At 60.3% G+C, this 57671-nt stretch carries 43 protein-coding genes (2 of these 43 running past the window's edge); 29 read left to right on the top strand and 14 right to left on the bottom strand.

Going from position 1 to position 57671, the window contains the following annotated elements; translation table 11 throughout:
* On the bottom strand, positions 1-689 hold the 5' portion of the coding sequence (locus tag phaeop14_RS02330) for a glucokinase (RefSeq protein WP_096788645.1). It extends 262 nt beyond the left edge of the window; 689 of the gene's 951 nt are visible here — the first part of the coding sequence; it begins with the start codon at positions 687-689; the stop codon falls past the left edge of the window.
* A gap of 172 nt (positions 690-861) precedes the next feature.
* Here phaeop14_RS02330 and phaeop14_RS02325 point away from each other — a divergent pair, with 172 nt between their 5' ends.
* Both phaeop14_RS02325 and phaeop14_RS02320 read left to right on the top strand, forming a co-directional pair.
* Positions 862-1971 carry a glycosyltransferase family 2 protein gene (locus phaeop14_RS02325; RefSeq protein WP_096788644.1) on the top strand — a complete coding sequence of 370 codons (1110 nt, stop codon included), beginning with the start codon at positions 862-864 and terminating at the stop codon, positions 1969-1971.
* A complete protein-coding gene (locus phaeop14_RS02320; protein ID WP_096788643.1) occupies positions 1971-2954 on the top strand; it encodes a glycosyltransferase family 2 protein in 984 nt (327 codons plus the stop codon). The genes phaeop14_RS02325 and phaeop14_RS02320 overlap by 1 nt, the downstream gene beginning before the upstream one ends.
* A gap of 19 nt (positions 2955-2973) precedes the next feature.
* Here phaeop14_RS02320 and phaeop14_RS02315 read toward each other — a convergent pair whose 3' ends face one another.
* Complete coding sequence (locus tag phaeop14_RS02315) at positions 2974-3726, bottom strand: WecB/TagA/CpsF family glycosyltransferase (protein WP_096788642.1); 753 nt, start codon at positions 3724-3726, stop codon at positions 2974-2976.
* 161 nt (positions 3727-3887) lie between these two features.
* Between phaeop14_RS02315 and phaeop14_RS02310 the strand changes: the two genes are divergently transcribed.
* The 8 genes from phaeop14_RS02310 to phaeop14_RS02275 all read left to right on the top strand — a co-directional run bounded on the left by phaeop14_RS02310 (position 3888) and on the right by phaeop14_RS02275 (position 22827).
* A complete protein-coding gene (locus phaeop14_RS02310) occupies positions 3888-5351 on the top strand; it encodes a membrane protein (protein WP_040172633.1) in 1464 nt (487 codons plus the stop codon).
* 265 nt (positions 5352-5616) lie between these two features.
* Positions 5617-12102, top strand: coding sequence for a type I polyketide synthase (locus phaeop14_RS02305; protein WP_096788641.1), 6486 nt, complete (start codon positions 5617-5619; stop codon positions 12100-12102).
* Entirely contained in the window at positions 12099-13169 is a 1071-nt protein-coding gene (locus phaeop14_RS02300; RefSeq protein WP_096788640.1) for a glycosyltransferase family 2 protein, read from the top strand. The genes phaeop14_RS02305 and phaeop14_RS02300 overlap by 4 nt, the downstream gene beginning before the upstream one ends.
* The gene (locus phaeop14_RS02295; RefSeq protein WP_096788639.1) at positions 13166-17812 is read left to right on the top strand and encodes a MupA/Atu3671 family FMN-dependent luciferase-like monooxygenase; all 4647 of its coding nucleotides are present in this window, start codon (positions 13166-13168) and stop codon (positions 17810-17812) included. Before phaeop14_RS02300 ends, phaeop14_RS02295 begins: the two co-directional genes overlap by 4 nt.
* The gene (locus tag phaeop14_RS02290; protein WP_096788638.1) at positions 17809-18522 is read left to right on the top strand and encodes a 4'-phosphopantetheinyl transferase family protein; all 714 of its coding nucleotides are present in this window, start codon (positions 17809-17811) and stop codon (positions 18520-18522) included. The genes phaeop14_RS02295 and phaeop14_RS02290 overlap by 4 nt, the downstream gene beginning before the upstream one ends.
* The gene (locus phaeop14_RS02285) at positions 18519-19421 is read left to right on the top strand and encodes a hypothetical protein (protein WP_096788637.1); all 903 of its coding nucleotides are present in this window, start codon (positions 18519-18521) and stop codon (positions 19419-19421) included. Before phaeop14_RS02290 ends, phaeop14_RS02285 begins: the two co-directional genes overlap by 4 nt.
* Complete coding sequence (locus tag phaeop14_RS02280; protein WP_096788636.1) at positions 19418-21988, top strand: hypothetical protein; 2571 nt, start codon at positions 19418-19420, stop codon at positions 21986-21988. The genes phaeop14_RS02285 and phaeop14_RS02280 overlap by 4 nt, the downstream gene beginning before the upstream one ends.
* Positions 21985-22827: a glycosyltransferase family 2 protein gene (locus tag phaeop14_RS02275; RefSeq protein WP_096788635.1), complete on the top strand. Its 843-nt coding sequence runs from the start codon at positions 21985-21987 to the stop codon at positions 22825-22827. Before phaeop14_RS02280 ends, phaeop14_RS02275 begins: the two co-directional genes overlap by 4 nt.
* A gap of 18 nt (positions 22828-22845) precedes the next feature.
* Here the strand turns inward: phaeop14_RS02275 and phaeop14_RS02270 are convergent, their stop codons facing one another.
* The gene (locus phaeop14_RS02270; protein ID WP_096788634.1) at positions 22846-24063 is read right to left on the bottom strand and encodes a glycosyltransferase; all 1218 of its coding nucleotides are present in this window, start codon (positions 24061-24063) and stop codon (positions 22846-22848) included.
* 144 nt (positions 24064-24207) lie between these two features.
* On the opposite strand from phaeop14_RS02270, the gene phaeop14_RS02265 reads away from it, so the two are divergent.
* Positions 24208-25572 carry an oligosaccharide flippase family protein gene (locus phaeop14_RS02265; RefSeq protein WP_096788633.1) on the top strand — a complete coding sequence of 455 codons (1365 nt, stop codon included), beginning with the start codon at positions 24208-24210 and terminating at the stop codon, positions 25570-25572.
* Between the two features lie 33 nt (positions 25573-25605).
* Here phaeop14_RS02265 and phaeop14_RS02260 read toward each other — a convergent pair whose 3' ends face one another.
* From phaeop14_RS02260 to phaeop14_RS02250, 3 genes are all read right to left on the bottom strand, one after another.
* Positions 25606-26892, bottom strand: coding sequence for a GumC domain-containing protein (locus phaeop14_RS02260; RefSeq protein ID WP_040172616.1), 1287 nt, complete (start codon positions 26890-26892; stop codon positions 25606-25608).
* A 72-nt stretch (positions 26893-26964) separates the two neighbouring features.
* Positions 26965-28038, bottom strand: a complete 1074-nt coding sequence (locus phaeop14_RS02255) for a CpsD/CapB family tyrosine-protein kinase (protein ID WP_040172614.1) — start codon at positions 28036-28038, stop codon at positions 26965-26967.
* Positions 28039-28112: 74 nt separating this feature from the next.
* Positions 28113-28838 (bottom strand): sugar transferase, encoded by a 726-nt coding sequence (locus tag phaeop14_RS02250; RefSeq protein WP_096790202.1) that lies wholly within the window; start codon positions 28836-28838, stop codon positions 28113-28115.
* An 808-nt stretch (positions 28839-29646) separates the two neighbouring features.
* Here phaeop14_RS02250 and phaeop14_RS02245 point away from each other — a divergent pair.
* Positions 29647-30555 carry a 2-dehydro-3-deoxygalactonokinase gene (locus phaeop14_RS02245; RefSeq protein WP_096788632.1) on the top strand — a complete coding sequence of 303 codons (909 nt, stop codon included), beginning with the start codon at positions 29647-29649 and terminating at the stop codon, positions 30553-30555.
* A 28-nt stretch (positions 30556-30583) separates the two neighbouring features.
* Here phaeop14_RS02245 and phaeop14_RS02240 read toward each other — a convergent pair whose 3' ends face one another.
* Positions 30584-31714 carry a THUMP domain-containing class I SAM-dependent RNA methyltransferase gene (locus phaeop14_RS02240; RefSeq protein ID WP_096788631.1) on the bottom strand — a complete coding sequence of 377 codons (1131 nt, stop codon included), beginning with the start codon at positions 31712-31714 and terminating at the stop codon, positions 30584-30586.
* Positions 31715-32041: 327 nt separating this feature from the next.
* Here phaeop14_RS02240 and phaeop14_RS02235 point away from each other — a divergent pair, with 327 nt between their 5' ends.
* The 8 genes from phaeop14_RS02235 to phaeop14_RS02200 all read left to right on the top strand — a co-directional run bounded on the left by phaeop14_RS02235 (position 32042) and on the right by phaeop14_RS02200 (position 39773).
* The gene (locus phaeop14_RS02235; protein WP_024098336.1) at positions 32042-33775 is read left to right on the top strand and encodes an ABC transporter substrate-binding protein; all 1734 of its coding nucleotides are present in this window, start codon (positions 32042-32044) and stop codon (positions 33773-33775) included.
* A gap of 153 nt (positions 33776-33928) precedes the next feature.
* On the top strand, positions 33929-35005 hold the full coding sequence (locus phaeop14_RS02230) for an ABC transporter ATP-binding protein (protein ID WP_040172608.1): 1077 nt from the start codon (positions 33929-33931) through the stop codon (positions 35003-35005).
* 7 nt (positions 35006-35012) lie between these two features.
* Positions 35013-36128, top strand: a complete 1116-nt coding sequence (locus tag phaeop14_RS02225) for an ABC transporter ATP-binding protein (RefSeq protein ID WP_096788630.1) — start codon at positions 35013-35015, stop codon at positions 36126-36128.
* Positions 36128-36991 (top strand): carbohydrate ABC transporter permease, encoded by an 864-nt coding sequence (locus tag phaeop14_RS02220; RefSeq protein ID WP_008561161.1) that lies wholly within the window; start codon positions 36128-36130, stop codon positions 36989-36991. Before phaeop14_RS02225 ends, phaeop14_RS02220 begins: the two co-directional genes overlap by 1 nt.
* Before the next feature lie 14 nt (positions 36992-37005).
* Positions 37006-37803: a carbohydrate ABC transporter permease gene (locus tag phaeop14_RS02215; protein ID WP_008561997.1), complete on the top strand. Its 798-nt coding sequence runs from the start codon at positions 37006-37008 to the stop codon at positions 37801-37803.
* Positions 37803-38081: a DUF2160 domain-containing protein gene (locus phaeop14_RS02210; RefSeq protein ID WP_040172601.1), complete on the top strand. Its 279-nt coding sequence runs from the start codon at positions 37803-37805 to the stop codon at positions 38079-38081. The genes phaeop14_RS02215 and phaeop14_RS02210 overlap by 1 nt, the downstream gene beginning before the upstream one ends.
* 155 nt (positions 38082-38236) lie before the next feature.
* Complete coding sequence (locus phaeop14_RS02205) at positions 38237-38632, top strand: BlaI/MecI/CopY family transcriptional regulator (protein ID WP_014873615.1); 396 nt, start codon at positions 38237-38239, stop codon at positions 38630-38632.
* Positions 38622-39773 carry a M56 family metallopeptidase gene (locus phaeop14_RS02200; protein ID WP_040172599.1) on the top strand — a complete coding sequence of 384 codons (1152 nt, stop codon included), beginning with the start codon at positions 38622-38624 and terminating at the stop codon, positions 39771-39773. The genes phaeop14_RS02205 and phaeop14_RS02200 overlap by 11 nt, the downstream gene beginning before the upstream one ends.
* A 131-nt stretch (positions 39774-39904) precedes the next feature.
* Here the strand turns inward: phaeop14_RS02200 and phaeop14_RS02195 are convergent, their stop codons facing one another.
* The 5 genes from phaeop14_RS02195 to phaeop14_RS02175 form a co-directional block, all read right to left on the bottom strand.
* Positions 39905-42187, bottom strand: coding sequence for a methyl-accepting chemotaxis protein (locus phaeop14_RS02195; RefSeq protein WP_096788629.1), 2283 nt, complete (start codon positions 42185-42187; stop codon positions 39905-39907).
* A 167-nt stretch (positions 42188-42354) separates the two neighbouring features.
* Positions 42355-43605, bottom strand: a complete 1251-nt coding sequence (locus phaeop14_RS02190) for an NAD(P)/FAD-dependent oxidoreductase (protein WP_096788628.1) — start codon at positions 43603-43605, stop codon at positions 42355-42357.
* Between the two features lie 53 nt (positions 43606-43658).
* On the bottom strand, positions 43659-45089 hold the full coding sequence (locus tag phaeop14_RS02185; RefSeq protein ID WP_096788627.1) for an aldehyde dehydrogenase family protein: 1431 nt from the start codon (positions 45087-45089) through the stop codon (positions 43659-43661).
* Positions 45089-46033: a proline racemase family protein gene (locus phaeop14_RS02180; protein WP_096788626.1), complete on the bottom strand. Its 945-nt coding sequence runs from the start codon at positions 46031-46033 to the stop codon at positions 45089-45091. The genes phaeop14_RS02185 and phaeop14_RS02180 overlap by 1 nt, the downstream gene beginning before the upstream one ends.
* Positions 46024-46983 carry a dihydrodipicolinate synthase family protein gene (locus phaeop14_RS02175; RefSeq protein WP_040180428.1) on the bottom strand — a complete coding sequence of 320 codons (960 nt, stop codon included), beginning with the start codon at positions 46981-46983 and terminating at the stop codon, positions 46024-46026. The genes phaeop14_RS02180 and phaeop14_RS02175 overlap by 10 nt, the downstream gene beginning before the upstream one ends.
* A 161-nt stretch (positions 46984-47144) precedes the next feature.
* On the opposite strand from phaeop14_RS02175, the gene phaeop14_RS02170 reads away from it, so the two are divergent.
* Positions 47145-47807, top strand: coding sequence for a GntR family transcriptional regulator (locus phaeop14_RS02170; RefSeq protein ID WP_040180429.1), 663 nt, complete (start codon positions 47145-47147; stop codon positions 47805-47807).
* Between the two features lie 29 nt (positions 47808-47836).
* On the opposite strand, the gene phaeop14_RS02165 is transcribed toward phaeop14_RS02170, so the two are convergent.
* Positions 47837-48727 (bottom strand): glycosyltransferase, encoded by an 891-nt coding sequence (locus phaeop14_RS02165; protein ID WP_244905798.1) that lies wholly within the window; start codon positions 48725-48727, stop codon positions 47837-47839.
* A gap of 479 nt (positions 48728-49206) precedes the next feature.
* Between phaeop14_RS02165 and phaeop14_RS02160 the strand changes: the two genes are divergently transcribed.
* Both phaeop14_RS02160 and phaeop14_RS02155 read left to right on the top strand, forming a co-directional pair.
* A complete protein-coding gene (locus tag phaeop14_RS02160; RefSeq protein WP_040170965.1) occupies positions 49207-49641 on the top strand; it encodes a sugar 3,4-ketoisomerase in 435 nt (144 codons plus the stop codon).
* Entirely contained in the window at positions 49641-50738 is a 1098-nt protein-coding gene (locus phaeop14_RS02155; protein ID WP_096788624.1) for a DegT/DnrJ/EryC1/StrS family aminotransferase, read from the top strand. Before phaeop14_RS02160 ends, phaeop14_RS02155 begins: the two co-directional genes overlap by 1 nt.
* A 20-nt stretch (positions 50739-50758) precedes the next feature.
* On the opposite strand, the gene phaeop14_RS02150 is transcribed toward phaeop14_RS02155, so the two are convergent.
* Positions 50759-51457, bottom strand: coding sequence for an SDR family NAD(P)-dependent oxidoreductase (locus phaeop14_RS02150; protein ID WP_096788623.1), 699 nt, complete (start codon positions 51455-51457; stop codon positions 50759-50761).
* 303 nt (positions 51458-51760) lie between these two features.
* Between phaeop14_RS02150 and phaeop14_RS02140 the strand changes: the two genes are divergently transcribed.
* The 6 genes from phaeop14_RS02140 to phaeop14_RS02115 form a co-directional block, all read left to right on the top strand.
* Positions 51761-52603: a site-specific integrase gene (locus phaeop14_RS02140; RefSeq protein ID WP_096788621.1), complete on the top strand. Its 843-nt coding sequence runs from the start codon at positions 51761-51763 to the stop codon at positions 52601-52603.
* Positions 52584-52793 (top strand): tyrosine-type recombinase/integrase, encoded by a 210-nt coding sequence (locus phaeop14_RS20045; RefSeq protein WP_096788620.1) that lies wholly within the window; start codon positions 52584-52586, stop codon positions 52791-52793. Before phaeop14_RS02140 ends, phaeop14_RS20045 begins: the two co-directional genes overlap by 20 nt.
* Before the next feature lie 160 nt (positions 52794-52953).
* A complete protein-coding gene (locus tag phaeop14_RS02130) occupies positions 52954-53826 on the top strand; it encodes a hypothetical protein (protein ID WP_096788619.1) in 873 nt (290 codons plus the stop codon).
* Positions 53827-53996: 170 nt separating this feature from the next.
* Positions 53997-54380, top strand: coding sequence for a DUF2513 domain-containing protein (locus tag phaeop14_RS02125; RefSeq protein WP_096788618.1), 384 nt, complete (start codon positions 53997-53999; stop codon positions 54378-54380).
* Positions 54381-54649: 269 nt separating this feature from the next.
* Positions 54650-55714 carry a hypothetical protein gene (locus phaeop14_RS02120; RefSeq protein WP_202820831.1) on the top strand — a complete coding sequence of 355 codons (1065 nt, stop codon included), beginning with the start codon at positions 54650-54652 and terminating at the stop codon, positions 55712-55714.
* A 211-nt stretch (positions 55715-55925) separates the two neighbouring features.
* Positions 55926-57671, top strand: the 5' portion of a protein-coding gene (locus tag phaeop14_RS02115) for a UvrD-helicase domain-containing protein (protein ID WP_244905797.1). 1263 nt of this gene lie beyond the right edge of the window; only the first 1746 of its 3009 coding nucleotides appear in the window; it begins with the start codon at positions 55926-55928; its stop codon lies beyond the right edge, outside the window.

Here is a 57671-nt window from a genome sequence, read left to right as displayed (position 1 = left end):
CTGGTGACTGTTTTGGCCGCCGGGCCGTCACCATCGGCGAGATAATCCGCAACGATCTGCGCGCCACCTTCAGCGGCAACACCGTGCAAGGCCTGATGATACCGCACCAGACCCCGCCCCGAGAACAGGTCTTCGTTGGTGGCAAATTCACCTGCCCGAGCGCCGAGCAGATCCGTCAGCCCACGGGCAACGGGGGCCGACAGGCTGGTGTGGCCCATCTCCGCCTCTGCAGTGTGGCCATCCACGGAAAGCGACACGTTGAAGCCGGTGCCGATGCCCGCCACCAGCGCCTGTGTGCCCCGCTGATGCCCCGCCCGCAGCGACGACAGCTGGCCCGGGATCAGTGCAGGCAGCGAATGGCCAAGCGCGGCCAGATCGTTGATCACATCCACCCGCGCGCCCGCACCCAGCTGCAACTGCTGCGCAAGATCCGCGGCGGTACCCTGCCAGTTGCGGTTGGTCAGCTGATATTCATTGCCGTAAACCGGCCCTGCCACGGCAATACAAGCGCCAGCCAGCGGTGGCAGATCCGGCTGGGCACAATAGGCCGCCAGAACATCATCCAGACTGGAAAAGCTGTCATTGGCAAAGCTTTGCAGGGCAGTGACCCCGATTTCAGGCCCGGCAAGGGCCAGCCGGGTATTGCTGCCGCCCACGTCGCCAACCAGCACTGTCATATCCGAGCCCATGTGCTCTGCCTTTCTGAATGTCCGAATTTTGCGAGACACTGCCGTATTCAGAGCCGAAATGCAATTCTGCGACAGTCATAATTTTAGCGCTAACATTGCAAGCGCCTCCCCGCAATGTGCTTGCCACAGATGGTTGTTTTGCACAGTTTGGAGTTGTCAGACAGGAGCTCCGATGACCGGCACGACAGATCCCTCCCGCACAGCGGCCCCGGTCCCGTCCGGCCCCATGACTGGCCGGATGCTGTCGCGCCTTCTGGGTTGGTTCGACAGCAAGATCGGCCTGCCGTTTGACCGGTTGCGCTTTCGCATCTCACTCCGGCATCTGTCGGGACCCCGGAAAATTGACCTGCCGCGTGAGGCTGTGACCGTGGTCGCGCTGGTCCGAGATGGCGCCTATTACCTTGATGTGTTCCTGGCCCACTACCGCGCGCTTGGGGTGTCGCATTTTGTCTTCTGCGACACCGGATCAACCGATGACACGCTGGCGCAACTGGCGCAGGAGTCAGATGTGACCGTGTTGCAATGCCGCCTCCCCTGGGGGCGGTTCGAGAATATCTTTCGCGGCTATGCAGCGCGCAGATTCTCTGCGGATCGCTGGTGCCTTTTTGCCGATATGGACGAAATCCTTGACTTCGAGGGACAGGCCCAGCTCGGTCTGAGCGGGCTTCTGCGCTATCTCAACCGGCATGGGTACAGCGCGATGATGGCCCAGATGCTGGAGATGTTCCCGCAGGCACCGCTGCGGTCGGTGGCGCAGCAATCCTACCCTGAGGTACAGCGATGTTTTTGCCATTACGATATCAGCGCCGTCCGCGCGCTGCCCTATCACGATCCGGCCAGTGGGCTGGGTTTTTTCCTGTCCCGGAACCAGATCCCCGATGCGCCCCCGCCCAAGATGCAGTTTGGCGGCATACGCGGTGCTGTCTTCGGGGAGCGCTGCTGCCTGAGCAAACACCCGCTGGTGTTTATCGGCACGGACGTCGACCCGGCGGTGCATCCGCATGTGTCGGCCGGCGTCCGCGTGGCCGACACAATGGCAGTGCTGAAACATTATAAATTTGCCAATGATCCGATGGCGCGGGATCAGGCCTCGCTCGCGGCGGACGCCATCCCCCATGGCGAGGATGCGCTGCGGGTTGCGGGCTTTGCCAAGAGGCCTGATCTGACATTGTGGTCGCAAACTGCGCAGAAATACGATGGCCCCGAAACCGGACCTGCAGCGCTGCGCAAGGCCGGGTTTTTGCAGGTTTCGGCGCGCTATCTGGCGGAGATCGCAGACTGATGCCCGATTTGTCCTCTCCCGCGCCCCCGGCTCCCACGTCCCCCATCGTTGACGCGGTGGTGATTGGCCGCAACGAGGGCGCACGGCTGGTTGCGTGCCTGAACAGCCTGCAAGGGCAGGTCCGCCAGGTGATTTATGTCGACAGCGGATCAACTGATGGATCGGTTGCCGCCGCCGAGGCGATGGGGATCAAGGTGATCAGCCTCGACATGAGCCAACGGTTTACAGCTGCCCGCGCCCGCAACGCAGGTCTGGCCCATCTGGATGGCGACTGTGACTACGTGCAACTGGTGGACGGCGACTGCGAGGTGGTACCCGGGTGGATCGTCGCCGCAACCGCACGGCTGGAGGCTGACCCGCAGCTGGCGGTCGTATGTGGGCGACGGCGGGAACGCCAGCCCGAGGCCTCAATCTACAATCAACTGTGCGACGATGAGTGGAACACGCCTATCGGCCCGGCCAAGGCCTGTGGCGGGGATGCGCTGATGCGGCTGCGCGCCCTGCAGGAGGTCGGCGGCTATCGCAACGATCTGATTGCGGGTGAGGAACCGGAGCTGTGTCTGCGTCTGGCGCGGGTCGGCTGGAGCATCTGGCGGCTGGATGCGGAGATGACGTTGCATGACGCGCAGATGCACCGATTTTCGCAATGGTGGCAACGCAGCCGTCGTGCTGGTTTTGCCTTTGCCGAAGGTGCCGCGCTGCATGGCGCGGGTCCCGAACGCCATTGGGTTGCTGAAACACGGCGTGCGTTGCTGTGGGGGGCCGGGATCCCGCTGCTGATCCTGATACTCCTGCCGTTTTCAGGCTGGGCGCTGCTGCTTCTGCTGATCTATCCCGCGCAGGGTCTGCGCCTCTCGCGCAGGATGGGCCGCACCCGTGCCCTCTATTCCGTGCTTGGCAAATTTGCCGAAGCACAGGGCGCGCTGGAATATCATTGGCTGCGGCTGCGCGGACGCAATCGCGGGCTGCTGGAATATAAGTAACCTCTGAACGCCGACCTGATCAGGGGTGGCGCAGCCGCAACGCATGCAGCAGCTGGCCCGGAAGGATCGCCATGCAGCGCAAATACCGCGGCCCCAGACGGCGCGGGCTGCTTAGGGCGCGCCACAACCACTCCAGTGCCAGTGCGCGCACCCAGGCGGGCGCGCGTTTTTGGTGCCCACCGAGGAAATCCAATCCCGCCCCAATCGAGGCAAAGCCGACCTCCGGCGCCAGGGCGCGGCCACGGGCAGCCATGATTTCCTGCTTCGGCGCGCCAAGGGCCAAAAAACACAAACCAATCTGTTTGCGCGCCAGTTCAGACAGAATTTTCTCCGCCTCCGCGCTGCTGGGATCAAACACACCCGAGGGCGCGTGACACCACGCCACCTCAAGCCCGGGCACCTCAGCCTGCAAGGCGCGCGAAGCATCCTGAAGTGCCACGTCGGTGCTGCCCAGCAAGGCGATTGGCACCCCGGCGCGGGCCGCCCAGCGACACAGGGGCACCACCATGTCAGAGCCGGGCATCAATGCCACAGGCCGCTGTGCCAGCTGCGACAACCAGACAATGGGGCGGCCATCCGCAACCACGAAATCCTGCGCGGCATAGGCTTTCAGAAACGCAGGCGAGCTGCGCATTTTCACCAGATGATCGAGGTTGACCGTCGCCAATGCAAAGCCGCGGCGGGTTTGGAAATGCCCCATCACCGCCTGTTCGAGCCGCGCCGGATCGGCAATATTCACATCGATCCGCGTGTCCTTTATGTCAAAATACACCTGCTTCCCCCCAATGCATAAGAACCAGCCTCCTCCTCGATCACATGGCCCCGCCTTTGTTTCAAGAGTTTACCTCAGAATACGAATGCGGGCGACAGCACAGACATCTGGGGCTAAAGTTATGATCAAGGGGGCAAATAGGAGCGTAGGGTCCGCACGCAATGCCAAATGCACTGGCCTATCTGATGCTGATCGCCTGGCCGGTGATCGCTCATAAGATGTTTCAGCGCCTGTCGTTGCAGCAGGCGATTTTGTGGTGCGTGATTGGCGGCTATCTGTTCCTGCCGCCCCTTGCCGTGTTCGACCTGCCATTGGTGCCAGATATGGACAAGGATTCCATTCCGGCTGTCGTTGCCTTTGTGATCTGCGCCTATATCTTGCGCAAACGGGTTGAGATCTGGCCACGCCATCCGGTGATGCGTGCGCTTGTGGCGATTTTTCTGGGATCGGTGATTGCCACCGTGCTGACCAATGGCGACCCGATTGTGTTCCGGGTGATTGAAAACGCCGAGCCCATCGTCTTTCCGACCTACGCCCTGCCCGGCCTGCGCTGGCGCGATCTCGGCTCGGTGATGATCAACCAGATGATTGTGCTGCTGCCGTTCTTTCTGGCGCGGCGCTATCTGTCGCATCCAGACCAGCAACGCCAATTGGTGATCGTGCTGATGGTGGCAGGGCTGGTCTACTCCATCCCCTCGTTGTTTGAGATCCGCTTCAGCCCGCAGCTGAACACCTGGATCTATGGTTTTTTCCAGCATGACTTCAGCCAGACGATGCGCCAGGGCGGGTTCCGCCCCATCGTGTTCCTGCCGCACAGTCTGTGGCTGGCGTTGTTCATGCTGATGTCGGTTCTGGCCGCCACAGCACTGGCCCGCAGCGCAAAGGATCCGGACAAGCGCCGATACACCCTTGCAGCGGTCTATCTCTTTGGGGTGCTGGTGCTTTGCAAGAGCATTGCATCGCTGGTCTATGGTCTTGTCTTCACCCCCTTTGTCGCCATGGCGTCTTACCGGATGCAAATGCGGCTTGCCCTGGCACTGGGCGTGGTGGCGATTGTCTACCCGATGCTGCGCAATCTCGGGCTGGTGCCAGTGGAGGCGATTCTGGCTCAGGCGCAGGCCTTCAGCCCCGAACGCGCGCAATCCTTGGGTTTTCGGTTCACCAATGAAGCGCTGATGCTGGATCGCGCAGCTGACAAACCCTGGTTCGGCTGGGGTGGCTGGGGGCGCAATCTGGTGCGAAATCTGGAGACAGGCGAGATCGAGTCGATCCCTGATGGCCGCTGGATTCTGGTTTTTGGCACCTTCGGCTGGGTCGGCTATATCGCTGAGATGGGATTATTGGCAGGGCCGTTGGTTCTGCTGTGGCAACAGATGCGTCGCCATGCGGCGTCTACGCTGTCGCCTTTTGCAGCCCCTCTGGCCCTGATGCTGGCCGCAACATTGGTGGACATGTTGCTGAACGCAACACTGACACCGGTGACATGGCTATGTGCCGGGTCTGTTCTGGGCTATGCTGAGCGGCTGCGATATCCAGGTCTCTTTACGCCCAAACGGCAGCTGTTCGATGGCTATCAGGCGCTGGCAACAGCGCCACCAGCGCGCAAACGGCGCAGTGTTCTGTAGTGCCGCATTCTCTTCGCAATTTTGGCGGGATTGGACACAATCCGTCCCTAACGATACCGTATATATTTTGCAGGGTTCTCGCGGAGCACAGGGTTTTCCGTCGGCTTGGGGGCCAGCGGGCGAACGCCCTGTTCGAAGATTGGGGGCCAATTCGTACCACTGTGCAGGACCACCCGAATTGGGCGGTCGGTGTTGTTAATTGGTTGGGGCTTTGTCCGGTACTGCATTTAGGGTCGGGCACATGATTTGAGGACGATTGGGGCAATTGAAGACATCAGGGAAAACCACGGATCGCACTCCGTTTGATGCCTCGCGTTACAGCGGGGATATTGCCATTGTGGGCATGTCACTTTGCGTGCCGGGCGCCCAGTCCCCCGGCGCATTCTGGCAAAATCTGCGCGACGGCGTGGAATCGATCCGCCCTGTCAGCGAAGACGACCTCTTAGCCGCAGGCGAAGACCCTGAGACACTGTCCGACCCCAATTATGTTGCCGCCACCGCAGCGCTGGAGGGCTATGCTGAGTTTGATGCCGACTTCTTCGGTTTCAGCCCGAAAGAAGCCGCGATCCTTGACCCGCAACACCGCAAATTCCTGGAGGTTGCCTGGAGCGCGATGGAGGATGCCGGTCATCCACCTGAGAGCCTTGATGGTCCGATTGGGGTCTATGCCGGCTGCGGCATGGGCAGCTATTTTTACTTCAACATCTGCTCCAACAGGCCGCTGGTCGATGATGTCGGTATGTTCCTGCTGCGCCACACCGGCAACGACAAGGATTTCCTATCCACGCGCGTCAGCCATGTGTTTGATCTCAAAGGCCCGTCCGTCAACATCCAGACCGCCTGCTCGACCTCGCTGGTGGCAGTGCATTACGCCAGTAAGGCCCTGCGCGAGGGCGAGTGTGAGATGGCTCTTGCCGGTGGCGTTACGATTGAGCTGCCACAGGGCCGCGGCTACCTGTTCAAAGAGAACGAGATCCTGTCGCCGGACGGCCACTGCCATGCGTTTGACCACCGCGCACAGGGGACCGTTTTTGGCTCCGGCGCGGGGGCGGTTGCGCTGCGCCGCCTGGAGGACGCGCTGGCGGATGGCGATCACATCTGGGCCGTCATCAAGGGCTCGGCGATCAACAATGACGGTGCGGATAAGGCAGGCTATCTCGCCCCCTCGGTCGAGGGGCAGGCCAGCGCCGTGCGGCAGGCGCTGCGCGCGGCAGAGACGCCGCCGGATACCATCGACTATGTCGAATGCCATGGCACTGGAACCTATCTGGGCGACCCGATTGAGGTCACGGCCCTGACCGAAGCCTACCGCGAGACCACGCCTGCGGTCGGCTATTGCCGTATCGGCTCGGTGAAGACCAATATCGGGCATCTGGATACGGCCGCCGGTGTGGCCGGGCTGATCAAGACAACGCTGGCGCTGCATCATGGCCAGATCCCGCCAAGCCTGGGGTATGAGGCGCCCAACCCGGCCATTGATTTTGAAACCTCACCCTTTGTGGTCAACGACCGCTTGCGCGACTGGACCTCTGCCAAAGGCCCCCGCCGTGCTGCGATCAACGCGCTGGGGGTTGGCGGCACCAACGCCCATGCGGTGCTGGAACAAGCCGCCCCCCGCCCCGCCTCGGATGAAAGCGATTTCCCGTTTCAGGTGCTTTGCTTGTCTGGCCATTCTAAAGCAGCACTCAATGCCAATGCTTCGGCCCTGGCCGCCCATCTGCGCGCCAATCCCGATCTGCCACTGGCAGATGTGGCCTACACGCTGAAGGAAGGCCGCCGCGGCTTTGCCAAGCGTCGGACGTTGGTCGCCGAAACCCCTGAGGAAGCCGCCGCCCTGCTGGACGCGGGCGATCCAAGGCGGGTGTTTGACCATGATTGCGCCGAAAGCACCCCTGAGGTGGTCTTCATGTTCCCTGGTGGCGGCGCGCAATATGCGGGCATGGCGCGGGATCTCTATGAAACCGAACCGGTTTTTGCCGATTGGATGGACCGGGGTCTGGATCACCTTGAGGGCCAGCTGGACTATGACATTCGCGCGCTCTGGCTGCCGGATCCGGGGCAGGGAGACACCGCAAATGCGCGCCTGCAACAGCCATCCGCGCAGCTGCCGCTGATCATGATCGTGGAATTCGCGCTGGCGCAACTGTGGATCAGCTGGGGCGTGCGCCCCGCCGCTCTGGTGGGCCATTCCATGGGGGAGAACACCGCAGCCTGTCTGGCCGGGGTGCTGTCGTTTGAGGATTGCATTGATCTGGTGCTGCTGCGTGGGCGGCTGTTCGACAAGGTACCCGCCGGCGGCATGCTGTCGATCTCGCTGCCGCTGGAGGAGGTTGAGGCCAGATTGTCGCCGGATCTGGACATTGCCAGCGTCAATGCCCCCCGCCTCACAGCTGTCTCTGGACCGCAGGCCGCACTAGATGCGCTGGCAGCGCAGTTGACCGCGGATGAAGTCGATCACCAACGCATCCAGATCGACATAGCTGCCCACAGCCGTATGCTGGAAGGCATTTTGGACGAGTACCGCAAGTTCCTGCGCGGGTTGACCTTAACCGCCCCCGGTCGCCCAATCCTGTCCAACCGTAGCGGCCAGATCCTGAGTGACGCGGAGGCTACCGACCCCGAGTATTGGGTCGGTCAGCTGCGCAATACGGTGATGTTTTCCGCCTGCCTCGACACGCTCGCCGAGCAACCCAACCGGCTTTATCTCGAGGTTGGCCCCGGCAAGGCCTTGTCCTCGCTGGCGCAGATGGCCCCGGCGATCAAGCCCGGTCAGGTGCTCAGCTCATTGCGTCACCCCGACCAGATGATGGCCGATGATGCCTATTTCTTTGGCGTGATCGGACGGCTCTGGGCCGCAGGGCTGGAGGCGGACTGGGATCAGATCTGGGGAGATGCCCGCCGCCAGCGTCTGCCGTTGCCGACCTACGCGTTTCAGCGCAGCCGCTATTTCATCGAACCCGCTGCCCCGGCCACTGCGGACACAGCAATCAGCGCGCCCCAGCGCCATGACGACATGTCACAATGGGGATCGCGCCCCAGCTGGCGACCAGCGCTGGCCAGCTGCGATCTTGATGTTACCACCGAACTGGATCAGCAACCTGAAACCTGGCTGCTGTTTGAGGATGACACCGGGCTGTGTGCCGATCTGGCGCCGCGCCTGGAACAGGCAGGGCACAGGGTGGTGCGGGTCACCCCCGGCGACACCTATGCCCAGCTGAGCGAGAGCCGCTATATGTTGGCCCCGGAACAGGGGCGCGCGGGCTATGATGCGCTGTTTGCCGATCTCGCGCTGGCGGATTTGCTGCCAAGTCGCATTGGCCATTTCTGGCTGGTCACTGAGGGCGAGAGCTTCCGCCCCGGCGCCTCCTTTTTTGATCGTAATCTGGAGATGGGGTTTTATGCGCTGACCGCGCTGGGGCAGGCGTTGGCCCAGATTGACCTTCCGCATCCCCTGCATATGACGGTCTTTACCACCGGGGCGGCACAGCTGCGCAATGAGCCGCTGCCCTACCCGGAAAAGGCGATGATTGCCGGCCCTGCCGGCGTGCTGCCGCGCGAGATCCCCGGCCTGACCTGCGCCACGGTCGATATCGAACTGCCAACCCGCCCCAATGGCCTGCGTCGCTGGCTTTCGGATCAGGCTCCGATGTCAATCACTGACCGCCTGCTGGAGGACTTGCTCTCGGAACCTGCGAATGACACGGCGCTCTGGCGCGGTGACAAGCGTTATGCCTTGCGGTGGCGCCCAGTGGCACTGCCAGACAGTGCGCCTGCATCGTCGCATTCTGGCTTCCGTGAAGGTGGCACCTATCTGATCACCGGTGGCTATGGCGGCATCGGACGCACGATCGCGGCGGACCTGATGCAAAGCTTTGACGCCAATGTGGTGCTGATCTCGCGCGGCGGGTTGCCGCCGCGCGACACCTGGGACAGCTATCTCAATCGTCACAGCCCAGCCAATACAACCGCGCAACGCATCCGCGCCGTGAAGGCGCTGGACGCACTTGGAAAAGGCCGCGTCTTGCCGCTGGCCGCAGATGTCTGCAACAGCGAGCAAATGCGCACCGCTGTTGCAACAGCCGAGGAGATCTTTGGCCCGATCACCGGCGTCATCCACGGCGCCGGCCAGATCAACGATGCGCCGGTTCTGGCCAAAACAGAAGAGGATATCGCTCAGGTTCTGGCTCCCAAAGTCAGCGGGCTCAGAGTGCTCGACGCCATCTTCGGCGCAGATCAGCTGGAGTTGATGGTGCTGTTTTCCTCCTCCTCTGCGGTAACGCGCCCGATTGGTCAGGTCGATTATGTGGCTGCCAATGAATACCTCAATGCCTTTGCCAAACATCGCAGCGCCCGTGCCTCCCCGGATCAGAGAACGCATGTGGTATCTGTCGATTGGGGTGTCTGGGCGGACGTCGGGATGGCGGCGGAGGCCCTCGGCGCACACAAGCCCGAGGCGGGCAGCGACCCCATCCCCTGCGATCAACCGCTGTTTGACAGCCGCCAGTTTGCCCATGACGGCAGTTTGCTGTTCCACCGCCGATTGAGCAGTGATCAGTGGATATTGGATGAACATCGCACCAAGGATGGCACCGCGCTGATCCCCGGCACCGGATATATCGAATATGCCGCTGAGGCGCTGGCGGAGCTGGGCCATGACACGCCTTTTGCGCTGCGCGATCTCTATTTCCTGCGGCCTCTGGTGGTGGCAGGAACGCCCTGCGATATGATCGTCCGGCTGACTCCGGTGGAGCGGGGCTATGATTTTGCGGTCTACAGCCGTACGGCGGAGGGCTATGCACTGCATGTACAGGCGCTGCTGGACACCGATCTTGACCGGGACACGCAAGCCCCGGTCGATATCCCTAAACTGAGGCTTCGCATGCCGGAGGTATCGGAGAGCCCCACGGCGGAACGACTGAAAACACCGCAGGAAGCACATCTTAAATTCGGTCCACGCTGGCATGTTCTGGAAGAGATACGCCATGGAACCGCAGAAGGTCTTGCCCGACTGAAGCTACCGCAGATTGCCGAAAAAGATGGCACCCTTCTGCCCCCCGGACTGATGGATCTGGCCACCGGCTGGGCCATTGATCTGGTCCCCACCTATCGGGGCAGCGCGCTTTGGGTGCCGGTGTCCTATGACAGCATCCAGATCTTTGCGCCGCTGCCGATTGACCTGCTGAGCCATATGCGGCTGGTCGACAGCTCTGCAAATAGCGCGCAGTTCGACATCACGCTGGCCGCTACGGATGGCACTGTGGTCGCAGAAATGCGTGGGTTTCAAATGCAGCAGCTGCCCGGTGCGACCAATCTGGCCCCGGCAGAGGGCGCAGACGCCAGCGCTGAGGATCTGGGACTGACGGCATCCGGCAGCGCGCAGCCCTTGTCGCTGGAGGAACGGCGCCTTCACCGCAATATCGCGCAAGGAATCCGTGCCGAGGACGGTCCCGAGGCCTTGCGCCGGGCGCTCGCCACCGGGCTGTCGCAGGTGGTGGTCTCGTCGCTGGCGCTGCCGGATCTGATTGCGCAAGCCGATCAGCCGCCGCCGCAGAATGCCGACACCAACCAGAGCTTTGAGCGACCACAGCTGGACACCGAGTACCTTGCCCCGCGCAATGCCGTGGAGGAAGATATAGCCGCTCAGTTCGCGCGTCTCCTTGGCGTGACGCAGGTCGGGGTTGAGGACAGTTTCTTTGACCTTGGCGGCCATTCTCTGATCGCGGTTCGGCTGTTTGCGCAGATCAAGCGCAGCTTTGGTGTGGATCTGGCGATCTCCACCCTGTTTGAGGCCCCTTCTGTTGCCAAGCTGGCAGAGCTGGTGATTGCGCGCACCGGTGGCGGTCTCACCACCGAGACCCCGGTTGAGAGTGCAGGTGACACCGCCGCCGAGACCCCCAGCTACACCCATCTGGTCCAGCTACACCCCGGTGATGGCACCGGGCGGCGACCGTTCTTCCTGGTGGCGGGCATGTTTGGCAACGTGCTGAACCTGCGTCATCTGGCCCTGATGGTTGGCAAGGACCGTCCCGTTTACGGGCTGCAGGCCCGAGGGTTGATCGGCGAGGATGCGCCGCACGATCGTCTGGATGCAGCGGCCCGTGATTATCTGTCGGAGATCCGCAGTGTCCAGCCAGAGGGGCCGTATCTGCTGGGCGGGTTCTCCGGCGGCGGGCTGACCGCCTATGAGATGGCCCAGCAACTGCAGGCTGAGGGTGAAGAGACTTCCGCGCTGATCCTCTTGGACACGCCGCTCCCGCTGCGTCCAGAGCTGACGCGCCGCGACAAGGCGCTGATCAAATGGGCCGAACTGCGCAGCAAGGGGATCGCCTATCTGGGCGAATGGATCACCAATCGCATCGCCTGGGAGATCGAGAAACGCCGTTATGCTGTCAGCGGCGACAGCGCAGCGCCAGTGTTCAACAACCGCAAGGTCGAACTGGCCTTCCGCGCCGCCCTGCCCGCTTATGATCTGCGCCCGTGGTCCGGGCCCATGACGCTGTTCCGCCCGCCACTTGACCGGCACTGGCAGGTCTCTGCCGGGAATTGGGTCAGCCGCGAGCGGGAATATGTCTTTGATGACAACGAATGGACCCGTTGGGCCCCCGCCGTTGAGGTGGTCGAGGTGCCCGGCGATCACGACAGTATGGTTCTGGTGCCAAATGTCAGTGTGCTGGCTGGAGAGGTGAAGGCGCGACTGGATGCCGCCGACGCCGTAGCGCTGGCCCGCAGCACCGCGGAGGCGGCAGAATGACCAACGCCACCGCCCCCTCCGCCGCGCCGCTTGTAGACGCCGCCCCCGGCGGTACAAATGCGCGCATTCTGACCATCATCCTGAACTATAAGACGCCGCAGATGACGCTGGACTGCGCCGCTGCCGCGCTGGAGCAGATGGAAGAGCTGCCCGGCGAAGTGGTGATCATCGACAATGGCTCCGCCGATGGCTCTTATGAGCAGCTGCTCACGGCGGTGCAGGCGCGCGGCTGGATCGACAGCGGCCGCCTGCGTCTGATCGCCAGCGACCGCAACGGCGGGTTTGGCGCGGGCATGAATATCGGCTTTCGCCTTGGCCTATCCGATGGCAGCGCCCCGGAGTTCTATTATCTGCTGAACTCAGATGCCTTTGTGCAGCCGGGCGCGATCCGCGCGTTGCGAGATTTTCTGCAAGCGACCCCCAGCGCCGGTCTGGTCGGCTCTTATGTGCGCGGCACCGATGGGACGCCTCATTGCACCGCCTTTCGCTTTCCCACCATCGCGGGCGAGTTTGAATCCTCGGTGCGAACCGGCATCGTGACGCGCTTGCTGAAAGATGCCGTGGTGCCGATGGAAATCCCCACCACCCCGACACAGTTGGATTGGACCGCTGGTGCCAGTCTGATGATCCGCCGGGAGGTGATTGATGCGGTGGGCGGGTTTGACGAGACGTTCTTTCTCTACTTTGAGGAGACTGAACTTTGCCACCGTGCCGCCCGCGCTGGCTGGAGCACGCACTTCCTGCCGGAAAGCGAGGTGGCCCATGTCGGATCCGCCTCGACCGGGATGAAAGACTGGCAGCGCACCCCGCAATACTGGTTCGACAGCCGGTTGCATTACTTTCTCAGCACCCATGGGCGCGCCTACACGGTTGGGGCCACATTGGCGCTGATCAGCGGCAGCCTGCTCTACGGGCTGCGGCGGCTGGTGTCGGACAAACCGGCCTCCGATCCACCCTATTTTCTGCGGGATCTGATCGTTCATCACAGCCGCGCGATCTTTCGCCGCCGAAAAAACCAACCTATGGAACCGCGCCAGACCCCGTCTCAACCGGAGGAGCAGAAATGACCCCATTCTCCTGTATCGTTCTTGGCAATGAATCACTGCTTGTTGCCTGCGCGGACACATTGCTGGCCCGCAGCCACAGCATCGCCGCTGTTGTCACAAAAGACGCCGAAATCCGCCAGTGGGCCGCTGACAAGGGCCTGACTGTACTTGAAGACGCACGCGATTTTGACGGGTCTGTGGACTGGCTGCTGTCCATCGCGAACCTTGAGATCATCCCCGACAGCGTGCTGGCCCGCGCAGCGAATGGCGGCGTTAATTTTCATGATGGCCCGCTACCGCGTTATGCCGGTCTCAACACCCCGAACTGGGCCCTGATCGAAGGGGCTGAGGGTTACGGGATCACCTGGCACCTGATCGAGGGCGGCGTGGATGAGGGTGATATCCTCGCCCAGCGCCTGTTTGCAATTGCCGGGGATGAGACGGCCTATAGTCTCAACGCCAAATGCTATGCCGCTGCAATGGACAGTTTTGGCGATGTGCTGGGGCAGCTGGAAACCGGCACGCTGGCGCGGCAGGCGCAGGATTTCAGCACCCGCACGCTCTATACACGCGCTGACCGGCCCGAAGCGGGTGCACTGCTGGATCTGTCGCAGCCCGCCGCGGACCTGCACCGGTTGGTGCGCGCCCTTGATTTCAACGGGTACTGGAACCCGCTTTGTGCTGCCAAGGTCCAACTACCTGCAACCAGCGATGCGCCAGTAGCGTTGATCAGCACCGCAGAGATCGCAGAGGGATCCGGCGCGCCGGGCACAGTACTGAGCGTGGATGACACGACGATGACCTTGGCCTGCGGCGATGGCGCGCTGCGGATTGGCGGATTGCACCACTGCGACGGGCGCCCGATCCGCGCCGTCGACCATGTCAAAACCGGGGATAGTCTTCCGTCTCTTGATGCAGCGGCCCGCAGCGATTTGACCCGGCAAATGGCCGCGACGCAGGCCAGCGAGGGTAAATGGCGCAAGGCGCTGGCGGCCCTGCCCGCTGTGGATCTGCCCTTGGCAGGTCCGGCAGCTGATGGTGCTGCCGAAATCAACCATCTCATGCTGTCCCACAATGCGCCACTGACAGAGGTCGATGTACTGAGCGTCGCCCTCTCTCTCATGCTATCCAGCTCCGGTGCGGAGGCTGCTGGCATCGCGCTCGGCACGGACGCGCTGCAGGAGACTGCCATCGCGGGGCTGATCTCTGACTGGGTGCCGGTGCAGGCCCGCCGCGATGCGCCCCTGGACGATCTGCGGTCCGAATTGGCTGCAGAGCTGGGCAGCACCCGCAGCAGCGGCGGTTTTGCCGCTGATCTCATTGCCCGTGCGCCGGAGTTGCGACAGACCGGGGGCAGCGGTTTCTGTCCGGATATTGGCTGCATGCTGGGGCGTGCGCAGCATATCGACGGTTGTGCAGCGACCCTGTCCCTGTCGGAGGGCGCTTTGGCCCTGCACATTGATATTGCGCGGCTGGATGCGCAAGCGACCGAGCTGCTGGTGGGGCGGGCCGAACTGCTGATCGACGCGCTGACCTCGGCCGCCGGTGGCACCATCGCCGATTTGCCGATCCTGCCGGAGGCCGAAAGACGCCAGATGTTGGTGGACTGGAACAGCACCGCCCGTTCCGACATCGGGCAAAGCACCATACCGGCGGAGTTTGCAGCCCAGGTTGCACGAACCCCGGAGGCTACGGCGCTGGTCTATGAGGATCAGAGCCTGACCTATGCCGAGCTCTCTGCTCGCGTTGATCATCTGGCAGCCCTCCTGCGTGACCGTGGAGTGAAGCCGGGCAGCCATGTCGGTATTTACCTGGGGCGCGGGCCTGATCTGGTGATTGCTGCCCTTGCCACGATGGCGGCAGGCGGGGCTTATGTGCCGCTGGATCCGGCCTATCCGGCAGATCGCATCGCGCATTTCATCACCGACAGCGCCGCAAGCGTGATCCTGACCGACACCGGACACCGCGACCAGCTGCCCGGCAACCTGTCGGCCGATATCCTGTGCCTTGACGCCCTGCCCGAGATCTCCGCCGTGGCCGAAACTGTGGCCGAAACGCCTGCCACAGCGCCCGCACCAGAGGATCTGGCCTATCTGATCTATACGTCCGGCTCCACCGGCACGCCCAAGGGCGTGATGGTCCGCCATGGCAATGTTGCGAATTTCTTTGCCGCCATGGACGACCGCATCCCGCATCGGCCGGGGGACTGCTGGCTGGCGGTGACCAGCCTGTCGTTCGACATCTCGGTGCTGGAACTGTTCTGGACCTTGTCACGCGGCTTCAAACTGGTGCTGTCCAGTGATGAGGCGCGGTTGCAGCTGTCCAATGGCCCGGTCGCCACCAGTGATCGCGGCATGGATTTCAACCTGTTTTACTGGGGCAATGACGATGGTCCCGGCCCGCGCAAATATGAACTGCTGCTGGAAGGCGCGAAATTCGCCGATCAGCACGGGTTCAACGCGGTCTGGACACCAGAGCGACATTTCCACGCCTTCGGCGGGCCCTATCCGAACCCGGCAGTGACCGGCGCGGCGGTGGCTGCAGTGACGAAAAATATCGGCGTGCGCGCGGGGTCCTGCGTGGCGCCGCTGCATCACCCGGCCCGCATTGCCGAAGAATGGTCGGTGATCGACAATCTGACCGGCGGACGCGCAGGTATAGGCTTCGCCTCTGGCTGGCAGCCGGATGACTTCATCCTGCGCCCCGAAAATACGCCCCCCGCCAATAAGCCTGCGCTGTTCGAGGCTATTGAGACGGTGCGGAAACTCTGGCGCGGAGAGGAGGTCGCCTTCCCGCGCAAGGATGGTGGCGAACACGCGGTTCTGACCCAGCCGCGCCCTGTGTCAAAGGAGCTGCCGGTCTGGGTCACCACGGCAGGCAACCCCGAAACCTGGCGTGAGGCGGGCAGTATCGGGGCTAATGTGCTGACCCATCTGCTGGGACAAAGCATTGAGGAGGTCGCGGGCAAAATCACCATCTATCATGATGCCCTGCGCGCCGCCGGTCACGACCCGCGCGATCACAAGGTCACGCTGATGCTGCACAGCTATCTCGCGGACACCCGCGAAGACGCCCGCGCCACAGCCCGAGAACCGATGAAGGATTACCTGCGCGCGGCGGCTGGTCTGATCAAACAATACGCCTGGGCTTTTCCTGCGTTCAAAAAACCAGAAGGGGTGAAAAACCCGTTTGAAATGGACCTCGGCATGCTTTCGGCAGAGGAGCTGGAGGCCATTCTCGATTTTGCTTTTGAACGGTATTTTGAGGATTCCGGCCTGTTTGGCACCATTGCCGATGCCCTGCAGCGGGTGGAGCAGCTCAAGCAGATCGGCGTTGATGAGATCGCCTGCCTGATCGACTACGGCATTGCACCGGAGATTGTGCTGGAGGGGCTGAAACCCCTTGCGGAGGTGCTGCGCCTTGCCAACGCCCCGCAACAGCTGGCCGCGGAGGATGTCTCGCTTGCGGCGCAGATCCTGCGCCACGGCGTCACCCATATGCAATGCACCCCGTCGATGGCCCGGATGATCACCGCAGACGCCGATGCGCGCCCTGTGCTGGGGAGGCTCTCGCATATGTTCATCGGGGGGGAGGCGCTGCCGGGCGACTTGGTGGCCAGCCTGCGCGCGACAACCGATGCCGACATCCACAATATGTATGGCCCGACAGAGACCACCATCTGGTCGACCATGCAGAGCCTTGCGGAAGTGCCAACTGGCACGGCGCAGATCGGTGCGCCGATTGCCAATACCACTGTTTATGTCGTCAATGACAGCCTGTCTCTTCAGCCGATTGGGGTACCCGGCGAATTGCTGATCGGCGGTGCCGGTGTGACCGCCGGTTACTGGCAGCGCCCAGATCTCACGACGGAGCGTTTTGTTCCTGATCCCTTTGCCGATGCGGGGACGCATGTCCCCTCAACCCACCTTTATCGCACCGGGGATCTGGTGCGCTGGCGCAGCGACGGTCAGCTGGAATTCCTGGGCCGCAGCGATCATCAGGTCAAAATCCGCGGCCAGCGGATCGAACTGGGCGAAATCGAGGCCGCGCTGGCGGCGATGGATGGCATTACCGGGGCCGTTGTTATCGCCCGCGAAACCGCTGGCGACACCCGGCTGATCGCCTATGTAACCGGACCTGTGGCACCGGATCAGGCGGCGCTGAAGGCCGCACTCACGCAGCAACTGGCTGCGGTCATGGTGCCGAGCCATATCGAACATCTCGACGCCTTCCCGCTGACCCCAAACAAGAAGATCGACCGCAAGGCGCTGCCCGATCCAAAACCGGTACAGATTTCCGTGCCCACCTCCGACGCGCCGCTCAGCGCCGGGGCACAGAGCAAGATTGCCGAAATCTGGAGCGGTATCCTTGGCGTCAGCGGCATCGGGGCAGAGGATAATTTTTTCACCCTGGGTGGCCATTCCCTGCTCGCGGTACAGGCCCACCGCGACATTCGTGGCGCGCTGGATGTGCCAAAGCTGTCGATCACCGATATCTTCCGCTTCCCGACCCTGTCGGGATTGGCAGGCCACATTGACGCGCTGACCGGCGCTGGTCCCGCTGAGGAGCACGTGGCCGAACCCGCCGTCGACGCCGCAGCGAAATCCGACATGATGTCCAAGCGCCGCGCAATGCGCGCCAACCGCAAGGCCCGCAGCGGATGACCCTGGTTGAGCCATCCTTGCGCAGCGCGCGGCACCGGGCGCTGATCCGCCCGTTGTTTGAAGATGGTGTTGCAGTGGAGGTCTGCGATCCGCAGGGAGATCCACCCGTGCCCTTCCCTGAGGAGGCCGCCTGCCTGTCGCCAAACGCGGTGGCGAAGCGGCGGCGAGAGTTCGCAGCAGGCCGTGCCGCGGCGCATCAGGCAATGGCAACGCTGGGCCTGACACCCAGCGCAATTCCCGTCGGGCCAAAACGCGCGCCGATCTGGCCGCCCGAGCTGGTTGGGTCGATCAGCCATTGCCGCAGCACCGCCGTTGCCGTCGCCGCCCGACCGCAGCAGATGCGCGGACTGGGCGTTGACGTCGAGGAGGACACGCCGCTCGCCGATGATCTGATCCCGCAGATCTGCCGCCCGGCGGAACGTCTCTGGCTGGCACAGCAGACCAACCCCGGCCAACTGGCCAAAGTGATATTTTCTGCCAAAGAAGCCGCGTATAAATGCCAATATCGCCTGAGCGAGCGGTTTTTCGGCTTTGACGGGATGGAACTGGAGATGCGTATGGCAAACGACACCGATCAGATCAGCGGGCAGTTTTCTGCGCGGTTTACGGCTGATCAACTGCCCTTCCTGACGGGGGACAGGATTGAGGGGCGATTTGTCATCGGGGAGGGGCTGATCGCGACCGCCGCACAGCTGCCGCAGGTGCGATGATCGGACGGCGTGGTTTTCTGGCACTCCTCTCCCTGTTGCCAATCGGCGCGCAGGCGACCCCCTTCGCGCTGCCACCTTTGACCGCGCCGGAGGGGCCGATGCGGGTGTTCCACCTTGGCCACTCACTGGTTGGGCCGGATATGCCGCATATGGTACAACAACTGGCGCCGGAGGGGCATCGGTATAACAGCCAGCTTGGCTCCGGCACGCCCTTACAGGATCATTGGGAGCCGGATCTGGAGATCCTGCATTTCGATCAGGTGAACACGCCTCCGGTCTGGCGTGACGCGCGCGAGGCGATTGGATCGGGCGACTATGACGCCGTTGTACTGACCGAAATGGTCGAGCTGCGCGATGCATTGCGTTATTTCAAAGGAGCGCGGTATTTTCGCCAGTGGGCAGATCTGGCGCGCGCTGGTGCCGCGCAGACGCGGATCTATCTCTATGAAACCTGGCACCCGCTGGATACCGCTGATGGCTGGCTGGCGCGGATTGACGGCGATCTGGATCAGCTGTGGCTTGGCGGGCTGGCTGGATCGGACAGCCGTCGCAACCCGAAGCGCCCTGCCTATCTGATCCCTGCGGGCCAGGCGATGGCAGCGGTTGTCCGCGCTGCTGAGGCCGGACAGATCGACGGGCTGACCCGCCGCGAAGACCTTTTTGCCCGCACCGAGGAGGGGGCGCTGGATCAGATCCATATCAATGATCTGGGGGCCTATATTGTTGCCCTCACCCATGTCAGCACACTTTATCAGCGCTCCCCGGTTGGCCTGCCCCATCAGTTGCAACGCGCCGATGGCACCCCGGCCGATGCCTTAAGTGCTGAAGCCGCGCGGCAAGCGCAGAACATCGTCTGGCAGGTGATCACCAGCCACCCACGCACCGGCGTGTCCTCATGACACTGGCGGATCTGGTCGCCAGCGTGGTCATGGTCGGCCATTCCCTGTTCGGCCCCGACAATCCAGTGATGCTGGAGCAGCTGCTGACGCAGCAACCCGCCCTTGCCGCCGGGCAGACAGGCGACACCATCACGGTCGAGGCGCAGATCATCAACGGCGCCCCGCTCAGCTATAATTGGGCCCATGCGGATCAGGCCGAGGGGATTAACGCCCGCACACGGCTGGTCGACGGCATAGATGTTCTGATCGTGACCGAAGCGATCCCGCTCGCCAACCATCTGAAATGGAGCGATACCGAGGGGGCGCTGACAGAGTTCTACACCCTCGCCCATAGTGCCAATCCCGAGGTCGAGGTCTATCTGCAGGAGACCTGGCACAGTCTGAGCAGCGGCACCGGGGTTGAGGTGCCATTTGACGCGGGTGCTGCGATGCCATGGCGCGACCGTTTGTCGGCGGATCTGCCGCGCTGGCAGAGCGTTGTCGATACGGTCAATCGCAAAACCGGCGGCAAGATCAAGCTGCTGAAGGCGGGCCAGGCGATGGCCCGGCTGGATGACGCCATTCAGGCCGGAACCGTGCCGGGCCTGAGCCGGATCGAGGAGGTCTTCGCCGACGACATTCACCCCAATGATCTGGGGTTCTATTTCCTCTCTGCCCTGCAATATGCGGTGCTGACCGGCCAGTCGCCCGTCGGCCTGCCGCATCAGCTGCGCTCATCATGGGGCGGTCGCTATAAGGCGCCCGCGCCCGCACTGGCGCGACGGCTGCAGGAGATCGCCTGGGATGCAGCACGGGAGCGGGTGCAACGGGCCTCCCTGCCCTTGGATCCGCCGCCCCTGCCCTCGGATCCGGTGTTGCCCACCTTGAACCAGCCGGTGCAAGCCAGCCAGAGCGTTGCGTCTGACGCTGTCACGTCGCGGGCAGAACCTGCTTTGATCGACGTGCCCAAGCAGCCGATTGCAATGAACCTTGCCTCTATCGCTGATTGGAGTCCGCAGGCGCCCTTCCTCGACCATTTCAAGACCGCGCGCCCCTGGATTGGACATATCGCAGGCCAGTGGGGGGGCGCGGATTATTCGGATCTGGCGGCAGCGGGATACCTGGATCCGGACGGCTGGCCCACTGCCATCCCGCCGGAACTGGGCTCGGTCGGCACCCTGATCCTCACGGATCTGCCGGAAGAGGCCAGCAGCCTTGCGGGGCGGTATGTGCTGCAATTCGAAGGCGACGGGATTGTTGAGGTTACGGGTCGGGCAAGGAACATCCGCTACAGCAAAAGCGAAATCCGCTTTGACTATACCCCGGGGGCCGGCGCGGTTGAAATCCGCATTCAGCGCAGTGACCGGCAAGGGGTCGGCGACTACGTGCGCAACATTACTGTGGTGATGGAAAAACACCTGCCCGACTGGCAGGCGGGGGCGCTGTTCAACCCGGATTGGATCGCCCGGTTGCGCGGGTTTGCGGCGTTGCGATTCATGGACTGGATGGCCACCAACGACAGCACTCAGGTCGGATGGGAAGATCGCCCGCGGGTGCAGGACTACAGTTGGACGGCGCAGGGTGCCCCGGCGGAGGTGCTGGTGGCACTTGCCAATCACCTGCAAGCTGATCCGTGGTTCACGCTGCCGCATATGGCCGATGATATCTATGTTCGCAACTATGCGCGACTGGTCCGCGACCAGCTGGACCCCGGACTGACCACCTATGTGGAATACTCCAACGAGGTCTGGAACTGGCAGTTTGAACAGGCGGTCTGGGCCGATGATCAGGCGCGTGCGCGTTGGGGTGGGCAGGATCTGTGGATGCAATTCTACGGGGGCCGCGCCGCCGAAGTTGCGATGATCTGGACGGATGTCTTCGGCGACGCGGCAGAGGATCATCTGGTGCGTGTGGTCTCCACCCAGACCGGCTGGTTGGGGCTGGAAGAGCAGATATTGGCGGCGCCCCTTTGGGTGGCCGAAGACCCAGCACGGCGCCCGCCCGCGCGCCTCTTTGATGCCTATGCGGTGACCGGCTATTTTGGTGGCATTCTTGGCCTGCCCGACCGTGCAGCCACCCTGCGCGCCTGGATCGCGCAAAGCCGGGAACAGGCTGCAGCGGCCGCTGAGGCCAAGGGGCTGCGCGGGGCCGCAGCTGGGGAATTTGTTGAGGCCCACCAATATGATGCCGCCAGCGCCCTGGCCGCCGCAGAACTGCGCGACGGGCTTGTCTCCGGCAGTTCCGAGGATACTGTCAGCGATCTTTTGGGGCGGGTCCTGCCCTATCATGCCAAGGTCGCTGAGGCGCATGGGCTTGACCTGATCATGTATGAGGGCGGCAGCCATGTGGTGGGTCTTGGCGCGATGGTGGATGATGAAATGCTGACCGGGTTCTTCAGCCATTTCAATTACACCGAAGAGATGGGCGCGCTGTACCGCAGTCTTCTGGCAGGCTGGCCGGAGATAGGCGGCCACCTGTTCACCGCCTATTCGGATGTTTCATCCCCCGGCAAATGGGGCAGCTGGGGCAGCCTGCGCTATGTGAGCGATGACAATCCGCGCTGGCGCGCGCTGGAGGCGGCAAAATGACACCGCTCATTAGCGTGCTGATCCCGGCCCACAATGAGGCGGGCTATATCGGGGCCTGCCTGTCGGCGCTCTTTGCGAGCGATCCCTTGCCCAAGGGCGCAGGGGCAGAAGTGCTGGTGATCGCCAATGGCTGCACCGACAGCACCGTCGCAGAGGCGCGTGCAGTGGCGGTGCCGCAGGGGTGGACCTGTGCGGTGATCGACCGACCCGAGGGCGGAAAAATCGGCGCACTTGCAGAGGGTGAATTGCGCGCCGCTGGCTCTATTCTGGTCTATCTGGATGCAGATGTGATCGTATCCCCCCCGTTGATGGCGCAGATCTGCGCCGCGTTGACCGGGGATCAGCCACGCTATGCCAGTGGAACGCCGCAGCTATTCCCTGCCCGCAGCCGGGTCAGCCGTCTATATGGGCGGTTCTGGGCAAAGCTGCCCTTTGTACGCGAAGGGGTGCCGGGGTTCGGCCTCTTTGCGATGAACCGCGCCGGGCGGGCGCGCTGGGGGCAATGGCCGGATGTCATTGCTGACGATATCTTTGCCCGGCTTAGCTTTGCTCCGGCGGAGCGGGTCCGGGTGCAGGCCAGTTACCAATGGCCGCTGATCGAGGGGTTTCGCAATCTGGTGCGGGTGCGGAGGCGCCAGAATGCCGGAGTGGCGGAGATTGCCGAACGGTTTCCCGCTCTGCTGACCAATGAGGATGTCCACCGCCCTGACCCAGCTGCGATCCTGCGGTTGGCGCTACGTGATCCGGCGGGGTTCATGACCTATGCTGCCGTGGCGCTGGCTGTGAAATCACCGCTGTTTCGCACCCGAAACGAGGCGCGCTGGACCCGTGGGCGATAGGTATATCAGGTCGAGGGCCTAGCCCGAGTCCCGTGGCAGGGCGGCTTGGACATGCTGCGCCAGTTTCGCTGCCTCGACATCGCTGTCGTGACGTAGCAGCACACGGGCGCGCCCGGCCTGTCCCATGGCAACCCGCTCAGCATGGGGCGTGGCGGCGAGGTCCCGGATGGCCTGCGCCAGAACGCCCGGATCCCCCGCTGGCACCAGCCAGCCGGTTTCCCCCGCCAGAATAAGTTCAGGGGTTCCGGCAATATAGGTTGCAATCACCGGGCGCGCGGCGGCCATAGCTTCCATCACCACCATCGGCAGGCCTTCGGCGAAAGACGGCATTACCAGCGCCTGCGCGCGCGCCAGCTCGCCTCTCACCTCGGCTTCAGAAAGCCAGCCGGTCAGCGTCACGTGATTGCCCAGCCCATGACGGTCAATCGCCGCCTCAAGATCGGGGCGCATGTCTCCATCACCGATCAACGCCAGATGCAGGTCAGGGTAATCCGCGACCAGCTGCGCCATCGCCTCAATCAGCACCATCTGGCCCTTCTGTTCCACGAACCGACCAATCGCAGCAAGCCGGAGCGGCCCCTCAGGCAGAGGCGTGGGATCGGCAAAGCGCGCAGGCTCAATCCCGCAATGGACCACCTTCAGTCGCTCCCAGCTGCCAAAGGCGGCCCAGCGGCTCAGCTGACTGCGGCCAAAGCTGCTGATGGCGACGGCAAATCTGGCGCGGTCGACTTTCTCCCCCAGCGACAACGACTCAGGCGCGTCGAATTCCTCCGGCCCATGGGTGGTGAAACTGTAACCCGGCGCACCCAGAGCCTCTGCCAGCATGGCCACTGTTGTGGCGTTGGTGCCGAAATGTGCATGTAGGTGGGCGATTTGATGCTGGGCGGCATACTCGGCGACATAGGCCGCCTCTGCCAGATAGATCAGGTGACGCAATCGACCAACCTGCGAGGCAGCGCCCAGCCGCCAGGCCATACGCAATGCAGATATCACGGATCCGGGCGCCCGGATGATGGACCGCAGCAGGGCTGCGGTCAATTTCAGCGCTCCGGCCTCAAGCACATAAGTGGTGCGGCCCTGCTCAGCCTGATCACCGGGATCAACCAAAGGCGCGCCGGACCGGCGCATGGCAATCCGGTGGATCATATGGCCCTGACGCTCCAACGCCTGCACCTCACGCCGAATGAAACTATGCGACGGCTGCGGATAGGTGTTCAGGATATACGCTATTTTCACGAGGACGACGGCCCATTTTATGCAAGAGTTATCGCAGGGTATCGTCAGTTGCCGCGCTTGCCCAGCATTGCCGCGAAGGCGCCGCGGAATTGACGCCTTTGAGGATCAGTGTCGCAAGTGTATCGCAGAACTTCGAGGATATTGATGCAGCAAGTCCTGTCGCTCTTCCAAGGTGAAAGCCTCGCAGCGCGCGTGCTGCGTTCGGCCTCGTGGCTGATGATGGGCTATGGCGGCAGTCAGGCCTTGCGGTTGGCGGCCAATCTGGTGATGACACGCCTGCTGTTTCCCGAAGCATTTGGCCTGATGGCGCTGGTCAGCGTGGTGATCACCGGGCTGGCGCTGTTTTCGGACATGGGGATTGGGCCGTCCATCGCCCAGAGCAAACGCGGTGACCATCCGGATTTCCTCGACACGGCATGGAGCGTTCAGGTGGTGCGCGGCTTCGCGCTCTGGGGGATGACTTTGCTTCTGGCCTGGCCGGTGTCGCAATTCTATGAGGCGCCCGAACTGCTGTGGTATTTGCCGATCGCCGGAATGGCGCTGGTGATCAACGGGTTCGATCCGATCCGGGTTGAGACTGCGCATCGACATCTTCTGGTCGGGCGGCTGACCGCGCTGGAGCTGCTCAGCCAAGCCATTGGCATTGGCGCCATGGTCCTACTGGCCTGGTGGACGCAGTCGGTTCTGGCGCTGGTGCTTGGCAGCGTTCTGCAGGCGGCAGCGTTTCTGCTGGCTGTGCATCTGGGACTGCCGGGGCGGCGCAGCCAGTTCCGTTGGGAGGCCAAGGCGCTGAAGGAGTTGCTGCATTTTGGCAAATGGATCTTCTTGTCCACCGCCTTCTGGTTTCTGACCTCTCAAGGAGATCGGGCTATTCTGGGCAAATTTGTCCCGCTGGATGTGCTGGGCATTTATAATATCGGGTTTTTCCTGGCGAGTTTCCCGATGGCACTGGGCCATGCGGTGAACCAGCGGCTGATGATCCCGGTCTATCGCGACAAGCCTGCGCATGCGGCGCCTGAGTATCGTCGCAAACAACGACAGCTGCGGGCCGGGCTTAGCGCGATGATCCTGACTATCCTGCTGGCTATGGCCTGGCTGGGGCCTTGGCTTGTCGATCTGCTCTACGATGCGCGCTATAGCTATGCAGGCCCGATGGTGGTGCTGATTGCGCTGGCGATGGTGCCTGCGGTTATCACCATGACCTATGATCAGGCCGCGCTGGCTGCTGGGGACAGCCGATCGTTCTTTGTCTTTACCGCTGCGCGGGCGCTGGCGCAGACGGGGCTGTTTCTGGCCGGGGTGATCCTGTTTGGCCTAACCGGTGGGATCGCCGCACTCGCGCTGGCGATGGTGCTGGCCTATCCCGTGATGATCTGGTTGGCGACCAAGCATCATGTCTGGGACCCGCTTCATGATCTATTGTTCACCGGTCTGGCAGCGGCTGTTGGGCTGTCGGCGATCTGGTGGCACTGGGGACGGCTGGCGGAGATGATCAGCGCGGTCGGGTGACGCCTGCTTGCTGTCGGCGGTGCGTGGCTGAGTTCAACCGCTTGGCTCCGTTCCGGTACGCCGCCGCCCACCCAAAGCCATGCGCAGCCGCGCAAAGACGCCGCGGCGTTTCGAGGACGTGTCGAGAAAGGGGATGGCGACAACAGGTGTCAGACCGGTTTCCCGCTCCATCTGTGCCACGCTGCGCAACACCGGGCGCCGCAGTTCCAGCAGGAACGCGATGCCCAACGCCAATCCGATGCTGGCAACCCCGCCCATCAGCGCCTTTTTCTTACGCCCGCCGGTGGCCGGATAATCCGGCAGCGGTGCAGATTCGATCACCGTCAGGCGCTCCGACTGGCGCGATGCCTCCAGACGGAAGCCGACCTCTGCCTCGGTCCGGCGCTGGGAGATCAATTCAAGCTCGGTCTGCAACTGCCCCATCCGGCGCTCATACACACCCAGCTGGCGCTCCACTTCCGGGGTGGTTTCCAGCGAACGCTCCAGAGCGCTGCGACGGTTCAACAGCAACTCCCGCTGTGCATCAAGCGTGGCCAGTTTCTCCTCAAAAACCTCGAGCATCCGCTGTGCAGTTGCCTGTCGCTGGTTCGAGGTGGTCTGATCCGCCTGTCTGCGCAATTCGATCTGCTCGCGCTCGATCTCCAGCAGGCCGGTATTCAGGGTCGAAATCTCTTCCCGCCGCATCTCAATCCCGCCGGGCAGGGCGACGTTATTGGCATTGCGATAAGCGGTGATTTCATTCTCAAGCTCAGCCACCTCGCTGATGAGGGCAGTTTCCTTGTCCACGAAGAAGGTCAGGGTTTCGCGGGCCTGCTCAATCCGGGAGCTTTGGCTGAGTTCGATCGTGCGTGTGGCAAATTCGCTGGCAACCGCCTGTGCCTGCTCCGGCGTCGGCATCAGGGCGGAGATGGTCAGCACTGATATCGTGCCATCATCGGCAAAGCCCTCCCGCGCGGCGGCCACCCCGGTGAGCGACACGGATTCGCGCAGCAGGGCCACCTTCTCCGATGGGACCAAACCCGGCAGGTCCTGATAAAGGCCAAATTTCTCAATAATATCCAGAACCGACCCGCGGGCCATCAGGCGCTGTTCGATCAGCTGCAAGCGACGTGCGGACGAGCCGTCGACGGTGGATTTAGCCAAATCATCAGCTATCTTCGGTCGGGTGATCTGCAGAACCGCCGAGCTTTCGTAGAAATGCTGCTGCTTGGCCGCCACCCACAGCGAGACCATGGCGCCAAGGAGGATGACCCAGAAGATCACCGACGCGCGCCGACGTAGCATGTCCAATATGTCATCCAGAGTGCGGATCGGTCCCATGTCTTGGCTCGTCGTTGGTTACGGTTGTGTGGATGTCAGGTTACAGGGTGGCAACGGGGCGCGTGGCGGCATCTACTGGCCATATTGCAGCAGGCCAGCACCGCGGGCCCGGTTCAGGCTGACGCCAAGCAGCTGGGTCTGGCCGTCGATCAGTTTTTCACAGGCCGCAAGGTGTTTGGCGGTGGTGCGGGTGCCGTCGGCGATCAGCAGAACCCCGTCCACCTGCGGCAGGAAGGCTGCGGCATCATCATGTTCGAGAACCGGCGGCAGATCGAACAATGCGACATCGGCGCCAGTGCTCAGCACCATGTCATCAATCACGCTGGCGCAACGCCCGTCATGGAGGATTTCAGCCGCGTTGCGGTCTGGCGCCGCCGTTAGCCCGACCGCAAGAGAGGCGGTCGGCCGGATCAGGTGTTCAGGCAGCGTCAGCTCCCCAGCCAAAAAACCCGGCATATCCCCCGATGGGGGCAGTTTCAGTGCCGAGGCAACACCGGGTCGGCGAAAATTGAGATCCATCAGCACCGTGCGGTTTCCGGGTACTCGCGCCATGCTGAGGGCGAGATTAACGGCAGAAAACGTTGCACCGCAACCTGTCGTAGGGGCCGCAATGGCGACGCGTTTCCAACCCTGCACCTTGAGACTGTGCAGCAACCGCGTGCGCAGCAGATCAAAGGCATTTGCTGTCGGAGAGTTGCGGAAGAAATTGACCAGCGGGGAGCGGGCGAGCTGATGCCCGCGAATGTCCAGTGGCACCCGGTGCAGCCGCTCCCAGACCTCGGGTAAGGTCGCTGGCAGGTGTTGTGATTGTGGGTCGGTATCCGCAAGCCCCTCAATCGGCTGGCTCTTGCCAGTTTTGGGGCGACGCGCGAAGCGGTTACGTTCCCCATCCTGCGACAGGCGCGCGGTTGCTTTGGCGGATGAAGCCGCCATATCGCGGGCGCTGGTTCCGCTGCTGTGCGATGTCGACAATCCAGAGTCGGCCCGCTCGGACAGAGCGGGGTCATGCTCTGGTGCCGAGGTGTCGCGCCCCTTGCGGCGGCGAAATCTCTTGAAGCCTTGTTGCGTCATCGCGAAGGGATCGTCCCATTCCAGTTTCTGTGCACAGCTGCCAGGGGTCTCCGGTCCGGTCATCACATCTTTCATGAAACCCCCTTGACGTTCTATCACGTTCGGCAGAACCCGCCTATAGCCCGGCCATCACAGTTAGCCCAGGACGGTTAATATCCGGTACCTCGCAGCACGACACCAACGGTGCGCCAGATGAGATCAACATCGGTGCGCAGGCAAAGATCGCCATGATAGTCGGCATCCGCGCGGGCACGCACAGCAAAACCACTCTCGTTGCGAACGGAAACCTGCCACAATCCGGTAATTCCGGGCTTCAGTTCGAAATAGGCGGTGGCATCGCCATAGAGCGGCAGCTGATCCGGCATCATTGGACGCGGGCCAACAAGGCTCATCTCGCCGATCAGGACGTTCCAAAGTTGCGGCAATTCATCCAGCGAGGTAGTGCGCAGAAAGCGACCAACCGGGGTGATGCGCGGGTCCTCTTTCAGTTTCTGCGTCTCGTCCCATTCGCGCCGCATCGCCGGGTCGCTGGCCAGATGACGCTCCAGCAGCTGTTCTGCGTCGCGAACCATGGTGCGCAGTTTCAGGATTGAGAAGACCCGACCGCGCTGGCCAAGACGGTCCTGCGTGTAAAACGGATTGCCCCCCTCAAGCCACAGCGCAAGTGCGGCCATCAGGATCAGAGGCAGGCTGATCGGCAACGTCAGAAGGACCAAGGCAATGTCCAGGCAACGCTTTCCAAAAGTGGCATAGCCACCCAGTGATCCAGCCCCCGTCCCCGCGCCGATTGCGCCAGCCACAGCGGGCGACATTTTCAGAGAACCGGATGCGCTCCGCTTCGACGAAGATGGCGGCGCAGAAACCGCTGCGTTCATATTGGCAACACCCATCCCGACGAGGGGGGCGTCACCCACGAGAGCGACCAGACAGCCGTTGCCGAGTGACGGCCAGCGGGACCAATTGGCCCGACCGGTCACAGCACCGGACGGGCGTGCAGCCCCCTCTTGCACGAAATCCTTCATCTCCAACCCCAATCTAGAGCCGCCCCCGCGGCCCTTACCTCTGCGCTGAAACAACAGCGTCTTTGCCCCCGCGAACGGCGGGTGCACTCGCACCAATTTGAGTATCCCGACACGGCAGCGCCCCGGGTCCCAAGTCCAATAAGATCGATGGTTTTCCTCCAGCCACACCCCCATGCAGCTGGAACCTTCGTCCCAATCAGGCGGCCCTTTTAGGTCGCCATCCAAGCCGCAGTTGCGGCAATTTCTTAATAAAGCAATTTTAGACAAATCTCAGTAAAAACCGAGAGAGGGCGCTATTTGCTCAAATTTAAGTAAATCAGGGCGCCAGCTGAGAAACAATTCCTCAAAAGGATAGGAACTATCCGCGCAGCCTACCCAAAAGTATAAGGAATCAACCGAGACTCAGCGATAAATTCGAGTCAAACAAGAACACAGCCCAAAGGCGATGTTAATCATATCTTCCGCACCATAGGTTTTGTTAACCTATTTTGGCGCATCAAACGGGCTATTCCACGAGCACATCTGAGGGCGTCAGGACCAGCGTTGATCATCGGCCCTAAAATTGGCAAGGAGAGCGGGACTGCCCCCGCCATCTGGTGCCGCCGTGTTCCCGAAATACCGCGGGCACCCCATCTAGCAATCAGACCCAAAGGACGAGACCATGTGCGCCGCATCTGCCGACCCATCCTCCGCATCTCCCGCCGGACACTCCGCGATCAAATCTGCCAGCTGGATCGCAGCGGATCATGCAGACGGGCGGATCACGGCCTGGCTGATGCACGAGGGCGAAGCGCGACAGCAGGTCTCCATTGGCTCAAGCGGCGAGTTGATGGCGGATGTCACTGCCTTGATCAGCCAGCTGCACGATTGCGCGGTTGATACGCCGATCCTGCTCAGCGACGACAGTCTGCGCGGTGGCGATACCGGGACCATCACGGTGCCGGCAAAAGTCGCCGAGCGGCCCATGGGCGATGCGACACTGGGAGGCCATCCGCTGCGGGTGCTGGGCGGGCTGTCGCAGGCCACCCCACCCGCCGTGATGCGCGGCGCCTGCAATCGCATTGCCGGGTTTCTCAGTCTCAATCCGGATTGGGACGGCGTGATCTGTGTTGCTGGGGCGACAACCCATTGGGCGCTGATCAGTGCGAATGAGGTGGTCAGTTTTCAAAGCTTCATGACGGCGCAGCTCTGGCAAGGTCTGGCGGCGAGGCTCAGTCTCAGCGAAACGCCTGCATATGATGGCGCACAGCGCGCTGAGCTGACCGCAGCTATTGACACCATCCAATCAAAGCCAGAAGCGCTGGCGGCGCGGTTGGCGGAGCTGCAAGCCACACAGGGGGCGCACGGCAACACCGGTGCCGCCTGTTTGTGGGGGATGCTTCTTGGCGCTGAGCTGTCGGCAGCGCGCGCCTATTGGCTGGGGCAGAATATTGCACTGATTGCGCCCCCACCGCTCGACACACTCTATCAGGCGGCACTTGACCACCAAGGGGTGCCGGTGACGCAGACAGATGCCGACCGCATGGCCCTGGCGGGCCTCGTCAGTGCCTGGCGCGCAATGACCGCCTGACACGACCCCCTCACTGCGTGCTTTGCTCCTAGGGCAGTGGACCTGTTTGGAACAGGCGGATTTTCAACCCACCGTGGGCCACCGGAGGGCCAAAGGGTTTGAACGGCAACTGAGTGGCCTTGGCCAATGAGGTTTCGCTGGTAACAATCCCAACCCGCCAGCCGCTGAAACCGGCCATCAGCGTTTCCCCCAGGGCGGCATAGAGCGCGTAGAGCAACTTCTTGTTGCCGATGCGTGCGCCATAGGGCGGATTCACGATCACCAGTCCCGGCGTATCATTCGGGCCGAGATCCGGCGGCGTCAGATCGCTGACTGCCTGCTGAGTGATCTGGACCAGATCCGCTACACCTGCGCGCTCTGCGTTGGCGGCGGCCATCTCCACGGCGCCGGCGTTGCGGTCTGAGCCATAGCATCGGGCGCGGGTGTAGCGCGGAGTTTCCTTAGCCCGCAACTCTGCCCAGCCTTCGGGGTCGAAGCTGGCCATCTGCTCAAAGGCAAAACTGCGGCTGCGCCCCGGCAGCAGGCCAAGCGCGATCTCCGCGGCCTCAATCACAAAGGTACCGGAGCCGCACATCGGATCCACCACCGGCTCCTCGCCATCATAGCCGCAATCACGCAGGAACAGCGCGGCGAGGTTTTCGCGCATCGGCGCCTTGCCGACTGCTGTTTTGTGGCCGCGTTTATGCAGCCCCTCGCCCGAGGTATCGACGCTGAAGGTACAGAGGTTATCCTCGATCCGCAGCTTCACCGTGATTGGGGCATCAGCGCTGATCGGCGCCCCGAGCTCTTCAGTTATCGCCCGTTCGATACGCTGGGTGGCAGCGCCGGCATGGTAGATCTTCGACTTCTTGTTGGTGGTGGTTTCAACCCGCACCGGGACATCGGGGCGGAGCACATCGGCCCAGGGGAATTTGCGCGCCCGTTTGTCCAGTTGGGCAAGGTGGAAGGCCCGGAATGACCCAATCCGCGCCAAAACCCGCGCCGCGCCCCGCAGGTGCAGGTTGGCACGCCAGACATCCGGCCAAGCGCCCTCAAATGTGACACCGCCGGGCACGGTTTTTGTACCTGTAAACCCGGCCTCCACCGCTTCGCGCTGCAGGGTCTGCTCCATCCCCGGCGGGGCGGTCAGGAAGATTTCGAATGTATCGCTTATGTCCATGACCTCTCCTTAGCGATAAAAACCATTGTCAGCGACGCCAAAGTGTACCCGCTGCGCTGCGCTCCCCTGCCATTAGCATCCGCCTGCAACTTGGTTCGGATCCCGCACAACGGGATTCCTGCGGCATTTGCCGCGATGCAGCACAGGGGACCACTGCGAGACGATCAAGAAACTCTCCCTTAAGATGAATTCATTGTACTTTAAAATCATATCGTTACGTCAAACTAAAAAATTAGTTTGACAAGGCAGACCCCGGTGTGGAACCTGTTTGTCAGCCGGGTGCAACGAGGCATCTCTGGCCACAATAAATCACTAGGGAGGAGAAAGATGCGTAAGTATCTTTTGTCCGCAGCCGCGGTTATTGCCGTGGTCGCGGGACAGGCAGCCTATGCCGATGAGGCAGCTGCCAAGAAATGGATCGACGAAGAATTCCAGCCCTCGGTTCTGACCAAGGACGAACAGCTGTCGGAAATGCAGTGGTTCATCAAAGCGTCCGAACCGTTCTCGGGTATGGAAATCAACGTCCTGTCCGAAGGCATTCCGACGCATAGCTATGAGTCCGAAGTTCTGACCAAGGCATTTGAGGAAATCACCGGCATCAAGGTGAACCATCAGATCCTCGGCGAGGGCGAAGTGGTTCAGGCCGTGCAGACCCAGATGCAGACCAAACGGAACCTCTATGACGCCTACGTCAACGATTCCGACCTGATCGGCACCCACTCGCGCCTGCAACTGGCCTACAACCTGACCGACATGATGGAAGGTGATTTCTTTGACGTCACCAACCCGGAACTCGATCTGGGTGACTTCATGGGCACGCAGTTCACCACCGGTCCCGATGGCGACCTGTATCAGCTGCCCGACCAGCAGTTCGCAAACCTCTACTGGTTCCGCAAGGACTGGTTCGACCGCGAAGACCTGCAGGCCGCGTTCAAGGAAAAATACGGCTACGATCTGGGCGTTCCGGTCAACTGGTCCGCATATGAGGACATCGCCGAGTTCTTCTCAAATGACGTGAAGGAAATCGACGGGACCGCAATCTATGGTCACATGGACTATGGTAAGCGCGCGCCTGACCTTGGCTGGCGTATGACCGATGCCTGGCTGTCGATGGCTGGTGCTGGTTCGAAAGGTGAGCCGAACGGTGTGCCGATCGACGAATGGGGCATCCGCATGGAAGCGGATTCCTGTAACCCTGCCGGTGCAAGCGTAACTCGCGGCGGCGCGGCAAACGGTCCGGCTGCGGTCTATGCGATCCGCAAGTGGGATGAATGGCTGCGCAAATTCGCCCCTCCGGGTGCGGCGTCCTATGACTTCTACCAGTCGCTGCCTGCTCTCGCGCAGGGCAACGTTGCTCAGCAGATCTTCTGGTACACTGCATTCACCGCCGACATGGTGAAGCCGCAGTCCGAAGGCAACAACACCGTTGACGGTGAAGGCAACCCGCTGTGGCGGATGGCCCCCAGCCCGCATGGTCCCTACTGGGAAGAAGGCCAAAAGGTTGGTTATCAGGACGTTGGGTCCTGGACCTTCCTGAAATCCACCCCGGTGGATCGCGCCAAGGCGGCCTGGCTCTATGCTCAGTTTGTTGTGTCCAAGACCGTCGACGTGAAAAAATCCCACGTTGGTCTGACCTTCATTCGGGACTCTTCTGTGAACCACGAGAGCTTCACCGAGCGCGCGCCCAAGCTGGGTGGTCTGGTCGAATTCTACCGTTCGCCTGACCGCGTTGCATGGTCCCCGACCGGCGTGAACGTGCCTGACTATCCGAAGCTGGCCCAGATCTGGTGGCAGCAGATTGGTGACGTCAACTCCGGCGCCTTCACCCCGCAGGAAGCCATGGACCGTCTGGCCGAAGAAATGGACATCACCATGGCCCGTATGCAGCGTGCAGACGAGCAGGCAAATGTCTACGGTGGCTGCGGCCCGCGTCTGAACGAAGAGAAAGACGCCGACTGGTGGTATGCCAACGGTGGCGCCAAGCCGAAGCTGGAGAACGAGAAGCCTCAGGGCCAGACCGTCAACTACGACGAGCTGGTTGCCCGCTGGGCATCTGAGTAACCCCTCCTCCCGTGGGGAGCGTGCGGATCTGTCCGCTGCGCTCCCTACTTTCGCCCCGGAGCCTGGCTGGCCCGCTCCGGGGCACCCCTTTCCCCTAAAAAATGATCGCGCATGCCGCGCGCAACAGGCCGTCCGCCGGAAAGTCAAAGCAAGATGGCACTCGAACTCATAAATGTGACCAAACGCGTCGGCGCCCAGCTGCATATCAAGGAAACCTCCCTTGTGCTGGAACCGGGTCACTTCAACGTCCTTCTGGGCGCCACCGGGTCTGGCAAGACCTCTCTCATCAAGATGATGGCCGGCCTCGACCCGATTGCCAGCGGACAGGTGGTGATGGATGGCCAGGACGTGACCGCGCTCAGCACCCAGAAACGCAACATCAGCCTGGTGCATCAGTTCTTCATCAACTACCCCCATATGACCGTCTACGAGAACATCGCCTCGCCGCTGAAGGTGGCTGGCATGGCGAAGTCCGAGATTGAAGGCCGGGTCGAAGAAGCCGCCGATATCCTGCAGCTGCGCCCGATGCTGCATCGCCGCCCGCATGAATTGTCCGGTGGTCAGCAGCAGCGCACCGCATTGGCCCGCGCAATTGCCAAGGAAAGCCGCGCAGTGTTCCTTGATGAGCCGCTGGCGAACCTGGACTACAAACTGCGCGAGGAACTGCGCGATCAGCTGCCTGAACTGTTCGCCGGGCGTGGCGCCGTGGTGGTTTATGCGACCTCCGAACCGGAAGAAGCGCTGCTGCTAGGGGGCAAAACCGCCCTGATGCAGGATGGGCGCGTGACCCAGTTTGGCACGACCGCTGATATTTATCGCAATCCTGAAAACGTCGCCGCAGCGCGGGTGTTCTCGGATCCGCCAATCAATACAGCCCCCATCGTGAAACAGGGCAGCACAGCGCGCCTTGGCCAGGATGTCAGCTGGTCGTTGACCGGCGCGGCAGCCGATCTGGCGGATGGGCCCTACACGATTGCGATCCGGCCCTACCACGTGCTGCCCGTGGCGACACCTCTCACCACGGTGCAGCTCTCCGGTCAGGTACAGGTGACGGAGCTGTCCGGGTCCGAAAGCAGCGCCCATTTCGACATGGGGCTGGATGTGGACCACGGCAGCTGGGTTTCCCTTTCGGCAGGCGTTCACCCCTATGAAGTGGGTGAGCAGCATGACTTCTACATGGATCCGTCGGCGGCATATGTGTTTGCCCCTGATGGCTCCCGCGTGGCGTGAGGCGCAAATGGCTAAGATTACACTCTCAAAACTGCGGCATAGCTATATGCCAAACCCGTCAAGCGCGTCAGACTACGCCCTGAAGGAAATCGACCTCGACTGGACGGACGGCGGGGCCTATGCGCTGCTTGGTCCTTCGGGCTGTGGCAAATCCACCCTACTGAACATCATCTCCGGCCTTTTGGTGCCATCCGAAGGCCAGATCCTGTTTGATGGCAAGGACGTCACCAAACTGCCGCCGGATCAGCGCAACATTGCACAGGTGTTCCAGTTTCCGGTGATCTACGACACGATGACCGTTTACGACAACTTGGCCTTTCCGCTGCGCAACCGTGGTCGCGATGAGGCGACGGTCAAGGAACGCGTCATGGCAATCGCCGAGATGCTGGAAGTGACCGATCTCTTGACGATGCGCGCCGCTGGCCTGTCACCGGACAACAAGCAAAAGATCTCCATGGGGCGTGGACTGGTCCGTGAAGATGTGAACGTGGTGATGTTCGACGAACCGCTCACTGTGATCGACCCGCATCTGAAGTGGAAACTGCGCTCCAAGCTGAAGGAACTCCATCAGCGCGTGAAGGCCACAATGATCTACGTGACCCACGACCAGACAGAGGCGCTGACCTTTGCTGATCAGGTTGTTGTCATGCAGCTGGGTGAAGTGGTTCAGATCGGTACGCCGGTTGAGCTGTTTGAACGCCCCGCGCATACGTTTGTGGGTCATTTCATCGGCTCACCGGGTATGAACGTGCTGCCATGTGAATTGCGCGCGAGCCGACCCTATATCGGTGCCCACCCGATTGCCTTGGAAGGCCCGATCAAAGGGGACGCCGCAGGCAAGACTGAGGTCGGCATCCGGCCTGAGTTTGTGTCCCTCGCCAACAGCGGCCTGCCCGCAACCGTGACCAAGGTTTCGGATGTTGGCCGCCACACAGTTGTGGAATGCGAGGCCGAAGGTCAGCGGATCAACGCTGTGGTCGAAGGCGCAGGCCCAGCCAAGGGGGCAGCTGTCCACCTGTCCTTCCGTCAGGATCAGACCCGGCTCTACGTCGATGGCTGGATCGCGACAGAGGCTGCCCAATCTGCCACCGAGACCAAGACTGAGACCGAGGAGCAGGCATAATGAAAACCGAAAACCAAAAGGCGTGGTTCTTTGTCCTGCCTGTCCTTCTGCTCGTTGCCTTCAACGCGCTGATCCCGATGATGACCGTCGTCAACTACTCCGTTCAGGAGACATTCGGTGACAACGTCTTTTTCTGGCAGGGGCTGGACTGGTTCCAGCAGATCCTGCGGTCCGACCGGTTCCATGCGGCGCTTGGCCGCCAGTTCATGTTCACCTTCCTGATCCTGATCATCGAAATCCCGCTGGGCATCGCCATTGCGCTGTCAATGCCACGCAAGGGGTTCTGGGTGCCAGTGTGTCTAGTGCTTATGGCGCTGCCGATGCTGATCCCGTGGAACGTGGTTGGCGCGATGTGGAACATCTTTACCCTGCCCGATATCGGTCTGCTGGGGTATTTCCTGAACCACACGCTGGGCATCAACTATGACATGACCCAAGATCCTGTCGCTGCCTGGATCACCATCGTGACCATGGACGTCTGGCACTGGACCTCGCTTGTGGTGCTGTTGTCCTATGCCGGCCTCGTGTCGATCCCGGATGCCTATTATCAGGCCGCAAAGATCGATGGTGCCTCCAACTGGGCTGTGTTCCGCTTCATCCAGCTGCCAAAGATGAAAACCGTTCTGACCATCGCAATCCTTCTGCGGTTCATGGACAGTTTCAACATCTACACCGAACCGTTTGTTCTGACCGGCGGTGGTCCCGGCAACTCGACAACACTATTGTCCATCGACTTGGTTAAGATCGCGCTTGGACAGTTCGACCTTGGTCCGGCGGCGGCGATGAGCCTCATCTACTTTGCAATCACACTTCTGGTCAGCTGGCTGTTCTACACCGTCATGACCAAAGACGATCAAAACTAAAGGAGGATACTTCGATGCAAAAACGTACCATCGTCCCCATCGTTTATATCCTGTTCCTCATGCTACCGATCTATTGGCTGGTCGCGATGAGTTTCAAAACGACGAATGAAATCCTGTCCGGCTTCTCGCTGTTTCCGCAGACCTTCACGCTGGAAAACTACGCCACGATCTTCACCGATCCCAGCTGGTACTGGGGCTACATCAACTCAATCATCTATGTGTCGATCAACACGGTGATCTCTGTCGCTGTTGCCCTGCCTGCGGCCTATGCGTTCTCGCGCTACCGTTTTCTGGGTGACAAGCAGCTGTTCTTCTGGCTGTTGACCAACCGGATGGCGCCTGCTGCGGTTTTTGCGCTGCCGTTCTTCCAGCTTTATTCGGCGGTGGGGCTGTTTGACACCCATCTCGCGGTAGCTCTGGCGCATTGCCTGTTCAACATTCCGCTGGCGGTCTGGATCTTGGAAGGCTTCATGGGTGGCATCCCGAAAGAGCTGGATGAAACCGCTTATGTGGATGGCTATTCCTTCCCGCGCTTCTTTGCCACAATCTTCATCCCGTCGATCAAGGCTGGCGTGGGCGTGGCGGCGTTCTTCTGCTTCATGTTCTCTTGGGTGGAGCTGCTACTGGCCAAGACCCTGACCGCTGTTGCTGCGAAACCCATTGCTGCCACTATGACAAAAACCGCCTCAAGCGCCGGTTATGAGCTGGGCCTGCTGGCGGCGGCTGGCACACTGACAATCATTCCGGGCGCCATCGTGATCTACTTCGTCCGCAACTACATCGCAAAAGGCTTTGCGATGGGGAGGGTATAATGCTGAGTTGGATGGCCTGGACCTGGCCCACGGCACTGGTCTTTATCGGGATCTTTTCGGCCATCGGCCTGATGATCGTTCTGGAAATCCGCAGCCCCGGTGGTGACGCCCGCAAAGGTGTACTGGGGCTTGTGACAACCCGCGGCGACCGGCTGTTCATCAGCCTTTTGGGCACCTCCTACATCTTCCTAGCCTGGCTGGGATTGGTGGGAATGCCGCTGTGGTGGCCGCTGGGCCTGTCGGTTGTCTGGTTTGCCTTCACCTTCTGGAAAGTGTGATAAAACACGAGGGGTCCTGTCTGCAGGGCCCCTTTTTTACACGCCGTTCTGCCTGACACCTGCGGCCTCGATGCTGAACTTCTAAAAAAATAGTTTTCAAACGCGCCTGCGATCCCCTAGCATGATCAAAGCCTAAGAGAACCGGACACCACATGATGCGTAAGAAACAGGACAACCCGCTTTTGACAGAGGTTGAACTCGAGTTCATGACCGTTGTTTGGGAAACCGGCGGCGGCACGGTGCGCGATATTCTGGCGGAACTGAACAAACGTCAGGAACGCGCCTATACGTCGGTCGCAACCGTGCTGAAAATTATGGAACAAAAAGGGTTTCTGACCAGCGAACGGGCTGACAGATCCTTGGTCTACCGCCCAGCGGTGCCCAAGGCGGATTATCAGAAAACCACTCTCAAGAACCTTTCGAGCAAGCTCTTCAACGGCGCCCCGGCGGCCCTGGTAGCCCGCCTGGTGGATGATGAAGATGTCACCGACGAGATGCTCGTGGAGATACGGGCCTTGCTGAATGAAAGGTTGGGGGACGATGAACGCTGAGAGTTTTCTGAACGCCTATATTGACCTGAACTTACTGTTGTTTGCGGGCACCGCGCTTTGGCTGGCGTTGCGCGCGATCCTGACGCGTAGCCGATTGGGCCCGGCGTTTCGACCACAGCTGCGGTTGCTGAATGGCATGACGCTTTTGTTGACCTTGTCCCCTATGCTGGTGGTGGCGCTGACCACCTATGTCGTGTCACAGCCTCCGACCCTGTCGGACATGCTGGTCGCGCAGTACCTGCAGGGCAATGTCAACATGAGCGCCACACGGTTTGAGAGCATTCTTGGCCTGCGCGAGGATCTGGTGCGGGCCTTGATGGCGCAGAGCAGCCTTTGGGCTCAGCTTGCCGTGGCTGCGCTGATCGTCGGCGCCGTAATCTCCGTGGCACAGGTGACATTAGCGGCACTGCGGCTGCGGGCATCGCTGCAGCAGGCCTACGTCTGGAAACATCTGGGCGGCGTTCAGATTCGCATCAGTGACAAGAGCACAGTTGCCTTCTCCACCCGCGGCTTGTTCACTCGCTACGTCGTGTTACCATCCGCGCTGATCACCAATCCGTCGGACCTGCGGTTGAGCGTAGCCCACGAGCTGCAGCATTTTCGCCAGCGAGACGTTGAATGCGAATTCCTGCTGGAGGCGCTGCGGCCGCTTCTGTTCTGGAACCCGGCTTATCACCTCTGGCGTCGTGAAGTCCGCATGCTGCGGGAATTTGCCTGCGATCAGGCGCTGATGACCCGAGGCCAACGCGATATTCGTGCCTATTGCGAATGCCTGATCCGAGCCTGCGCACTGGCGGCGCAGGATCCAATCCGCTTTGTCCAGCGCAGCCCGTCGGTGGCCTTGGTTGATCGGCGCGAGGTGCGCCGCGGGGCAACATTGGCGCGGCGGATTGATGTGGTCACCGCGGCACAACCACAGGACACGCATCTGTTCGGCTGGATGCTGGTTTCCGCCATGCTGGCGACTGGAGTGTTGGCCACCGCACTGCTGATGCAGCGCCCCGGCGATTGGAGCCATGACCGCATCATGCTGTCGACGATCGTCAATCTTGAGCGTATGGCCCATCGAAACGCCGTGCCTGAGACCAGCCAGACGGCGGTAACGGCACTGCAAGGCGGGTTCATGACCCTGAGCAAATAAGCCTGCCGGGCGCGTGGTTGAGATTGAGCCGGGCTCCCCGGCCCGACAGAGTCGGTGCGTGAGTACACTCTGCACTAACCCTTGATACGGCCAGTCAGCCAGGCCTATCAGCATTGACGGGCCATCGTCGATTAGCCATAAGAGTGCGCCCCGTTTCCAGCATCGTTGGCCGTTCCCCAGTCGTCGACACTGTCATGCCCGGCACCATTTCCAAGCTGGAACCGTGACACCACGCCAGTAAGCGCCTGTGCTTCATTCTGGAGCAGCTGGCTGGCTGCGGAGGCTTCCTCGGACATCGCCGCGTTCTGCTGCGTGGTGCCATCGAGACGCCCCACGGCATTATTGATGTTTTCCAAACCCTTGGATTGCTTCTGCACACCATCCGCAATTTCAGTAATCAAGTCGGAGACATTCGTGACTTTATCGATGATCCCGCTCAGCGCATCCCCCGCGCGGCCAACCATGGCGACACCGTTTGCAACATGTTCTTCGCTGGCCGAGGTCAGTCCCTTGATCTCTCCCGCAGCTTTAGAGGCCCGCAAGGCAAGGGCGCGTACCTCTGAGGCGACAACCGCAAAGCCCGCACCAGCCTCACCCGCGCGCGCGGCTTCCACACCTGCGTTAAGCGCCAACAGATTGGTTTGAAACGCAATATCGTCGATCATATTGATAATCTGCGAAATCTGCTGCGAGGCTTCTTGGATTTGATCCATCGCCTGGACGGCAGAAGTGACGATGTGATTGCTGTGCTCGGCTTCATTGCGAGTGCCACGCATGGTTTCATCCACCTGCCCGGCCCGGTCGGCGGTCTCGCGAATACTATTGGTCAAATCCTGTAGTGCAGAGGCAGTCTCCTCCAATGTGCTGGCCTGGGATTCTGTCCGGTGTGCCATCTCTTCCGCAGAAGCACGCTGCTCTTCCGAGAACTTGTCGACATTGTGCGCAGCATCCACCACCTCTGCGAGTGAATCGCGTAGATTCATTAGGCTAAGATTGAAATTTTCCCGAAGAATTTCGTAGTGCTCGACAAACGGTTGCTCAATATCGCACGCCAGATTGCCTCGCTGCAATTCGGCGAGGGCGCCACTCATCTCCTCAACCACCGCGGCGGTCTGTTTGGAGGCTTCTTCCTCGCGATCTGCGGCCTCATCCGCAATCAGCAACTTGTCCCGGAAAGTATCCAAGCTTCGGGCCAGATCGCCCAGCTCGTCGCCGCGGCCACGACCGCTGATCTCACTCGCATAGTCTTCTTGAGCCAGCGCATTGGTCGCTTCGCGCAGCGCCAGAATTGGGCGGGTGACATGGCGCGCGGCCACAAAAGACACCACAATCGCAATCAGAACTGAAGCACCGATCATCAGCATTGCAACGAGCCGAATCTCCGTCACCTTTGCGAAGGCCTCATGTTCATCAGTCTGAAGCACCAAAGACCAGTCGAACCCTTTGATATTCAAGGGCTTGACAAGGGCGATCACCTGTTCTCCGGACACGGAAGTGGAGCCTTCAAACATCCCGGGCTCACCGGCGGTGGCGGCTTTGATTTCCGCGCTGTCGGGCAACTGGTCGCCCGTCGCGAACTGGCCCTCGATCACAGACGGGCTACGCGCGATGCCATCTTTGCCCACCAGGAAAATGTTCTGATGGCCATCCACATTCATGTTAGACGTCAGCGCAGTCACAACTGAGGCGCTGGAGATTTGCACCGCCATCACACCAATGACTTCTTTCTTTTTGTTGAACACCGGCACCCCCATAAACGCACCTGCGGCACCGCCGCCTGGGGCATAGGCGGCAAAGTCAGCGGTTACAACCTGACCGGCCTCAGCATTGAGCGCGGCATTGAAGACCTGCCCCAGACCGCTATCGGCATTGGCCCCTGAGCCAAATTGCTGAATGAAATCCTCGCGCTTCTTGACCGAATAGAGCAATTGCCCAGAGGCATTCAGAAGATAGAGATCCTCATAGCCGTTGACCTGCAACGACTGCAGAAACGTCGGGTGGTAGGTCGCATGCGACTGGCTGTAATATGAGCCGTCACCAGGATCGCTAAGCAAATGGCGTTCATTCGCAGCATTGGGATTTTCTTCTATGTAGTGGCGCCGCAAGAAGCCAGTCGGCTCCTCCTCGATCATCTTATAAACACGGTCAAAGTTGTTGATGGCGCGGAACACGGTCGGCTGGGAGGCATTGATCGACAAATCGCGACGCGCGGCTTCGATCATGAAAGTCAGCGCCTGCTCGCCAGACCGAGCGGTGGTCTCCTTTGAGGCATAAACAAAATCACGAATGCTTCTTTCAGCCATCGAGTAGACGAGAAATGAGACTGTCACCAGAAACGTTGCTGTCAGTGCCACCATGATCAGCGGCAATTTCAGCTTGAGCGATAGTTTCGGGGTCTTGGGCATGACGCGCATGTCTCCTCCTTGATAGTGCCGATTCTGCCGCAAAGCGACGGAGTGCCCTAAGAGATAGCCATGCAATTCCTTCGATTTCGTTCACGGTCGGTTTGCGCACATTGCGCGCGAAGGCGACGCCCCGCCGTGCCTTGCAGCCGTATCAGAAGTGAAGCCGACTCAAGACATTAGAAACGGTCCGGTGCAAACGGTGCCAGATCAATTGCCGGATCGCGTCCTAGCACCAGATCTGCGACCAGCTCTGCCGTGGCGGCCGATTGGGTTAGCCCGACATGACCATGCCCAAAGGCATAGACCACCCGCGCATCACGTTTGGCGCTGCCCATCACCGGCAGGCTATCAGGCAGAGATGGGCGAAACCCCATCCAGCGGGTGCCATCTGCGGTGTCCAGCTCTGGCATGAACCGCGCGGCCTTCGCCAACAGCGTATCGGCGCGTTTGTAGTTTGCAGGCCGTTTCAGCCCTCCCAGCTCAACCGCGCCTCCGACCCGAACACCGCCGCGGATACGGCTCACCACAAAGCCATGACGGCAGAAGGTGATATGCGTGCGCAGATCGAAGCAGCCTGCGGGCAAGGTGGTGTTGTAGCCGCGCTCTGTCTCCAACGGCAGCGGGTTGCCCAAACGGCGGGTCAGTTGATGCGACCACGCCCCTGCAGCCACGACCACAGCGTCAGCCCGGACACCCTCCCCGTCTGTCAGAAGATGCAGTTTCTCACCGCCGGTTTCCAGATCACGCACCTCTGCCCGGCGCAGTTGGCCACCCCGCGACAAGAAAACCTGAAAGAGGTGTTCGACCCAGGCTTTCGGATCGCAGGTATTCATCCAGTCAGGGGTGAAGCCTGCATGCGTGAACCGGGGACTAAGCCCCGGCTGGATCTCGGCAATTTCGGCAGGGCTATGCAACAGGGTGAACCGGATGCCGTGATCGCGGCGCAGTTGCCAACCGCGCTGGCTGGCGGCGAACTCAGCCTCAGATTCGTAGAGCTGCAGGGCACCGTCGCGCTGCATCATTGCCTCGCCTTTGGTGTCGGTGATCTGGCGTTCGGTCGCCGATTGGGCCAACTGCATCAGGGATGCCTGGGCGCTGACCACCTTCTGATATCGGTCCCGCCAGCTGGCGCGCCAAAAGCGGATCAGCCAAGGCGTCAATTGCAGAGCGTAGGCCGGTGGCACCGACAGCGGGCCAAGCGGGTCCAGCAGCCAGGCCGGTGCCTTTTTCATGATCCCCGGTGTGGCCAGTGGTTCGAGATCAGTGAATGCAAAGGCCCCGGCGTTGCCCGCAGATGTTTCTTCGGCGACGCCTTTGCGATCCAGCAGGATGACCTGTCCGTTCGTTGGCGCCAGCTCACTCTGCAGGCGCAGCGCCGTGCTGACACCGACAACACCCGCCCCGATAACCACAATCGTTTTTGACATCTGCCCTGCCTTCGTAACGGTGGCGAGGTTTTCACCCCGCCACCTGACCGTCTTTACGCCAGGGTATAGGCGGTTTTGACCTTGGTATAGAACTCTTTCGCATGGCTGCCCTGTTCGCGCGCACCAAAGCTGGACCCCTTGGCGCCACCGAAGGGCACGTGATAGTCGACGCCCGCAGTGGGCAGGTTCACCATCGCCATGCCAGCCTCGACATGTGCCTTGAAATGCGTGGCATATTTCAGAGATCCTGTGCAAATCCCCGCGCTGAGGCCAAAAGGCGTGTCATTGGCCACCGCCAAAGCCTCATCATAATCTGCCACGCGGATCACAGAGGCGAGCGGACCAAAAACCTCCTCTTGATTGATCCGCATGTCATTTGACGTTTCGGTGACAAGCGCGGGTGCCAAATAGAAACCCTTGGTGCTGCGCTGAAGCGTTTGCCCTCCAAGCAACTGCCCGCCCTCACTGGCAGCCAGGTCGAGATAGTAGAGATCCTTCTCCAACTGCCGCTCATCCACAACCGGGCCGATCTGAGTGCTGCCGTCCAGAGCGTTGCCGACCCGCAAGCCCGTCATCCGCTCTCCAAGTGCCGCAACAAAACGGTCGTGGATGCCCTCGGTCACGATCAGCCGCGAGGATGCGGTACAGCGCTGACCTGTGGAGAAAAACGCACCGTTGAGGCTGGCGTCCACCGCCGTCTCAAGATCAGCGTCATCCAGCACCACCATCGGGTTCTTGCCACCCATTTCCAGCTGCACCTTCTTGCGCTGCGCCCCGCAGGCTGCCGCTATGGCGCTGCCTGTCTCAACCGAACCGGTAAAGGAGATGGCATCCACATGGCGGCTTTGCACCAGCGTTTGACCAACCGTACTGCCTGTGCCGAACACAATGTTGAATACCCCCTCCGGCAAACCCGAGCGACTGATGATCTCCGCCAGAGCATGCGCGCACCCCGGCGTCAACTCAGCCGGTTTCAGGACAACCGCATTGCCATAGGCCAGCGCCGGCGCGATCTTCCAAGCGGGAATGGCGATGGGAAAATTCCAAGGCGTGATCAAGCCGACAACCCCCACCGGAGAGCGCGTCACCTCGACGCCGACACCGGGCCGTACCGAGCCAAGGATTTCCCCCGCTTGGCGCAGGGTTTCACCTGCAAAGAACTTGAAGATTTGCCCGGCGCGTGCGGCCTCGCCAATCCCTTCAGGCAGGGTCTTGCCCTCCTCGCGAGAGAGCAGTTTTCCCAGTTCAGCCTTGCGGGCCAGAATTTCGGTGCCGATGGCGTCCAGCACATCAAATCGCTGCTGTGGCGTGCTGGCCGCCCATCCCGGAGCCGCGTCTCGGGCAGCGGCGATCGCGCGCTCCATATCTTCCGCCGGACTATTGGCAGCGTATCCCAAGACGTCCTGCGTATCGGAGGGATTGATATTGGCGGCGGCGGCGGCGGTCTCTGACCAGTCGCCTGCGATTAGGTTTCTATATTCCATCAATATACCTCTTGGCTGGTGATCCCCGCCCGGTAGGGATCGGCAGGGTCAAAGTTCAGAACAGTGTCGCCGGTCACAAAGGCCGTACCGGCAATTGTTGCGATCACGCCTCCAGTCGGGCCTGGCCGATAGTGCAGCGCGTAGGTGCTACCGATCACGCTCTCCTGGATCCAGGTCACACCCGGCGCCAGATCACCATCTGCGGCCAGACAGGCCAGCTTCGCCGCAGACCCGGTACCGCAGGGGGACCGGTCATAAGCCGTTCCGGGGCAAAGAACGAAGTTGCGCGCGTGACCGACACGGGTCAGGGGTGGTCCGACAAATTCGATGTGGTCAATCGCTGCTCCATCGCGGCCGGTGATCCCCTGCTCCGCCAGGGCCTGCCGCAGGGCCACAGCACTGGTGGTCAGCTGGTCGACATGGGCCAGCGTTAGCGGTGCCGGGACATCCGAGGTCAGAAAGAACCAATTACCACCCCAGGCGATATCGCCGGAAATCGGTACCTGTCCCGGCACCTCCACCGCAACATCAGCGCGATACCGATCACTCTCGACATTTTCGACGGCAGCCCTGTTCGCTGCCTGCAAATGCACGCCTACGGTCCCGACCGGCGTTTCGAGTTGATGCCGCCCCAGATCAAGACGGCCCAGATGATGCAAACTCACGGCGATGCCGATGGTGGCGTGACCGCACATGCCCAACGATCCAATCGGATTGAAGTAAATCACCGCTGCCGCGGCAGCCGGATCGGTGGTCGGCACCAACAAGGCACCAACCATAGCGTCGTGACCGCGTGGCTCGGACAGCACTGCGCTGCAGAAATCGCGGTGATCCCGAAACAGCCGATGCGCCCGTTCTGCCAGTGATCCACCGCCGAGATCCGGCCCGCCAGACAGGATCAGGCGGGTCGGCTCGCCGCCGGTATGGCTGTCGATTACGCGCATAGGGCGGCAATGTCGGGCTGCTGGCTCCAATCCGCATACCAGCTGCGAAACAGCGCATACTGGGCCTCGACATAGGCCTGTTGGCTGGCGCTCAATCGGTCGCTTTCATTGAAGTGCAGGCGGTATTCGCTATCCCCATTCAGCACCATCAGATGCTTGTAATAAAGGACCAGATCCGCCCCCTCATCAAAGGAGGATAGCACCGCCAGCGCTGCTTCCAGCTCCAGAGCCTGACGCCGAGCGGTGGCGTTCCCTTTCGCTGCGCGTTGGCAAAGGGCGACAAGGTGCAGGACCTCGTCCGGCAGCGCATTCCCGATCCCCGTGATAGCACCCCCGGCCCCGCAGTTGACATACCCGTGGAATACAGTGGTATCGACACCGATCATCAGGGTGACACTGCTGTCCTGAGAGGTGATATTTTCAGCCGCATAGCGCAGATCGTCAGCGCCCCCGAATTCCTTGAACCCAATCAGGTTGGGATGATCCTTACGCAGATCGAAAAACAGATCCGCCCGGGTGGCAAACCCATAGTAGGGGCTGTTGTAGATCACCGCCGGCAACGTTGGCGCAGCAGAGAGCACCGCGGCGAAGTGGTCGCGTTGTGCGGCAACCGAGCTGCCTCGTGACAAGACGCGCGGGATCACCATGAGACCGGCAGCCCCCACCTCTGCGGCATGGGCGGCATGGGCTGCGGCCTGCATCGTGTTGACGGCACCAGTGCCGACAATGGTCGGAACGCCAGCCGCAACGAGTCGGGCGACCCCTTCCATCCGCTCAGCATCGCTGATCAGCGGCCAATCACCCATGGAGCCACAGTAGACCACCGCGGACATGCCTTTGGCGATCAGCTCCTGCCCCTTTTTCACCAGCGCATCAAAATCGGGGCGCCGATCTGCGGTACAGGGGGTCATCAGGGCCGGAATGCAGCCGGAGAACACAGGGTTTGTCATGGTTGGATCCTCTCCAATGGGTTTGAACCTGAGCCCGCAAGGCGCGCCCGGCGCTGATGACGCCTTCATAATGCATATTGGATCCAATATTCAATATCTGATTTATGTACACTTCCCCCTCGACCATGATCAGGGATATAACGACGGCAGGGAGCGCAGATATGAAGTTGAAATCCGTAGATATATCCAAGACCGCCTCCGCCTCGACGATTGTTTTCGACGCCCTGCGCAAGGCCATCATCGAAGGCGACCTGAAGGAAGGCGAACCGCTGCGGCAGGATGAAATCGCCCAGATGTTCAACACCAGCCGAATCCCTGTGCGCGAAGCAATTTCGCGCCTGGAAGAGCAAGGACTGGTAAAAACCCAACGCTATAAAGGCGCCGTGGTCTCTGGCCTGTCAGCCCAGGAAGCTCAGGAAATCTTCGATTTCCGGGCCGTTTTGGAATCTGAAGTTATCCGTCGCGCGGTGCCGCGCATGTCCCCCACCGCCATCTCCACCGCGAAAGCTTGTTTGGAGGCGTTTTCGCAATCCGAAGACCCGATGACCTGGGGTGATTTGAACCGCGATTTCCACTCCACGCTCTACCGGGAAAGCGGGCTGCAGTATCATATGGATGTGATCGACAATGCGATGGATCGTGTCGACAGTTATCTGCGGGCGCAGTTGGTACTGTCCAACGGCAACGAACGCGCCAATGCCGAGCACCTCGCGATCTGGGAAGCCTGTGTTGCCGGAGATGCCGACCTTGCAGCGGCGCTCACCCGCGACCACATCACCGGCGCCTGCAAAACCCTGCTGGACACTCTGAAAGACCTTGGTTGAGGCCTGCGGATCGATACCCTCGGCGGCGCTCAGGCGGTTTTGAGCGCTTTATTGAGGCGCCGACGTTCGGATAGGGCAAATCCCAGCACCCATGAGGGATGTCTCCAAGCTGAGACCCCGAGCTTTCGCAACCCTCCTTCCAGATAGGATCGGCGCAGTTGTCGTTCCTCCAGTCGGCGACGCATGGCTTTTACTATTGGATCTTGGTCACTGAGACCAAACACCTGCGCATCTGCAAGGCGCTGACGCAGAAGGAAAATCTCTCGACTAACCTCAATCAAACGCTTGTTTCGAAAGGCCTCCGCATCCGCAATGTGCCGGGCTGTGCTGGTCTGGCCCATACCGACGCGATACACAATGAGCTCCTCGTCGATGAACGCCACCCTGCCTTCAAGCGCTGCACGAAAACCAAGAACAAGATCCTCGTAGCAATCCGCAAACTGAATGGGACCATACTTGCGGAACAGATCTTTGTGCCATGCACAGGTCGCACCGAGGAACAACTGCATGGAACAGGCGGCAGACATCGCATCGGTTCGGGTATAGAAGGTGGCTTTTGCATAGGATTTCGGCATAGGTTTGCCGTCCAATGTCTCAACCCGACCATGTGAGAAGGACAGAAGCGGATCGTCTCGCTCAAAGACCTCAATGGTGCGCGCCACACGACCCGGCAAAGAAATATCGTCACCAGAGGCCGCAATGATAACGTCGCCAGAACTAAGTTCAACACACCGTTCGATATGTTTATTCACGCCCAAATTCTGCGGATTTTTGTTCAACACGACAGAATGCGGACCTTTGTAATCGGCAACCAGCGCCTTCATTACCTCGAAAGTTTCATCCTTTGAGCAATCATCCGACAGAAGGATCTCGATCGGATCGCTCTCCTGCGCAAGAACCGCCTCAACCGCCTCTTTCACATAGTCCTGCTGATTGTAGGTGAGAAGCACAACTGAATACCGGTATTTGTTCATTTCAACCCAATCCTACCTGCACGGTCGCGCAGAAAATCCATTATTTTGCCGCCGCCTCCCGCGCTGGACTCATGGTCAGGCGCGTCCTGTTTGCGGTCTGCGCGTGACGCCAACCAGGGGTCCGAAGCTGTGACCCATCAATAGAACAGTTCGCTCCGCGGTTCCATGGAAGACGTCGCTTGCCGTGTCATGCCCCGCTCACTCTCTCCCCTTTAGCTGAGCGGCATGGCCCAGGACTAGAGAACGGCGTCCTGCGCAAGGCGTGCCCTTGCCGCAGCCAAGTTCAGCAGCCCATCCGCAGTCTGTCCAATTCGATTGATCGGAGACGACAATATGATAGACAACTGAGCCAATAGATTAGACCGGATCGCACTCTTGTGGTGGGAAATCCGACGCCTGTTCCGATCAGCTGCGACAGCGGGTCGATGTCACAATACCGGAGTACGGATTTGCCCCTCAGCGACTGCAAATTTATTGACCTGCCCAAGATCGAAGACGCCCGCGGCAATCTGACATTTGTCGAAGGGATGAACCACATCCCGTTTGATATCAAACGGGTCTACTACCTTTATGATGTGCCGGGTGGGTCCGATCGCGGCGCCCATGCCCATAAGGGCCTGCATCAGTTCATGATTGCGATGTCGGGCAGCTTTGATGTGGTTCTGGATGACGGGGTCAATGAAAAACGCTTCCATCTCAATCGCTCTTATTTTGGCATCTATATCTGCCCGATGATGTGGCGCTATCTCGACAATTTCTCGTCGGGCGCGGTCTGCATGGTCATGGCCTCTGCGCCTTATGACGAGGGGGACTATATCCGCGACTACGGCGCCTTCCGCCAAGCAGTCGGGGTCAAGTGATGCAGGTTCCCTTCCTTGACCTGAAGGCCGCGTATGATGAGCTGGCAGAGCAGAGTGAACCGAAGATGCTGGAGAGCCTGCGGTCCGGCTGGTACATTCTCGGCCCTGAAGTCTCCCGGTTTGAGCAAGATTTTGCCCGCTACTGCGAGGTCTCGCACGCGCTTGGCGTGGCCAATGGACTGGACGCCCTGAGGCTCGCCCTGGTGGCGCTGGACATCGGGCCGGGCGACCGTGTCCTCGTCCCCTCCAACACCTATATCGCCACCTGGCTCGCGGTCTCCCAATGTGGTGCAATCCCGGTTCCGGTGGAGCCTGATCCCGCGACCCACAATATCACCGCCGAGGGTATTCGGGCCGCCATGGTTTCCGGAGCCAAAGCCGTCATACCTGTCCACCTATACGGGCAACCTGCGGATATGACCGCGATCATGACAGCCGCGCGCGATCTTGGGCTGAAGGTCATCGAAGATGCAGCGCAGGCGCATGGCGCATGCTGGGATGGGCACCGCATCGGCGGTGCCGGTGATATCGTCTGCTGGAGCTTCTATCCGGGCAAGAACCTCGGCGCGCTGGGGGATGGCGGTGCGGTCACCACCAATTGCGACACTCTGGCTGAGCGGCTGACGCTGCTGCGGAATTACGGTTCGCGGGAGAAATATCGCAATGAGGTCGCAGGCTTCAACAGCCGCCTCGATCCGGTTCAGGCCGCCTTTCTGTCGGTCAAGCTTGCGGTGCTGGACGACTGGAATGCGAGGCGCGCGGCGATCGCAGCCCGCTATCTGTCAGAGCTGGACGGACTGGGCCTAACCCTGCCGTATGTCGCCGCAAAGGCCGATCCAGTCTGGCATCTGTTCGTGGTGCGTCACCCGGAGCGGGACCGGCTCGCGGCCGATCTGGCGAAGGTCGGCATTCAGACACTGGTGCACTACCCCATCCCTCCGCATGCTCAGGCAGCCTACAGCGATATGAGCCTGACGGATGAGGCGCTGCCGCTGGCGGCTACCTTGGCACGGGAAGTGCTTAGCCTGCCTATCGGCCCGCATCTGAACGCTGCGCAGATCGATCATGTGATCCAGAGTCTCAGACAGCTGGCCTGATCGTCCCACCCTGAGCGCCGTCAGGGAGTGATCGGCTGGAAATTATTGTCCAGGTGCTCGACCAACTCCACACTGGGCGGCTGGCGCAGCAGCTTGGCGTATTTGTATTTGAACGCACCACTGGACAGGGCAACGATCTGCTGCGCGACCCAACCCGGTTCCAGCATGGTCGACGTATCCGCGCCGCTGCCAGCCCAGAACTTCGTCTGGATACCGGACGGCGCCACAACCAGCACCTTGCCAATCCCCTCGCCCCGGACCAGCGCTGCGCCCAGCATTCCCAAGCCCGCCTTGGCCGCGCAATAAGCGGGCATTTCGGGCTGCGGTTTATATTGCGAGCTGGAGGTCACCAACATCAGTTTGAGCGGGCCCGATGCCTGCCGAACAAGGCGCTGGATCACCATCATCGGTGCAAGCAGCCCGACATTTGTCATCTGCGAAAGCGCCGCATCCTCCAGCAGAGAAATCGATCCGCGCTGCAAAAATCCGGCGCAATAAATCAGAGTTTGCACATCCCCAAGCTGAATTGCCAATTCATCAAGCTGTGCGGTTAAGTCTGCAACATCATCGGTGATCGACAGCGCGTGAAACTGCACGCCAGCGCACCCCGGATCAACCCGCCCAGTAATCGTAACGCGATGCCCCTCGCAGGCATAGTGTCGGGCCAGTTCCAGACCAACACCCGAAGAGCCTCCGACGATCAGAATATTCTTTTTCAAAGCGACCTCATACCACAACCTGCAAGGTTACGGATAGCGCTCAACAAACGCGTCAGCAACAGCCCAAGCGCGCCTGCCTCGAGGTGCGGCTAGCGCCTATTCGCAATAGCATTCAGATGTATGTATGGCGGAGACGAAGGGACAAACACGTTCCAACAAGTTCAAACACTTAGACCGGCGAACCGGTCAAGAACTGCACCATAGCGCGCCAAAAGAAATTTCCGAGTTGGTGAACCTTGCACCTCGGAATATTTCCGACAAAGAGACTGGAATCGCACTGAATGCTCAAGAGGAATTTTTCCTATGAGCAGGAAGGTGAAAAAGCAGTTTCCAGGCGCAAGCTCATATCTCGATCGCCATGGAAAACGTCGTTGGAGATATCGGAAAAAAGGTCTCTCAATAGAGCTCGGGACCAACTATGCGTCCAAGGAATTTCTTCGACGTTATGAGGACGCTGTTTCCGATGTCGAGAGGCCGAAATCAGAGCGCCGCGTTCTGAAGCACAGCTTCTATTCGCTGTCTGAGAAGTATTATCAATCATCTGCTTATGAAAAACTGGCGGCTTCGACCCGGAAAAAATACCGGCGCACACTCGAGAGCTTTCTTGCCGAATATGGTGAGAAGTCTGCAGCTACGATCAAGTTACGGCACGTTCGCAAGATTCTAAATGACCTTCACAATACCCCGAGTATCGCCAATCAATTGCTTCTACTGCTGCAGTGTTTGTTTGAACTCGCAATGGACTATGAATGGAGAAATGATAACCCTGCAGACAAGACTAAGCCTTTTGCGGAAAAAAAGGAGAACATCCACACGTGGAGCGAAGCTGAAATTGCCAGGTTTGAGGCGCGACACCCGGCTGGAACACTGGCCAACACTGCGATGAACCTCATGCTCTATACGGGAGCAGCCCGGGTCGACGTCGTTAAATTGGGACCCCAGAACGTTGTGGAAGGACGTCTTCGGTATCGACGTCAGAAAACCGAGAATAGCAATGGAGTTCTGATTGACATTCCGCTTCACCCACACCTGGAAACACTCCTAAAATCGCTTCCAAAGTGTAAAAAGTACTTTCTTAGAGCTTTCCAATGCAAAGCAACGTTCGCCAGGAGGTTTGGGGAACTACATGCGCACCTGGTGCGATGAAGCCGAGCTGCCAAATTGCTCAAGCCATGGCCTTAGAAAGGCAATCGCGCGGCGACTCGCTGAAGCTGGATGCACAGCGCACGAAATCATGGCGATTACCGGGCATCTCGACCTGTCAATGGTGCAGCTATACACCCAAGCCGCCAATCAAGAAGATCTCGCCGACAGTGGTATCGCTCTCCTTCGGTAGCTGCCTGTCTCTCGCAATCTAAGCTGCACATGGGGGTTCCTCAAAGCCGCCAGGCGGGTGCCTCTGTAGCAAAATCATGGATCCCGCCGCATTTATGCGACACCTTTCCTTCTTTTCTTCGATGTGAGTTAATCCGCGTAAACAATTGAAAAGGGGCAGAATGGCATACGAGCGGAAGTGGCTTGATTGGAAGGGAGCGCCATACCTGCTCGCCCTCATCCTCAATAAGCTGGAAACCATGGATGAGCCGTTCGTCACATACGGTGAAACCGCCGAGATGTTGGAACGCGAGTTGAAGACGTCGAAAATCTTTAGTCTTCACATAGGGGGCGTTGCGGGCAAAATGATGAACGAAATTATGTCCGTTGCGAAAGACGCCCCTCCAATCAACGCATTGGTAACCCGCTCGTCAGGGATCCCTGGGACCGGCTTTGCTTGGTATCATGATCATCTTTGGCGCTCGAAACGAGGCAGTAAATGGGAAGGCCTGGATCAAGACCAAAAGCTTCAGGTCGTGAGGGACATCCGCGAGGCGGTCAGGAATTACAAAGACTGGGATCGGGTTTTCCAAAAGGCGTTCGGCGGTCGGCCAGTCAATTTGGAGCAAAAAAAATTCAGGGAGCAGGACGGCAAGCCGCCCGAGACTATGTTTCCGCGAGGCAAGGGAGAAAGCGAACAGCACCAACGGCTGAAGGAATGGGCGTGCAATAATCCAAGTGCGATCGGTCTTCCGCAAGGGTTCAAGGGAAAGGTAGAGAACGACCTGCTGTCCGGCGACCGGGTCGACGTCCTTTTCACGAGGGGAGAGGAGTTCGCGGTTGTCGAAGTAAAGTCTTGCCTGTCGAGCGACGACGACCTCCGTCGCGGGATCTATCAATGCGTAAAGTATCGGGAGGTAGTCCGGGCGACGCGCTTGCCGGTTGAGGTAGACGTGCGCGCGATCCTCTTGTCCGAACGAAAACTGCCCGCAGAACTCGCCGTCAGAGCAAAACTTCTGAGAGTTAAATCTCGGGTTCACAAAGTGAACGAGTGAATTCCAAAGGCCTGACGAGTGTCAGCGGCTTTAGCCTTCTGAACACTACTGCCAACCCAGAACTGCCGACCATCATGAAGTCCACCGCTGCGCGGCTTTCATATAGCTGATATTGGACTGTAAGGCCGTTCTTGATGGCAGAAATGAAGCAAATCGAGGATTGATCCGATATGAAAAGAGATATGGACGTCATTCGCAACGTTCTTTTGGAGTTAGAAAAACTTGAATACTTGCCCAACGGACACCATGATCTAAGGGGTAAAGGGACGCTGCATATTGAAGGGGTGGATTGCAGCGAGATCTCGGCACACCTCGAACTTCTCCTTGATGCTGGGCTCTACAAGTCGGTCAGCGGCAATCCGCACTGGCAGAAATTCCGATCACTGACCTGGGAAGGGTGCGACTTCCTCGATAGTGTTCGCGACGACCAAATATGGGCAGAGACCAAAAAAGGAGCCGCAGCAGCCGGGAGCTTCACCTTCGACCTACTTAAGGCCCTGGCCAAAGGCTTCATAAAGAAGAAAATCAAGGAGCATACTGATGTTGATATCTAAATTGTCATGATCGGCTTGAAGCAGCCTTCTCTGTTGGGGCATTGTAGCAAAGTGCCGCAGCCTTAGCGGATACCAAGTCAACCCAAAGCGGCCTGCTCACAGGAGTTTTCTGTATCGGGAAAAGCAGGCCTTGGAACCTTATTTCAGAGGCGTTTTATTACAGACCACTGTTAAAGGTCGTTTAAGTCGAATTTTGAGGGGCGTTATTTCAACTGCCAAAGACCGCTTTTTCATCACGTTTTGCCAGAGAACTCGACCCGGAGCAGCTCTTGGAGTTGATGGGTGCCGCTTCGATTGATGCCCTCACACCTGAGCAACGACAGCAGATCCGGGTTGATGTGGCTTGCGCTTCCTGCGGTGCCTGTGGCGCACAGATTGTAAAACAGTCTGAGGCGCAGGGAACATCGACAAAAATTCGCCAACCTCATTTCAGGTTCACGGGGCCAAATGGGCAGGATGCCCACCACGAATTATGTGAGTTTAACGCTGAAGCGTCCAAGGAATCGAAAGACCCCCTGATCAACTTTGCGACGGATCGCAGCGCTGAAACCCGTTTTGTTCGAGGCCTTGTCTGCAAAGGAATAGAGAACGGGATCTTTGATCAGGAGGCGATCCGAGGCATGCGCCAATGGTTCTTTGACTTGAAATCCGAGACACGTGTTCGCGTGTCAGCAACGGTTGAGGCTATCGAATGGATGGAAAAACTATCCAGCCACCCATACCATCGCCGTTGGCCATTCCATCCCAGCCATGCCGAAATGCCCAATTTTGACTGGCAAGAGGCCGCGAAGCTACAGTTCACAGAAGATCATTTTGTCCTCTTGGAGTGGCTTTTTGAAAAGAGGAGAACGTCTCATTTTCCGCGCGCCTTTAGTCGGGCAAAAACACTGTCGGAAGAGCACTTTGATCAGGAGATCTTCGATAGATCAGTGCTGAAACCATTCTACGAAAAAAATGTAGAATTTGCTTGTTTTTTCGCCAAAAACTCCGACTTTCCCAAAAAGAAAAAGACGCCACCTGAATACTATCGGTTTCAGGGAGCGCCGGTTCCCTTGCTGGCGCTTTGCGCATTACTTCTTTTTGTATCAGATTGGAGTATGGATGATGCCATTGGCCTCGGTGCAAAGCTGATCGCGGCGCCAAGCGCAAGCGATGGGACTTTGGGAAATGTAATGGGACTCAATCCTTTCCATGATTACCTCGCCTGGGAAACGCTTGCTTTAGCTTCAGAACTTGCAGCCAAAAGCCCAGCTGATTTTGAATACGAAGAGATTTTGCAAGGGATAGAAGCGCGCATACGTGACGAGCACAGGCTATGGCGAGAATCGCGATAATTATGCGTCGTTATCGAGAAAGATCTCTAAACATTGCAAATGTCACTACCTGCGTATTGTAGGCGTTGGTGGGCAACGCAGCATTGACGAATTGGACAATCCCGAACTGAACGGCCGCTTTCGCTGGTCCTGCACGAAGTCAAAGCACCTGCAGCGAAAGATCGTTCCCCAACCAGCCGCTCGCTCGGTTCAAGAGTATTGTCAGGCATGAATGAACAAAGTAGCCGTCCATTCGCGCCAGAAATGCGTCCCACAAGGTTCCCAGCTGCCCAATATCTGCTACACCTTAGAAAAAACTGACAATTCGGTGCACATGAACCTCGTCTCAAAATCCTTCCTGGGGTTCCTGGTTGACCCTCTGGGCCGGCACCCAAGATCCCTGACTTTGCAAGAAAAGGGTATCGCGGCACGCGGGGCTGGTTCGCCCTGGATAGGGCTTGAAGATATATCGACATGCCCGTCGGTGAAGAAGGGCCTTCTCTCGTCATCGCTCTCGCTCGATCTCGGGGGCGGTCGAAACCTGACCTTGCCAGCGGTGGATACGACTGCGGCCAAGAAATTCGCAGATGCGGCTGCAACCGCCTGGACTGATTTCAATCGGGAGGAACTGGAAAAGGAGGACGTCGCAGTCCGTCGCATCCTTCAAGCGCTCGATGCACTCAAGGTGTCGGATGCTTACCCAGCTGCGTGCCACGTAGCGCCGTTGGCTCGCGATGCTGCCGACCTAAACAGCCGCGTGTTGTCTAAGCTGAATGCGGATGCCGTCGGCAAAAAAGTGATGTCCCGAATTGCCCCAATCACGGCGTTTGCATCCGATCCGAATGCTGTCCGGGACGCGTCAATCGAGGCGTTCGTGGAGTCTCAACTGCTTCTTTGGAAGGATTTCTTCGACACAGTCGAGTCCATGCCGCTGACGCCGGAACAGCGGCTCTCCGTCGTTGTCGACGAAGACGCGACTCTCGTTCTGGCTGGCGCCGGATCGGGTAAGACCAGCGTGATCACCGCTAAGGCTGCTTACCTCGTGAAGGCGGAGATACGAAAGCCAAGTGAGCTCCTGCTGCTTGCCTTCGCGAAAGACGCGGCGACCGAGATGTCGGAGCGCATCGAAGCCAGGTGCGGAGTCCCCGTGGCAGCACGAACCTTCCATGCGTTGGCCTATGAGATCATCGGTGAGGTAGAAGGCGAGAAGCCACCGTTGGCGCCGACGGCGACAGACGACAAGGCGTTTCTGTCGCTCATGAAGGAGATCCTCCGGCACGTCGTGGCGACCGCCAGCGATATCGCGCAGACAGTGATCGGCTGGTTCGCCGGTTTCTTCGACGACTTCCCAACAGAGTGGGATTTCAAGACGAAGCACGAATGGTATGCGCAAATCGAAAGTCGCAACCTGCGGACGCTGCAAGGTGAGATGGTGAATAGCTTTGAAGAGCTGCTGATCGCCAACTGGCTGTTCCGGAACGGCATCGCCTACGAATATGAGCCGAGCTACGAGCACAAACTCCAGAAGACTGGGCGCCGCACCTACTTGCCCGACTTCCGGCTAACAGAGAGCAGCGTCTACATCGAGCATTTCGGCGTGCGTAAGAAACGCGGCAGGGACGGCGTGGAGGAATTGTCTACGGCGCCTTACGTCGATCGCGATGAATACCTCGAAAGCATGGACTGGAAACGGCAGGTCCATGCCGAGCACGAGACGGTTCTGGTGGAAACCTACAGTTGGGAGCGTGAAGATGACAGGCTGCTTGAGGCACTTGCCGAAAAGCTCGAACCACATGTCACGCTGCGGCCGATCCCAGACATTGAGATCTACGATCGTGTGGCCGAGGTCGGGGTGGTGGACAGCTTCACTTCGCTGATGGGCACCTTCCTGCGACACTTTAAGAACGGTGGCTATCGGGTCGAGGATTGCTCCGACAAGGCGCAAACACTGAAGTTGGGCAAGCGGGCGGAGGCCTTC

This window comes from Phaeobacter piscinae (assembly GCF_002407245.1).
GTDB lineage: Bacteria > Pseudomonadota > Alphaproteobacteria > Rhodobacterales > Rhodobacteraceae > Phaeobacter > Phaeobacter piscinae.
The sequence above is the reverse complement of the archived record's forward strand: the minus strand, read 5'-3'. Positions and strand labels throughout refer to the sequence as shown.

What these genes read in the sequence shown, in the direction of transcription:
- phaeop14_RS02295 (WP_096788639.1), top strand. Translation starts at nt 13,166, where the DNA reads ATGACCCCATTCTCCTGTATCGTTCTTGGCAATGAATCACTGCTTGTT.
- phaeop14_RS02175 (WP_040180428.1), bottom strand. Translation starts at nt 46,983, where the DNA reads ATGACAAACCCTGTGTTCTCCGGCTGCATTCCGGCCCTGATGACCCCC.
- phaeop14_RS02225 (WP_096788630.1), top strand. Translation starts at nt 35,013, where the DNA reads ATGGCTAAGATTACACTCTCAAAACTGCGGCATAGCTATATGCCAAAC.
- phaeop14_RS02320 (WP_096788643.1), top strand. Translation starts at nt 1,971, where the DNA reads ATGCCCGATTTGTCCTCTCCCGCGCCCCCGGCTCCCACGTCCCCCATC.
- phaeop14_RS02180 (WP_096788626.1), bottom strand. Translation starts at nt 46,033, where the DNA reads ATGCGCGTAATCGACAGCCATACCGGCGGCGAGCCGACCCGCCTGATC.
- phaeop14_RS02160 (WP_040170965.1), top strand. Translation starts at nt 49,207, where the DNA reads ATGTCACAATACCGGAGTACGGATTTGCCCCTCAGCGACTGCAAATTT.
- phaeop14_RS02260 (WP_040172616.1), bottom strand. Translation starts at nt 26,892, where the DNA reads ATGGGACCGATCCGCACTCTGGATGACATATTGGACATGCTACGTCGG.
- phaeop14_RS02285 (WP_096788637.1), top strand. Translation starts at nt 18,519, where the DNA reads ATGATCGGACGGCGTGGTTTTCTGGCACTCCTCTCCCTGTTGCCAATC.
- phaeop14_RS02210 (WP_040172601.1), top strand. Translation starts at nt 37,803, where the DNA reads ATGCTGAGTTGGATGGCCTGGACCTGGCCCACGGCACTGGTCTTTATC.
- phaeop14_RS02325 (WP_096788644.1), top strand. Translation starts at nt 862, where the DNA reads ATGACCGGCACGACAGATCCCTCCCGCACAGCGGCCCCGGTCCCGTCC.
- phaeop14_RS02155 (WP_096788624.1), top strand. Translation starts at nt 49,641, where the DNA reads ATGCAGGTTCCCTTCCTTGACCTGAAGGCCGCGTATGATGAGCTGGCA.
- phaeop14_RS02140 (WP_096788621.1), top strand. Translation starts at nt 51,761, where the DNA reads ATGAGCAGGAAGGTGAAAAAGCAGTTTCCAGGCGCAAGCTCATATCTC.
- phaeop14_RS02200 (WP_040172599.1), top strand. Translation starts at nt 38,622, where the DNA reads ATGAACGCTGAGAGTTTTCTGAACGCCTATATTGACCTGAACTTACTG.
- phaeop14_RS02310 (WP_040172633.1), top strand. Translation starts at nt 3,888, where the DNA reads ATGCCAAATGCACTGGCCTATCTGATGCTGATCGCCTGGCCGGTGATC.
- phaeop14_RS02130 (WP_096788619.1), top strand. Translation starts at nt 52,954, where the DNA reads ATGGCATACGAGCGGAAGTGGCTTGATTGGAAGGGAGCGCCATACCTG.
- phaeop14_RS02280 (WP_096788636.1), top strand. Translation starts at nt 19,418, where the DNA reads ATGACACTGGCGGATCTGGTCGCCAGCGTGGTCATGGTCGGCCATTCC.
- phaeop14_RS02125 (WP_096788618.1), top strand. Translation starts at nt 53,997, where the DNA reads ATGAAAAGAGATATGGACGTCATTCGCAACGTTCTTTTGGAGTTAGAA.
- phaeop14_RS02240 (WP_096788631.1), bottom strand. Translation starts at nt 31,714, where the DNA reads ATGGACATAAGCGATACATTCGAAATCTTCCTGACCGCCCCGCCGGGG.
- phaeop14_RS20045 (WP_096788620.1), top strand. Translation starts at nt 52,584, where the DNA reads ATGCGCACCTGGTGCGATGAAGCCGAGCTGCCAAATTGCTCAAGCCAT.
- phaeop14_RS02290 (WP_096788638.1), top strand. Translation starts at nt 17,809, where the DNA reads ATGACCCTGGTTGAGCCATCCTTGCGCAGCGCGCGGCACCGGGCGCTG.
- phaeop14_RS02275 (WP_096788635.1), top strand. Translation starts at nt 21,985, where the DNA reads ATGACACCGCTCATTAGCGTGCTGATCCCGGCCCACAATGAGGCGGGC.
- phaeop14_RS02230 (WP_040172608.1), top strand. Translation starts at nt 33,929, where the DNA reads ATGGCACTCGAACTCATAAATGTGACCAAACGCGTCGGCGCCCAGCTG.
- phaeop14_RS02235 (WP_024098336.1), top strand. Translation starts at nt 32,042, where the DNA reads ATGCGTAAGTATCTTTTGTCCGCAGCCGCGGTTATTGCCGTGGTCGCG.
- phaeop14_RS02300 (WP_096788640.1), top strand. Translation starts at nt 12,099, where the DNA reads ATGACCAACGCCACCGCCCCCTCCGCCGCGCCGCTTGTAGACGCCGCC.
- phaeop14_RS02195 (WP_096788629.1), bottom strand. Translation starts at nt 42,187, where the DNA reads ATGCGCGTCATGCCCAAGACCCCGAAACTATCGCTCAAGCTGAAATTG.
- phaeop14_RS02245 (WP_096788632.1), top strand. Translation starts at nt 29,647, where the DNA reads ATGTGCGCCGCATCTGCCGACCCATCCTCCGCATCTCCCGCCGGACAC.
- phaeop14_RS02185 (WP_096788627.1), bottom strand. Translation starts at nt 45,089, where the DNA reads ATGGAATATAGAAACCTAATCGCAGGCGACTGGTCAGAGACCGCCGCC.
- phaeop14_RS02250 (WP_096790202.1), bottom strand. Translation starts at nt 28,838, where the DNA reads ATGAACGCAGCGGTTTCTGCGCCGCCATCTTCGTCGAAGCGGAGCGCA.
- phaeop14_RS02255 (WP_040172614.1), bottom strand. Translation starts at nt 28,038, where the DNA reads ATGAAAGATGTGATGACCGGACCGGAGACCCCTGGCAGCTGTGCACAG.
- phaeop14_RS02190 (WP_096788628.1), bottom strand. Translation starts at nt 43,605, where the DNA reads ATGTCAAAAACGATTGTGGTTATCGGGGCGGGTGTTGTCGGTGTCAGC.
- phaeop14_RS02170 (WP_040180429.1), top strand. Translation starts at nt 47,145, where the DNA reads ATGAAGTTGAAATCCGTAGATATATCCAAGACCGCCTCCGCCTCGACG.
- phaeop14_RS02205 (WP_014873615.1), top strand. Translation starts at nt 38,237, where the DNA reads ATGCGTAAGAAACAGGACAACCCGCTTTTGACAGAGGTTGAACTCGAG.
- phaeop14_RS02265 (WP_096788633.1), top strand. Translation starts at nt 24,208, where the DNA reads ATGCAGCAAGTCCTGTCGCTCTTCCAAGGTGAAAGCCTCGCAGCGCGC.
- phaeop14_RS02215 (WP_008561997.1), top strand. Translation starts at nt 37,006, where the DNA reads ATGCAAAAACGTACCATCGTCCCCATCGTTTATATCCTGTTCCTCATG.
- phaeop14_RS02220 (WP_008561161.1), top strand. Translation starts at nt 36,128, where the DNA reads ATGAAAACCGAAAACCAAAAGGCGTGGTTCTTTGTCCTGCCTGTCCTT.